We start from the raw sequence: 54,033 nt of genomic DNA on the forward strand, positions 1-54,033 counted from the left end.
CGCCGCCACGTCCCTGCCCGTCATGCTCGCCATCGCGACCTCCCTACGCCGTCGTGCCCCTCGCTGCGAGCGTACGCCGGCGACCGGACAGAAACTCAGGGGCTATGCTTCTCGTTAGGGGCCACATCTGCCATTTCAGCGCCCCGGAGCCCGGTTGTTACATGGTTTTGAATGTAATAAATAGTAAAAGTAAATCAGCTCTTGTCCACGGGGCACCCGCCAGGGCCAGCCGCGACGCACGCAAGAAGACCTATGATCGGCCGGCCTTGCCGGTTTCGTCCTCACCAGCCTCAAAAAGTAAGAAGGGGTCGCAGAACTTCCGCGACCCCTGGCAACGAAGCTAGTTTTATTAAATAATTTATTTCCACTCAGTAATCGAATCGTGCATTCCCATGGTCTCTCGTCTACATGGTGCAGCGTCACCCCACTCACCACCGAAATTATCGGGATATCGAGCACCCGGATAAACTCAATATTGAACTCAGCTATTCCATATTAGCGTCAGCTGTCAGACGCCCCAAAGCAACCTGAGCCATCACTTTCATCACATTTCGTGGTATCTGGCAAATTCTGCTTAGGGTATTGCAAACATAGCCAATCTATCACCCATGCTTTAAATCGAGAACGCTCAAGTTCGCACCTGATTTTCGTAGGGCTCATGCCAAGCAGCCGCCATAGTATGGCATAGCTAACCAATGCGATTCCCATTGTTAGCTGATATAAACGAGACGGGTCAACCGCAACAGCTGAAGACCCGTGCGAATATGTGTTACGAGCGTCCTGCTGTTCAGACACGAATTTATCTATATCAGGGACAAGCCACCCGACAGCATCTTTCTGCCTATCCATAAGTTCATTTATCAGACGCTTTGCGCCTTTTGAATTCTGTCCTATTCGAGACTGGATCCATGCCACAAATTCTTCTGGCATTCCTTCGATTCGCTTCAAGAGTTCTTTTCGATTTTGCTTCAACTCAGCTTTTGGCCAAGATTGTAGGTCAGCTCTGTATCTTGAAATTGCTTCTAAAGCCTGAGATGCGGATACGCACTGCAACTCAACTGGCATTTTCCAGTCATAGGTAAGTATTGAAATGATTAAGTCGCTGGCACGTTTGAGAAGCAGGTAGTCTTTCTTGCCTCTCTTTTCAATGCCATAATCGAACCAGTTGTAAAGATAGTTGCCGATTTCTCCTTCTAGTGCGCGATAAGGGAATGGCATCGCACGTATAGCATTTTTTGACGGAGCGGGAGAATCGATCAATGGTGCGTAGTATTGAATTGCGCTCCCTTCACCATCAAAATACAAAGCAAACCTTTGGATGGCTGCATGAAAGCCCATGCACAAGCTAAAGAACTTTGACAGTTTGACAGCGAAATCACGAGCCTCCTCGAGTGTCTTTCCGGCTGAGAAACATACTTTCAAACAGCACTGGTGACGAAAAGTCATCTCGTTTACATTCAGCCCGGGAATGATGTACTTGCCGAACAGCGTGATACTGCATTGCTCACTCTCTAGCAAGACCGTGGCCTCATCATCTTCTTTTTTATATTCGAGCGCTCTGAAGCGCACATTATCTTGATCATCAGACTCGAAAGTCATGCAATAAGCTGATTTTCCGTACCAGTCCGCCAGATTCCTTACCTCGATATCCACCCTTTTAATTACATTAGATGGGTCGAATTCACGGCATCCCTTTGCTGCCATAAGATAATCTGCACGGATGACCTGATGGACCATTCCCGGATAGTGCGTTTCACCGCTGCTGTACGCAGCGTTTCCAAGCACCAACGCATACCCGTCCTGAGAGAACCCATATAAGTGCTCCGCAGCAGAGGGCTCTTTTTCACCGTTAATGACGACGCCTGGGGAACCGAGCAGCTTTCCGCAGGGGATGTCGAGAACGACACCCTCGTCACCAAGGTTTGCCGTCCCTTGAACCGTGTTGTCCCCACGCGCTTCTTCCCAGCTCTTCCCCCATACTCCCTGGGTAAAACTTGAAGGAATCATAGTATGCCCCCATCAATTAACGTAGACTCTCGACCTATCCCCACAACCCCATGTTCGACATCGCGTACAGCGGGACGTTCCTCATCCAGTCCTGCTCGCGGTAGCCCGACAGGCTGAAACGAACGGACTTGATCTCCGGATGGGACTCCTTGAACGACCGTAGGCTCTTGGCGCGCAGGTTCTCCTCCGCCTTCACCTCGATGGCATAGACGCTGTTCGACCCCTGCGCCAGGAAGTCGATCTCACCCGAAGAATTCTCGGCCGACCAGTAGTACGGCGTGAGCCCGCAGTCGGAGACGAGCTGCTGACAGACATACTGTTCGGTGAGCGAGCCCTTGAACTCCTCGAAGATATCGCTGCCCCCGACGACCGTCTCCTTATCGAGCCCCACCATCGCACCCAGCAGGCCAACGTCCACCAGAAAGAGCTTGAACGCCGTGTCGTCGGCGTAGGGAGCCAGGGGGATGCCGGGCTTCGAGATCCTGCGGACAAGGGTCGTGATGCCGGCCTGCGTGAGCCACGTGATGCCCGCCTGGTAGTTCCGTGCCCGCGCACCCGAAGCAATGTGGCTGAACACGAACTTCTTGTTCTCCCTCCCAAGATGGGACGGGATCGACCGCCACGCGGCGAGCGCGTACTCGGTCTCGGTCCTGCTCAGGTGCTTCGAGATGTCGCGCTCGTAACCGCGCAGAATCTCAAGCTGCACCTCACGCGCATCCTCCAAGAGACCTCGCTCAAGAAAGACGCTCGCCGCCTCCGGCATCCCCCCGACGTAGTAGTACTGACGAAGGAGCGGAACGAACTTGCTTGAGAAGCCGTTGATGAGGCTCGTGCCTCCCGTGTCGATGAGGTCGCAGAGCGTCCGGTTCCCCGTTGCGACAAGAAACTCCCGAAAGCTCAAGGGATGGAGATCGAGCGTGTTCACCTTCCCAACGGGGTACCCGCTTCCCTCGTGCACGGTAATGCCCAGAAGTGAGCCGGCTGCAGCCACCGCGTACCCAGGCGCGTCCTCGCAGAAGTACTTGAGGGAGGTGAGCGCCTTCGGGCACGCCTGGATCTCGTCGAGGACGATGAGGGTGCCGCCCTCGGACACGACCTGACCCGTCTCGAACTGGATGGCCGAGACGATGCGCGGGATGTCGTAGCCCAGCTCGAATTGCTCGCGCATCCTGGGGTTGTCGTCGAGGTTCACGTACGCGACGTTCTCGAACTGCGTCCTTCCGAACTCCTTGAGCAGCCACGTCTTGCCCACCTGACGCGCGCCGTTGAGGACGAGCGGCTTGCGGCGGGGCCTGTCCTTCCAGGCAACAAGCTCATTCATGAGGAATCGTTCCATGCAAGCTCCCCCCTTAAGATAGCTACGGCCTTATTTTCGCACAGAATGGAGAAAATAAGGCCGTAATAAAGCTATTTTTGGAGAAAATCAGGCGGAATTTACTCACACTCAGTAATCGAATAATAGGCTCCTATGCACTTTCGTCTACGTGATGTACCGTTATCTCCTCATTAACCGAAATCAACTGCATTTCGCATCTACGAGTTGAACTCAAATTGAACTCAATCGATTTACTTGCCAGAGCAACTCAGTATAAAGTCGCATACAGTAGGTAGGCGCAGTCAGCACATTTTACTCCGCTCTACTCCTATCAAGCAACTCAACAATATAATCTTTCAATCCCGCTAATATCGCATCGCTTCTTATCACTTTTCCTAAATCGAGATATTCTTTTTCATTTCTGACAATCGTCTGAGATACAACCCCAACAAAGTACAAACGTGAGCCAATTACTATACCGTCACCCGTCGAGTAGCTTCCCTGGTTAAAAATAAATACGGGGCTTCCGCTTGACCCCGGAAAGACGGAAGCGTCAATCAAGAACGCCTGCTCCCCCTGATAGTCATTCCATATAGGCGTGGCCGTAATGCCCCTTCTAATCAGCGGTGTCTTATTCTTTTCGTCATATAGTCCACTGGGGTAGCCTATGAAAGTTATTTCCTCCAATGCTGCCAATTCGTTCATGTTCTTTTTTGAAGGGATAAGACCTTTGTCGACTGAGCGAAAGAACGCGGTCTTTCCGCTCTTTTCCATAAATGACAGCGCTGGAGCAATTGGCGCAACTGCAATGTCAAGCTTCTCCAAACCTTTCGAGGAGAAGAACCCAGCGTCAAAGTTCACTCTAAGGCTCTCGCTTTGAGGCATGCCGTCTTTCGCCAAATTTATTTTGAAATAACCTTTCTTTGCATTTTCAACAACATGCTTGCTCGTAATTAACAGGGGAACATTTGACCCGTCTTCTAAACCATATGAAAAGAAGAATGCCGTTCCCGTGGAAATTGATTCATCTTTCTCACAAATAATCGGAGTCGTCGAAAACAGCAGCTGAGTACTAATATCCTTAATGTTCATAATTACTCATCTCCATGGGATCCCGATCTTCTACAAGATGGTCCAAAACATAGTCAGCAAGATTCTTGCTATTGCGCGACTCACTCTTTTTTATTAGCAGACAGCCAAAGAACAACGCGACTGTCAAAGCCGGACAGATGCAATATGAAAAGATTCCTTGGCAAGAGCCGAGCTCAGTTCCAGTAAGCAAAGAGCTCACCAGATAGCCGAGGGGCATCGTGACAAATGCGAGCATGATGTCCGCCCAAGGGATTGTCTCACCTGCTTCCAGCTCTTTCCTAAGCCGAGAGCGCACTTTTCTCAACTCACTGCTTCGGATTGCGACGTATTTGTCTTCGGAGTACTCCTTGGGGATTCTGATTTCGGTGTTCTCTCTCGCATATATTGAACCGTTGTCCCCGACGGCGCTAATATCGCCAGCATTGATGAAATCGTTCATTGATTACCAGCCAAATCATTTCCAGGTTAATATCCCATCAATCAGCTAAATAGACTTAGAGTTCGTCCTATCAAACCCGCGCTTCCAGTCGAGGTACTCCTCCTCGGAGATCTCCCCGGAGTCCCGCCTCGCGCGCATCGCGGCCCACACCCTGACCGCCGCGTCGAGCTTCTGGGCGCCGGGCGCGGCGGGGTCCACGGCGACCCGAGCTCCGCCATCGTCGGCCTCGGGCCTCGCGCCGAATCCCTCCTCGAGCCGGAACAGGACCTCGATCGCGTCGCGCGCCGTCTCGACCCCGTAGTCGGCGAGCGCGGCGGGGGCGACCCCGAGCGCCCTCGCGAGGGCCTCCAGGTGCTGCGGCCGGGGCGTCCTGAGCCCGAGCTCGTAGTTGCGCACCGCGGACTCGGTCACGCCCGCCATCTCGGCGAGCTCGCGCTGCAGGAGGCCGCGCCTCGTCCTGAGCTCGCGTATCCTGCTGCCGTCCGCCATGTCTCCCCTGTCTCTCTTGTATATCTGGTGTACCTGCTTATCTCAGGATAACGCATCAGGATATGAAGGATTGTCATGTTGACCGTTCGATTTCGTGCTGCTAGTATCCGAACTGACAGCACGTTTTCGTGCTGTCGCGAGATTGGAGGGAGATGGAGAGCAGAACCATCGGCGCGGACGAGGTCGCCGCGGCCCTCGGCATGTCGCGCGCCTACGCCTACAAGCTCATCCGCCGGCTCAACGAGGAGATGGAGGAGCGGGGGTGCATCACCGTGCCCAGGCGGGTCAGCCGCGCGTACTTCGAGAAGCGCCTGTTCGGGGGCGAGGGGGATTCCGATGTCGGTGACAAGGGATAGGCGGAACGGCACCTGGTACGTCCAGGCCTGGTACAAGACCTACGACGGCAAGCGCGCCCACAAGGTGAAGCGGGGATTCAAGACCAAGCCCGAGGCGCTCGCGTGGGAGCGCGACTTCTACGCCGTGCAGGCGGGCGACGTGGACATGAAGTTCCTCGACTTCCTCGAGCTCTACAAGAAGGACATGGGGCCGCGCCTGCGCCTGAACACCTGGAAGACCAAGGAGTCCATCATCAGGAAGCGCATCCTCCCCTACCTGGGCGAGAAGCGCATGAACCAGATCGCCCCAGTCGACGTCGTGAGGTGGCAGAACGAGCTGATGGCCCTCGAGAAGCCGGGCGGGGGGGCGGGTTCTCCGCGACCTACCTCAAGACCGTCAACAACCAGCTCTGCGCGCTCTTCAACCACGCCGTGCGCTTCTACGGCCTCTCGTCGAACCCGTGCCGCAGGGCCGAGTCCATGGGCTCGAAGTCCGCAGGCGAGATGAGGTTCTGGACCAAGGACCAGTACCTCAGGTTCTCCGACGAGGTCATGGACAAGCCGCTCTCCTTCCACGCCTTCGAAACGCCCTACTGGTGCGGCGTGCGCGAGGGGGAGCTGCTCGCCCTGAAGCCGCGGAGGTTCGACTTCGAGCGGGGGACCCTCACCGTCGCGGAGTCCTACCAGCGCATCGACGGGCAGGACGTCCTCACCGACCCGAAGACCCCGAAGTCGAAGCGCGTCATCGCCATGCCGCGCTTCTACGCGGAGGAGATGGAAGCGTTGCTCTCCGGGCTCGGCCTGGACCCCGACGAGCGGATCTTCCCCGTGACCAAGTACTTCCTCAGCCACGAGATGGCGCGCGGGAGCAAGGCGGCCGGCCTCGAGCCCATCCGCATCCACGACCTCAGGCACAGCCACGTTTCGCTGCTCATCGACATGGGCTTCACCGCGCTCGCCATCGCGGACCGCATGGGCCACGAGGCCGCCGACATCACCTACCGCTACGCCCACCTGTTCCCCAGCGTCCAGGACGACATGGCCCGCGCCCTGGACGGGGCGAGAAGGGAGAACTGACATGCCCTGCCCCAACTCCGCCCGCGAGAGGAGCGTCACCATCGGGTTCCGCGTCACGCCCGAGCAGGCCAGGCGCATCGACCTCATGGCGCGCGCCTCGGGCATGACCAAGCAGGACTACCTCTACAAGCGGGCCCTCGAGGAGGAGGTCGTCGTCAGGCCCGACGTGCGCGTCTACAAGATGCTCCGGGACGAGATGGGGCGCGTGTACCGCGAGCTCAGGCGCATCCGTTCCGCCGGCGAGGTCGACGAGGGGCTCGCCTGGACGGTCGACTTCCTCGCGCGGGAGTTCTCCGCCATGCGCGGCGAGGAGGAGCCCTCGGACGTCGAGCGCGAGGACGCCCTCGTCTACGGCATGTCGCGGAGGTGAGGGGCGAACCTCATCGGTCAGCCTGCCGCAACCGTACGATAAAATATCGCCCAAGGACAGGAGGGCCCGATGCAGCACCCCATCGAACAAAACGATCCGAAACGGTTCTCCTCGGAAAAGGAGAACCAGTACTTCGACCGCAAGAGCGCCCGGAAGGACGCTAACGACATCTCCAGGCACATCAGCGCCTTTGCGAACGCATCCGGCGGCAAGCTCGTCATCGGCATCGAGGACGACGGCGAGATCACCGGCTTCAGGCGCAGGGGCGCCCACGACATCGAGGACTTCCTCCAGGCCCCCATCACGTGCTGCGACCCCGTCCCCGCCGTCAGAGCCGAGGAGGTCAACGTCACCAACTCGAGCGGGGAGAGCGATCGCATCCTCGTCCTCGACGTCCAGGCCTCAACAGATCGGGTCATCGCGAGAAAGCGCGACGGCGAGGTCTTCCTCAGGCAGAAGGACGAGAGCGTCCGGCTGGACCGCGAGCAGGTTCGCGCCCTCGAGTACGACAAGAACCAGAGGCGCTTCGAGGACGAGCTGGCAGACAGGTCCGGCATCGACGACATCGACCGCGAGGTGATGGACCGCTACCGGGAGGAGCTCGGGACCGACGCCCCCTACGAGCAGATACTCAGGAGCAGGGGGATGCTCGTCGACGGGCACCTCACCAACGCGGGGGTTCTCCTGTTCGCAAGGAACCCCACGCAGTTCATCCCGTGCGCCCGCGTGAGGGTCATGCGCTTCGACGGCAGCAGGATGGAGACCGGGCGGCGCCTGAACATCGTGAAGGACAGGACCTTCGACGGGCCCCTCCCCAAGGTGATCGAGGGTGCCAAGCAGATGATCTCCAGCCAGCTCCGGGAGTTCCAGTTCCTGGGGGACGACGGGAAGTTCAAGATCATCCCCGAGTACCCGGAGTTCGCGTGGTTCGAGGGCCTCGTCAACGCGGTCACGCACAGGAACTACGCCTACTCTGGCGACTACATCCGCGTCATGATGTACGACGACCGCCTCGAGATCCTCAGCCCCGGAAAGCTCCCCAACATCGTCACCCTCGAGAACATGCGCCACACCCGCTGGTCGCGCAACCCCATCATCGCCCGCACCCTCGTCGAGTTCGGCTGGGTGAGGGAGCTCAACGAGGGGGTGCAGAGAATCTACGACGAGATGGCCAGCTTCTTCCTCAACGACCCCGTCTTCTCGGAGCCGAACGACTCCTCGGTGCTGCTCACGCTCGAGAACAGCATAACGTCGCGCGTCCTCAGGCAGAGCGACACCGTCTCCGGCATCGTCGGCGAGGACGCGTACAGGGCCCTCACCGAGCCCGAGCTGTCAGCGGTCCAGATCGTGTATGCAAGGGGCAAGGTCACCGTCAAGCAGCTGTCCGAGCACCTCGGAAGGAGCGCCAAGTTCGCCAGGTCGACCCTGAGGGGCCTCGTCGGCAAAGGCATCCTCTCATGGCACGGCTCCGGCCCCAAGGACCCGTCCCAGCACTACTCCTTCCCCCGCTCCCGTTAAGACTGATAAGACGGTCCCGCAGGCCCGGCGAGATTCCCGTGCCTGCGGGACCGAGCGGGTAAGAGTAAGTCCGAGTAGTTCCGAGTAGGTAAGGGCGACGATTGGCCCATCTTGCGCCGCAATCTGATAAAAGCGCAGGTAAACACCTCGACAGTCATTTCGACAAGCCGTTTTACTGAGTTCGAGTAAGTCCGAGTAAGTCCGAGTAGTTCCGAGTAAGTCCGAGTAGCCCAGCAGCAACCCGGCTACCCGCTGCATGAAAACAGCAGCTCAGACGCATGACATGCCGCCACGTGAAGCGGCTAACTCGGGTAAGAGTAAGTCCGAGTGGTCAGAGCAGGGCCCGACTCCCCTTTCTCAGCCGAGTGCTGAGCCCATCGGACAAAACCAAGGCGACAACCCAATAGCGACGAGCCGAGGCCGGCGGATGCCGGCTATTCCTCGTACGCGCAGCCTGTCACGGGCCCCGCTTTCCCCGCAAGGGCCGCGATGCTTTCCCGGCTTCTTTCGGGCTCGACCGCCCCCGCTCAGAGCGGTGCCGGCAAGGCTCGCCCGAAACAACCGGTCGGCGGCGCCTCCCTGCCGGAAAACCAGCGGCTCCGCCTTCTCCCCCCCTTTGCGGCGTGCGGGATCCCGCGCGCCCTCCGCTCCCACTCCGGGCGGTCGGCAGCTAACGAGGCATAGCCGGTCACAGAAGGAGCGCAAGAACCCTCGTACGCTCTGTCTGTGTCAACGATAATTTGCCCTGATTCACAATCCGCTTGGGGCACCTTCACGGCGGGGAAATCCCCAGCTTCACGATTCCGCTACGACGACCGCATCAGCGCGTGTCGGAGCCTGTAGCTCTCGCCCTCGAAGACGACGAGCTGCCCGCGGTGCGCGACCCGGTCGATGGTCGCGGCCGCCATCTGGTCGTCGGTCAGCACCGCCCCCCACCTGGGGAAGTCCACGTTGGTCGTTATGGCCAGCGACCTCCTCTCGTAGCTCGCGTCGATCACCTGGAAGAGGAGGCGCGCGCCGTCCCGGTCGACCGGGACGTAGCCGAACTCGTCGAGCAGGATCAGGTCGGTCCTCTCCAGGGACCTCATGAGCCTCCTCGCCGTGCCGTCCCTCTTCGCCTCCGAGAGGAGCGTCACCAGCTCCGTCGTCGTGAAGTAGCGCACCCTCATCCCCATGGAGCACGCGACCGTCCCCATCGCGACGAGCATGTGCGTCTTCCCGGTCCCGACCGGGCCGAACAGGACGAGGTTCTGGGCCTTCCTCACGAACGCGCACGTCGTCACGTCCTCCCGGGACAGCCTGGGCGGCAGCCTCACCGCCGACCAGTCGTACCCCTCGAAGGTCTTCGGGACCGGGAAGTTCGCGCGCTCGGGCAGGCGCCTCCTCCTGTTCGAGTCGCGGAAGGCGAGCTCGGCCCCCGGCATCCCGGAGATCGCCCCCTTCTCGGCGTCCGAGTAGTCCCCCGCGACGTCGCCCATGGTGTGGTTGGAGAGCATCACGGCCCTCCCGCAGGCCCTGAGCCTGGCGTCCGATGCGGAGTCCGCCATGCCACGCCGCCCCCTTCCCGAGGAACGCGCGGTCGCACTCGGAGAGGTCCGGCCCCGGGTCGGGCCCGGAGACGCCGGAGAGCAGCCTCAGGGAGAGGACGCGGAGGTCGCTGCGGCCGAGGTCGCCGCCACGCCTCACGAGCCCGGGCATCGACTCGCCCGCGGCCTCGATCCCCTCCTCCCCGGCGACCTCCGAGGGCATCGTCGCGCTCCTCGACAGCGACGCCCTGTCGAGCCCGTCCAGGTACTCGACCACCCCGGCGGGCAGCGCCGCGCGCGCGGGACTCGCGCCAGGCCCCGGGCCGCCGGCCAAGGAGCCTGAGCTCCGCCACGGGGCCGGCGTCGACCGTGACGCCCCCGCCGAACCTCCTGCGGCACCTGGCGACGAGCTCGCCCGTCCCCTGGCCGGCGATCGTCACCTCGCGGGCGCCGAGACCGACCGCGACGTCGGCGCCCGCGAGCTCGGGCCCGGCGCCGTAGGAGTGGGTGCCCACGGCGGCCTCGCCCCGCTCGTCGCACGGCCTCACGAGCCAGGTCACGCAGGAGAACGGCCTGGAGGGCAGGGGGCGGAGGGCGGCGCGGTCCGACTCGAAGAGCTCGCCCCACGTGCCGCCCCTCCTCCAGTGCCCCCTCTCGCCGAAGCCGTCCGCCACCCCGAGGAGGGACTCGTCGTGCTCCCGCGGGTCGCCGACGCGGGGGACGGGGACGAATGCGTCGGGGCGCACGAAGGCGACCTTTCGCTCGACGTGACCCCTCTCGTGCCCCGCGTCGGGGTCGCGGAACCTCGCCTCGAAGCCGTAGCGGGGCCTGAGCCTGCGGAAGAGCTCGGCCTCCCTCACCTCGTCGAGGACCCGGCGCCCCGCCCCGGTCGCGTTGTCGAACACGACGACGGGAGGGACTCCCCCTATGTGGCGAAAGACGTCGGCGAGGCCCTGACACACGCACTCCGACGCGCGCCCTCGGAACACCTGGAACCACGACATGCCGGGGTGCGGGAGCGAGACCACGAGGAACGGCATCCGCTCCCTGCCGTCCGCGGTGTCGAAGTCGGCCTCGCCGAAGTCGGCCTGCGCGGTTCCGGGGGACCACTCGAGGTCGAGGAAGCCCTCGGGGGCTCGGCCCCTCATCTCGAGCTTCCTGTCGTGGACGTACTTCTGGACCAGGGTCTACCCGCCGTCGTAGCCGGCGCGGCGGAGCTCGGCGAGGATCTTCCTCGCGGTGTGGCGCTGCTTCCTCCAGACGTGCCTGTCGGCCTCCAGCATGGAGTCGGTCGTCGGCATGTACGGATCCAGCTTCGACGGCCCCGGGACGACGCCGGCGGGAGGCTCGGGCGAGAAGTCGACCTCGTCGAGGAACTTTCTGACCGTCTTCCTGTCGTGCCCCGTCCTACGGGCTATCTCGGATATGCAGTACCCCTCCGACCACAGCCTCCGCATGTCATCGATTTGCGGCATGCCCGGCATCCTCTCCACGACCCTTCTCCTCATCGCTGGCTTGGACCCCAACGACTCGAGGGTAGGTCGTCTCTAGGTTGTTCGGCATGCCGTCACTAACAAACTGGGGAATTCCCCGCCGTGATTCCGGGGCAGAGCCCCTGTGAATCCGGCCATTTATAGGCTATCTCAGACAGTACGCTCACTCCACCCATTGCCTGTCTAGATAAAACTGCGGCTCAAACCACCTGTCAAAGTGATACGACTCTCCCCTTTCAACCCACCGCCCATCATCTAAGAACATGCCGAAGTCGTCATCGTCGCAGAGGTCCTCCGGCCAGTCTTTCCAGCCCTCAGCCTCCTGCCATCGAGCATCGCTTGAAGCGCCGTCTTCCAGCTCGGGATTCCACCCCTCAACCTCATCGAATGAAAGGTCTCTGATAAGCCTCACGAGAAGCTCCTCGGCGGGGCTGTGCGCATGCATCTCCCGTCCACATCGCGCACGAGCGCGATACTGCAACAAAACCGATCTCAGTCGATAGGTAAACTCATAGGTATATCGCGGCAGAAACTGTTGCGGAAGATAATCTACCAACCAGCTGCAATTGAGTTCGCCGAGATGGGTTCCGACGGGTAGCCTTGCAAGCTCGCTCAAATCCTCATCTAAATAGTCGGACAGTATGTCGCTCCCCACGGCAAATGAGACGGCTGCCTTGCGTCCAAACGTCTCAACAAGCCGAGAAGACCAAGCCTGGTGCGATTCATCAATCGAATCGAGCCAGGCATATTCCTCGCCAACCCCCTTCGCCTCGTCATCTTGCGCGGGCAATGTCGGCCAGGAAAGCGCTTTGCAGACGCCCTTGATTTTGTCGCTACGAATTGAGCTTCCGGATTCATACCTAAACCACGTTTTTGCTCCCACTCCCGCACGCCGCGCAGCCTCTTCCGCACTCAGGCCGAGCTCACACCGCCTCCGCTTGATAGAATCCGCAAGCTGCGCGCTGCCCTCTTTTGTTCTTGGAGGCATGCCAATCTCCTTTCTATGTCAGTATCATGTACCTATCTGTCATTATAGGTAAGGAGCATTTCATTTCAAGAGCGTAAACCGCTGTGTGCAGAGGAGAAAACGCGGTTATCGGCAACGCCGACAACCCGTAATCGGGCCAAACAGAAACGGGACCGCGGCAACACCGCGGCCCCGTTCTCAGCCAAAAGCCAATTAATTCAATTTATTATTCCCACTCGATCGTGGCGGGCGGCTTGGGCGTGACGTCATACACCACACGGTTCACGCCCGGAACCTCCGCCACGATCCGCGAGGAGATGCGGCCCAGCACGTCATACGGCAGCTTCGCCCAGTCCGCGGTCATCGCGTCGGAGCTCTCAACCGCGCGCACGATCACCGGGCGCGCATACGTACGCTCGTCGCCCATCACGCCCACCGAGCGGATGTCGGGCAGCACGGCAAAGTACTGCCAGCACGAATGCTCGGAGTTGCGCTCGCCCGTCTCCTCGAAGAGGCGCTCGTTGTAGGCGTCCAGCTCCTCGCGCACGATGGCGTCGGCGTTCTTGAGAATCTCCAGCTTCTCGGGGGTCACCTCGCCGATGATGCGGATGGCCAGGCCCGGGCCCGGGAACGGCTGACGGTACACCATGCGGTCCGGCAGCCCCAGCGCCACGCCCAGCTCGCGCACCTCGTCCTTGAAGAAGTGGTCGAGCGGCTCGATGAGGTCAAAGTGCACGCCCTCGGGGAACGGGATCAGGTTGTGGTGGCTCTTGATCGTGGAGGCCTTGCCGCCGGTCTTTCGCGCGCCGGACTCGATGATGTCCGGGTAGATGGTGCCCTGCGCGAGCATCTCCACCCCGCCGATGCGCTGGGCCTCGTCGAAGAAGACCTTCCAGAACTCGGAGCCAATGCGGCGGCGCTTCTCCTCCGGCTCGGTCACGCCGGCAAGCAGCCGCTCGTAGCGACGCTCGGCGTGCACGTGCACGAGCGGCACCTGGAACTGGTCGCGGAAGACCTCCTCGACCATCTCCGGCTCGCCCTTGCGCAGCATCCCGTGGTTCACGAAGACGCAGGTCAGCTGGTCGCCAATCGCGCGGTGCACGAGCGCGGCCACCACGGAGGAGTCAACGCCGCCGGAAAGGCCCAGGATGACCTTGCGGTCGCCCACCTGCGCGCGGATCTCAGCGACCTTCTCGTCAATGATGTTGTCCATGGTCCACGTGGCCTCAAGCCCGCAGATGCCAAAGAGAAAGTTCTCCAGCAGCGCGCGGCCGTGCTCGGTGTGGCGCACCTCCGGGTGGAACTGCGTGGAGTAGAGCTTGCGAGAAGCGCACTCCATGGAGGCCACCGGGCACACGTCCGTGGACGACGTGACGACAAACCCCTCGGGCACGCGGCTCACGGCGTCGCGGTGGCTCATCCACACGGTCTGCTCGTCGGGCGTGCCGGCAAACAGCTCGGACTCGCCGCTGCGCGCGATCGTGGCCGGCCCGTACTCGCCCACCTCGGAGTGCGCGACCTCGCCGCCCAGCGTCACGGCCATGATCTGGTGACCGTAGCAAAATCCCAGCACGGGCAGGCCAAGCGAGAAGATCGCCGGGTCCACGCTCGGCGCGTCCTCGGCGTACACGCTCGCCGGGCCGCCCGAGAGGATGAGCGCGGAGGGCTTCATGGCCGCAAGCTCGTCTGCGGGGATGTCACAGGGCACGATCTCCGAGTACACGTGCAGGTCGCGCACGCGACGCGCAATCAGCTGCCCGTACTGGGCGCCAAAGTCCAGAACCGCCACAAACTGCTTGGGGGTAGCCTCGCTCATACATCCTCCGGTCTTCTCGCCACGCGCCTTCTCGGCGCGATGTGCACAAATCCTATCCATTATTGCATTTTCGTAAGAATCCGCACGTTTTTATGGGCCTTCATGCGCCTTACACTTGGCTCCCGTATCATCCTTAGATTGTATCTAAGCCGCTCGCGGGGCCGTGTGCCCCCAACGACAGAAGGGTCCCTCGTGCCCGACAGGAAAAAGCACAAGCGCATGACCCGCGCGGAGCAGGCGCGTCTCTCGGACAACCTCTACGGTGGCGCGTCGCAGTTCGAGCCCGTCGTGCAGACCCGCGGCACAAGCCGCCGCTCCACCCCCGCCGGCAGCGCGGCGAGAAGCGCGCCGTCGCGCGCCGACGGCGTCGACGCCTACAAGCGCCGCCAGCGCCGCAAGGGCCGCGGCAGGGTCCTCAAGGTCTTCCTCATCACCGTCCTCGTCCTTCTCGCCGGGGCGGGCACCGCGCTCGGGCTCTACCTCGCGGACATCAACAGCCGCTTCAACGAGGGGGTCTCCTCGGAGCTCCGCCAGCAGCTCGTGGCCGTGGAGCCCCAGGAGCCCTTCTACATGCTGCTCCTCGGCGTCGACAAGAGCGAGGGCCGCTCCGAGGAGTGGGGCGAGGACGCCTCCAACTTCCGCGCCGACACCATCATCCTCGCGCGCGTGGACCCGCCCGCGCAGAAGGTAACGCTCGTCTCCATCCCGCGCGACACGATGGTCGACATGGGCTCCAACGGCGAGCAGAAGATCAACGCCGCCTACTCCTTCGGCGGCGCCGCGTACATGGTCGACGTGGTGTCGGACTTCGCGGGCGTCGACATCTCCCACTACGCGGAGATTGACTTCGAGCAGCTCATCTCCATCGTCGACACCATCGGCGGCATCGAGGTCACGCTCCCCATCGCCATCCACGACGACTTCGCCGTCATCGACCTGCCCGCCGGCACACAGACCATCAACGGCGAGCAGGCGCTCGGCCTCTGCCGCGCCCGCCACGCGTACGACGACTATGGCGGCGGCGACTTCTACCGCGCCGCCAACCAGCGCATGGTCATCGGCGCCATCGTGAAGAAGGTCCTGCAGCTCGGCGACCTCACCACCATGGCGGCCACGGTCTCGGAGCTCGCCAACAGCGTGACCACCGACTTCAGCGTGACCGACATCGTGGGCCTCGTGGGCCAGTTCCGCAGCTTCGACACGGACAACAACATGTACTCCGGCCAGGTCCCCACCATCTCCGAGTACATCAACAACCTCTGGTACGAGATCGTGGACGAGGACGCCTGGGACGAGATGATGGAGCGCGTCAAGGCGGGCGAGTCGCCCTACTCCGACGCCAGCCAGGACTTCACCGCCGGCGTCGCGGGCTCCATCGGCAGCGGCACCAACATCTCGGACGGCGATGGCACGAGCCCGAGCTCCGATGCCGACGACGCCCCCTCCGTCGAGCCCACCTACTCCGGCGACGTCATCGTCCTCAACGGCACCGGCATCGCCGGGCTCGCGGGCAACGCCGCGACGGACCTCGCCGTGGCGGGCTTCGACGCAGTCTCCGGCAACGCCTCCGAGGGAGGCGTCACCACCACCGCGATCTACTACAACGGCAGCTCCGAGAGCGCCGCGGTAGGCGTGGCCGAGACGCTCGGGGTGAGCTCCTCGCAGGTCCACAAGAACGACGGGACCCACTCCACGGAGTATGACGTGGTCGTCATCCTGGGGTCCGACCTCGGGTAGCGCAGGCGAGAAGAACCTGCCGAGAAGAACGGCGACTCGCGCCCCGCACGCCAAACGACGTGCGGGGCGCCCTCGTTTTTCCCAGCCGGTAAGACCGCACCAACGACGAGGCCCCGAAGGCCCCCTCCCAAAGGTTCCTGAGCGCATAAGCGCGAAGCACCTTTGGGAGGGGGCCCTCGGGGCCTACCCTCGACGTTGCATGCGGCCGCTACACGTTGAAGCGGAAGTGCATCACGTCGCCGTCCTGGACGACGTAGTCCTTGCCCTCGATGCGGAGCTTGCCGGCGTTCTTGCAGCCGGCCTCACCTCCGAGCGCGACGTAGTCCTCGTAGCTGGCGACCTCGGCCTTGATGAAGCCGCGCTCGAAGTCCGAGTGGATGACGCCGGCGGCCTCGGGGGCCTTGGCGCCCACGCGCACGGTCCAGGCCTTGACCTCCATCTCGCCTGCGGTGAAGTAGCTCTGCAGGCCCAGCAGGCGGTACGCCGCCTGGGCGAGCGTCTCGAGGCCGCTCTTCTCCAGGCCCAGGTCCGCCAGATACTCCGCGGCCTCATCGGGCTCGAGCTCGGAGAGCTCGGCCTCGACCTTGGCGCAGATGGGGATCGGCGTCACGCCGTCGATGGGGGCGAGCTCCTCGCCGAACTGGTCCTCGTCCACGTTGGCCACGTAGAGGATTGGCTTCATCGTAAGAAGGAAGAGGCCCTTGGTCTCGGCGCGCTCCTCGTCGGTCATCTCCATCGTGGCGGCGCGGTTGCCCTCGTTCAGCCAGGCGAGCAGGCGGGCCGCGACGCTGGCCTTCAGCGCGAGCTCCTTGTCGCGCTTGGCCTCCTTCTCAAGGCGCGGGAGCTGCTTCTCCAGGCTCTGGATGTCCGCGAGGATGAGCTCGGTCATGATGGTGTCCGCGTCGCCCGCAGGGTCGACGAAGTCGCCCACGCGACCCACCTCGCGCATGACGTTGGGGTCGGAGAAGTAGCGCACGACCTCGCAGATGGCGTCGGTCTCGCGGATGTTGGCAAGGAACTGGTTGCCCAGGCCCTCGCCCTCGTTGGCGCCCTTCACGAGTCCGGCGATGTCGACGAACTCGACCGTGGCCGGCACGATGCGCCCGGGGTGCACGATGTCCGCCAGCTTGCCCAGGCGCTCGTCGGGCACGTCCACGATGCCCACGTTGGGGTCGATCGTGGCGAAGGGGTAGTTGGCCGCGAGGCCACCCTTCTTGGTGAGCGCGGTGAACAGCGTCGACTTGCCCACGTTGGGCAGGCCCACGATACCGATGGAAAGCGACACGTTCTTCTCCTTACTTCTTGCTCTTCTCGGCGGCGGGGCTGGAGGGGGCATCGGAGTCGTCGAGCTTCTCCAGCGCGTCCGCCACGCGGTTGAGCTGCTTCTTGCCCTCGTCCAGATACTTTGTCGCCTGCTCCTTGGCCTGGGCCTTCTTGCGCGCGACCTCCTCGGCCACCTTGTCCGGCACCACGAGCTCGTGCACGTCCATCGGCTCCATGGAGAGCGCGCCGTCCTCGCAGACGGTCACGCACGCCCCGCAGCTCACGCAGTAGGGGCTGCGCACCGTGATGTGGCCCTTCTTGTCGAGGTCGATCGCGCGGGCGGTGCATGCCTTGGCGCAGTCTCCGCACATGGTGCAGAGCGACGAGTCGCACACCGGGACCTCGAGCCTCACCAGGTCGGCGAGGCCCTCGTCATGCTGGAGCGCGCCCATCATGAGCTTGCGGCTCTGGGTGAGGACACGCTGGCGGTTGGTGGACGTCTTGGCGCCCACGGCGGCCTCGAGCTCGCGCTGCAGGCGGTCGAGCCGCTTGGTGTGGTCGGAGATCTTCTGGGCCACCGCCTTGGCGCCGGCAAGCGCCGGGTTCGTCCGCGTGACGAGGCGCTCGGCGGAGTGGATGGCCCCGCTCACGAACTGGCTCCGCTTGTAGGCGCGCGTGAGCTCGTGCGTGAGCGCCGCATCCTCGACCTCCAGGCCGAGCGCGGCGTCCGCCCACTCCTCGGCGGTGCCGATGGCGTCGGTGTAGACCTCCTCGCCCGTGGTGGTGCGGCACCGGTCGCAGATGCCCACCGGCAGGTAGACGTTGATGTTGTCGTAGTCGGCGAGCAGGGAGAACCACAGCTCGCGCGGGATGGAGCCCACGCACGCGAGCACGATCTCGTTCTCCTTGGGAACGCGCTTGAGCGCGCGCGTGCACGTGACGTAGCACTGCTCGTAGGCCGAGGCCGCGCGAGCGATCTTGTCGTAGATCTGGCGCGGGGCGTGGCGGCGCGTGGAGAACGTCTCCGTGGGGCACACCGCGGCGCACAGGCCGCACTTGCGGCAGTCGTCGCCGATGAGGACGGACTGGTTGTGAATCGTGATCGCGTGGACCGGGCACGCCTCCAGGCAGCGGGAGCACACGTCCTCGCGCCCCGACGCCACCCTGAGGCATCGGTTGGAGTTGGCGAAGGGCTTCTCCTTGTAGTCGGCAGGGTTGAAGACCTTGCGCTCGGTCTCGCCCGTGATCGAGCTCACCATCGAGCTGGGCAGGTCGGACAGGGCGCGCCAGTCGCTCTGCAGGTCAATGAGCTCGTCCAGGAAGTCGCGCTTCTCGGCCACGTGAGTCCTCTCCACTTGGGTCAGCCGCATAGGGGCAACACATGATTGTACGCCATGCCGACCCCGCGGCCGCCCACTCCCTACCGAAGCGGCGGCATCGGCTCCCAGGTGGGGTCGTGGAGGATCCGCCGCGCCTCGCGGTGGCCCGCGACGAGCCGGCTCATCCCCGAGACCAGGTGCGAGCGGTCGACGATCAGGATGCGACAGAGCTCCTTCGCGAAGGTGAGCAGCGTCCCCAGGGCAAAGCCGGGCGCGCTGTAGTCCCCGTGGAGCATGAAGTAGCGCGCCAGGTACCCGCGGTTGCGTGTGATGTAGTAGCGCGTCATGTCAGAGGTGGAGTTGAGCTGGCGCACGGACCCCACGGCCTGGTTGGCCACCTCGCGCCGACGCGAGAGCACGTAGTCCGGCACGTAGTAGACGGGCGTCACCTTGCTGGCCAGGTAGCCGTAGAGCGCGTCGTCGAGGTAGATGAAGAAGCGGGCATCGGGAAGGCCGATCTGGTCGACCACCCCGCGCGAGAAGAACCCGCCCTCGAAGCAGAGGGCGTTGCACAGCTTGTAGCGCTCCCCCGGGCGCCAGCCGTCGCGCGAGAGCGGGTTGTAGATCGCCAGCCGGGGCCAGAAGCGGTGCTGCCAGAAGAAGTGCCCGTCGTCGAAGTCCCGGCGCAGGCCCATGACGGCCTGGGCCTCCTCGCTCCAGCGAGCGAGCGTCTCAAGGCCGTCCGGCTCAACCGCGACGTCGTCGTCCATGACCCAGAACCACTCGGCGCCGAGCTCGTGGGCGCGGCGCACGCCCTCGGAGAAGCCGCCGGAGCCGCCGGTGTTCTCCTCCATGGGATCGTAGACCACGCGCCCCGCGCCGCCCTCGGCGTCGAGGTCGTCGGTCGTGTCGCCCCAGAGCGCGCGGGCGCGGCCGGAGAACTCGCCCACGATCCGGGCCGTCTCGGGGGAGTTCTCGTTGTCCACCACCACCACGCGCCACGGCGTCACGGTGAGCCCCAGGATGGACTCGAGGAGCCCCGCGAGGAGCCCCTGGCGCTTGAAGGTCACGATGACGATTGCGGGACGCCTCATCCCCCACCTCTCACTCCGTCGCGGGCGGTCGCCCGGCAGGCTTAGTCCGTATAGTATAGGGTACGTCTACTCGGCGGATGACAGGGAGGCACATGAGCGATTTCCAGACGCGCGGCGGGGGCAGCCTCGTCTCGGTGGTCATCCCCATCTACAACGTGGAGGGAACGCTCGACGAGTGCCTCTCGAGCGTCGAGGCGCAGACGCATCGCGAGCTTGAGATCATCTGCGTGAACGACGGCCCCACGGACAGCTCTGCGGCCATCGTGCACGAGCACGCCGCGCGCGACTCCCGCATCGTGGTCGTGGACAAGCGCAACGAGGGCTACGGCGCCTCCTGCAACCGCGGCATCGCCATCGCCCGCGGGACCTGGGTCGCCATCGTGGAGCCCGACGACGCCCTCGAGCCCACGTGGTTCTCGGACCTCCTCGCCTGCGCCGAGGCGTACGGCGGGGCCGGCGGCGTCGACGTGGTGAAGGCGCCGTACTGGCGGGAGCTCCCCGCGCGCGACGGCGGCGAGCCCACGCGCGTGACCTGCCCCTACGCGGGTCGGGTGCGGCCCAGGACGCAGCCCTTCCCCGTGGGGGACGGCATCGAGCTCCTGCTCCACCATCCCGCCATCTGGGCCGCCCTCTACCGGCGCGGTTATCTCGTCGAGCGGGGCATCCGCTTTCTCGAGGTCCCCGGCGCGGGCTGGGCGGACAATCCCTTCCTCGTTGAGACCCTCTGCCGCACGGACCGCCTCGTCTACACGGACCGTCCGGGCTATCGCTACCGGGAGCGCGACCTCAACGAGGCGGAGGCCTTCGCCGCGCGCTCCCCGCTCGTCCCGCTCACGCGCTGGAACGACATGATGGACGCGGCGGCGCTCGCCAACGTCAGCGACCCGCGCGTCCTCGACGCGCTCGCCGTCCGCGGCGTCAACTACGCGCTCATCACCGTCGGCGCGGTCGGCGAGGGGGACGAGGAAGTCAACGCCCTTCTCGCCAGCTCGATGGCGCGGCTCGACGACGGCCTGGTCTTTCGCAGCCCCCGCATCAGCCCCGCCGGCAAGCGCCTCTTCGCGCGCGTGCGCGGTCTTGAGGCACCCCGCGCCGCGAACGTCCCCTACTATGCCCACCTCGCCGGCGAGGCAGCCTACCGCCTGCGCGCAAACGGGCCCGCGTTCGTGCTCGAGACGCTGCGCCGGCGGCGCGAGGGCGGCCGCGTGTAGCCACGTCGGGCAGGCTGGCTCGGCCCCGGTCGCACAACCCGACAAATTGGGGCGATTTCGCGCGGAAATGTCGCCTTATGCGACCTCGCGCGCCCTACTCCCCGTGCACCACCGCCCTGAGGCCGGCCGCCTCGCAGCGATCGACCACGCCCGCGACGTCCCGCCCGGAAAGCTGCGGCACGTCGCGCAGGCCGTAGGCTCGCCCGAGGGAGTCGTATTTGCCCTGGCCCAGCTGGTGGAACGGCAGCACGTCCACGCGCGTGACGCCGAGCTCGCCGATGCGAGCCACGTTGGCGCCCACGCAGGCGGCGTCGTCAGTGAACCCGGGGATGATGGGCATCCGGGCGATCACGCGCCCGCCGGCGCTGAGGACGGAGCGCACGTTGGCGTCGCGCGCGTCGGGGTCGATGCCTGTCACCTCGAGGCTGCGCGCCCGGTCGGCGATCTTGAAGTCCACGAGAAAGGCGTCGCAGGCCGCCACGAGCCGCCTCACGTCGGCCAGCGGCAGGGCGAGCGTCGACTCGATGGCCGTCGATATGCCCGCCCCACGGCACGCCTCCAGAAAGGCGCAGAGGAAGTCCTGGCGGAGCAGGCACTCCCCGCCCGAGACCGTCACGCCGCCACCGCTCTCCTCGTAGAAGGAGCGGTCGCGCACGACCTCCGCGAGCAGGTCGCCCACATCGCGCATCCGGCCGAGAAGCTCCTTGGCCCCCGTGGGGCAGTCCTCGGGCCGCGTCTGGCAGGGGCCGCCGCCGGGGCGCGGAGAGCAGCGGATGCAGAGCCGCTCCTTGAACGAGACCTCCGGCTCGCTCGAGAGGTTCTCCGGGTTGCAGCACCACGGGCACCGGAAGGGGCATCCCTTGAGGAAGACCACCGTCCGGATGCCCCCGCCGTCATGGAGCGAGAAGCGCTGGACGTTGGTGATGGTGGCCGATTCCGTGCCAAATAAACCTGACGTCAGTGGCGCGGGCATGTCAGGAGAGCTCGTGCTCGGTGCGGTTGATGATGTCATCCTGGATCGCCTTGGCAAGCTCGACGAACATCGCGGAGTAGCCCGCGACGCGCACCACGAGGTCGCGGTGGTCCTCGGGGTGGGCCTGGGCGTCGAGGAGCGTCGCCCGGTCGACGACGTTGAACTGGATGTGCTGGATCTTGAGCCGGCAGAAGGCGCGCAGGTATGCCACGAGCCGAGCGAGGCCCGCCTCGCCCTCGAGCGTGGACGGCGAGAACTTGACGTTGAGGAGCGAGCCGTTGGTGTCGAGCACGTTCTCGAGCTTGGAGACGGACAGCAGGCTCGCCGTGGGGCCGCTCTTGTCGCGCCCCACCATGGGCGAGAGGCCGCCGTCGGCGAGCTGCTCGCCGGCACGGCGCCCGTCGGGAGTGGCCCCCACGGCCGCGCCGAGCGGTATGTGGGCGGAGACTGTGTAGCTGCCCGGCTGGAAGCGCCCGCCGCGCGCGTTCTCGTACCGGGCGACCTCCTCGCCATAGTGCGAGAGAACGCGTCGCCCGATCCGGTCGACCACGTCGACGTCGTTCCCGTACTTCTCGTATCGGTTGATGAAGCGCTGGCGCCACACCTCGTCGCCCGCGCCGCGCCAGTCGCGCTCGAGCATCCCGAGCAGCTGCGCCCAGGTGAGCGCGCCCTCCTCGAAGATGGCCCGCTTGACCACGTAGAGCGAGTCGGCCAGGTTTGCGGTGCCCACGCCCTGCACGCCCGAGGGGTTGTAGCGGGCGCCGCCGGACGTGATGTCGGCGCCGCACTCGAGCGAGTCGTGCACGAGCACGGAGAGCAGCGGCGTGGGCGAGGTCGCGCGGTGCGCCTCGTCGCAGACGTTGCAGCCGCGCACCATGAGGGACACGTAGTGGTCGATGGTGGCCTCGACCTCGCGCACGAGCGCCTCGAAGTCGTCGAAGCCCTCGGGATGGGAGCGCATGGCCAGCTCCATGCAGCGCACCATGTTGAACATGCAGATGTCGTGCAGGCCGTACATGCGCCCGGGGATGGAGAGCTCCACGCAGCCCACGACGGCGTAGTCGCGCGCGTCGACGAGCGTCACGCCGCGACGGGCGAAGGACTCGACGTTCACCTCGTCGTTGAAGCACTGCGGCAGGCCGTCACCCAGGCGGATGACCTCGGCCGCCTTGCGGAGCAGCGCGTCGGGCGCGCCCGCATGCAGGCGCACGCTCAGGTTGGGCTGCGGCAGGCGCGTGTCCCGCTGGAGGTCGAGCAGCAGGAGCGAGAGCTCGTTCGAGGCGTCGCGCCCCTCGGCGTCCACGCCGCCCACGACGAGGTTGTAGCCCGTGGGGAAGCCCGCGAAGAAGCGGGCGCTGTCCGTGGAGCGCACGAAGACGACCGTGTTGGTCTTGAGGTAGAAGCACTGCAGAAGCTCGCGGACCTGCGCCTCCGAGACGCCGGCCGCCACGCTCGCGCGGTAGTACGGCAGCAGGTACTGATCCATGCGCCCCAGGGAGATGGAGCTCGCGTTTGACTCGTGCTGCAGCGCCACGCAGAGAAGCCAGGTGAGCTGGAGCGCGTCATAGAGGTCTCGGCAGGGCTCCGTCGCCACGTGGGCGAGCACGTCCGCCATCCGGGAGAGCTCGCGGGCGCGCCCCGGCGTCGAGGCGGGCGCGACAAGGGCGTTCGGGTCCGCGACCGGGCGCCCCTCGGCCGCGTCGCGCACGATGCGCTCGTAGCGGCGGACGTAGTCGGTGACGGCGCGCACGCACAGGGCCCCCGCCCGGAGGAAGTCGTTATCGGGCGCGGCGTCGCGACGCTCCTCGACCTCGGCGAGAAGGGACCCGAGCCCACGGTCGAGCACCTCGCCGATGTCCGCGATGATGTGCCCCTGCCCCTTGTCCGTCTGCGCCACGGCGAAGACGCGGTCCTTCTCGGCGGCCGCCACCTCGCCCGGCCGATGGGCCACGTACCAGTCGTTGAGCGAGCGGCCCGCCCAGAAGGGGTAGAGCACCTCCCGGTAGGTCCGCTTGTCCTCCTCGGACACGTCGAAGGTGTCCTGGGGGCGCACGGGAAACTCGTCGAGCTCGTCAAGGATCCAGTACGGGGACATCTCGGGCGAGACCACGCCGGCGCGCGGCTCCTCCGTGCGGTTGCCCACGAGCAGGTCGTCCCCGTCGACGACGATCCGGTGACGCTCGAGCACGCGCCTGAACGCCATCGCCCGGCGCATGACCACCGGCTCGCCCTCGGTCTCGAGGTAGCTCTCCCGATAGAGGAGCGCCCGCTCGAGCGAGATCCGGCGCGGGCGGGCGAAGAGGGCATCCTTTATGCGCTGCGTGCGAGGCGTGAGCATGATTCCTCCGGGTTTCGTACGTAATCTGGAATCATTCTATACAAAGAGATCAGGGGTGACGTCCGCAATTCCGGGGCGAATGAGGGAAATCAGGCGCGTCTGCGCACACACGAGGGGGATGTTCCGCGCCCGTATGGGGGCGAGCATGGCCCGAGCCGCGCTGCCCCGCGGGCGGGCAACGCTCGCCGCCACCTGGGCGCGGTCGGTGTCAATCATCTGCGCCACCAGGCGGCGCTGGTCGGCGGAGCCCATGCGGCTCCCCCTCCCGCAGATGCGCTCGACGCAGTCCATGAGCTGCTCGATATAGCGGTCCTGAATCGCCTCGACGCTCGCGGCGTCCCCGTCGAGCCCCCAGCTCTCGTAGAGGGCGAGAAGGGCGGCGTGCTCCTCCTCGAGCCGCCGATAGCCGTCCGCCACGTCGCGAGGCCCGCGCGGGATGCCCCGGGAGACGTGGTAGCGGGCGCCCGCGACCACGGCAACCCGCTCGACCTCGGCGAGGCAGCGCGTCACGAAGGAGTGGTCTGACCCGCTCCCCTGCGAGAAGCGCGCGCCGCTTCGCTCGACGAGCGCGCGCGAGAAGAGCTTGCCGCTTGCGGGGAGGAGCTGCCCCTCCGCGAGGAGCTTCCAGGCGTAGGAGCGAAAGTCATGCTGCGTGGGAAAGGTGCGCGCCTCCGAGGAGACCTCGGCGCGCGCCGAGCGACCTCCGCCGATGGAGAGCGAGAGCGAGAACCCGCCGATGACAAGCTCAAGCGAGCCCGACTCCGCCCGGTCCGCGAGCTCCTCGAGCATCGTCGGGTCAGCCCAGCCGTCAGCGTCAAAGACGAGCAGGTAGTCGCCGCGGGCGCGATCGAGCGCGAGGTTGAGGGCGTCCTGGCGCCCGCACTCCCCCGCCTGCGCCACCGAGACGCGCATGTCCCGGTCCGCAAGCGCCGAGAGCAGGCGCGCCGTCTCATCGGTCGACCCGGCATCCACAACGATGAGCTCGAAGTTCCCAAAGGTCTGGTTCTGGAGGCTCTCCACGGCACGTCGCACGGTCTTCTCGGCGTCATGGGACACCATGAGCACCGAGACCTTCGGCGATGTCGGCGTGTAATGCGTCATGCCCGCGTCCTTCTGCCCCGCCACGGGGCAACGTGCCAGACCACAAAACCTAGGGTATCAGGCACAGACGCGCAGCTGAACGCACGCGGAACGCCTTGGCAAAATGAGCACAGTGATGGACGTCACGTGTACGTCGGACGCCCCGCGCAGACGGCCCGGCCCTATGCCGCCGGGACGATGAGCCCGAGCGTGGCGCAGAGCTGCACGCGGTCGACGAGCTGCAGCCCCGTCTCGACGACGTTGCCCGCCTCGTCCGTGACGGTCTCCGGGGCGACCGGCGCCTCCGCCACGGCGATGTTGGCCGTCCCAACGGAGGAGAGCGACTCGGCGAGGGCGAGAAGATCCGCCGCGTCCATGTCCGTCCTCATCTTGGCGAGCAGGCCCGAGGCCGAGCGCACGAGCTCGGAAGCGCCCGTCCCCGCAAGCGAGGCCGCCTCTTCCACGACGTCCCCCGTCGCCACGACCACGTGGTCGAAGGAGGCGCCCGTCGCCTGGGACAGCGGCGCCACGCACGCGGAGCCCCCGGACGCCGCAAAGAGGTCCGCCACGGAGGAGGCCGTCTCGCCCGAGGTCACCCGCGCCGTCACCGGCACGTTGGCGAGCACGGCCGTGCCCTGGGTGCGGTTGACGTCGAGGATCCTGACGGCCGAGAGCGCGCCGGACTCGAGGTCGTCCGTCGTGAGGAGAAGGACGGTCTCGTGGTCGTCCGTCGAGGCGACGTAGGAGGTCCCCTCGGTGACGGTCGAGGCGGGCTGGGCGGAGAGGGAGTCCGAGAGCCCGACGTCGCCAAGACGGCTCTCGAGGCTCACGCGCTCCCAGACGAAGTGGACTATCAGGGCGGCGGCGGCGAGCACGACCACGCACACGACGGCGCCGATCACGTTCCGGTACGGGCTCTCCTCCGGGACGTCGGTCCTCTCGAAGCGCTCCCTCTTTCGCAGCGGCATGGCCCTCGCCTCCCCTTCTCGCGCGGCCCCAATCTATAACAGGATACCCGAGGCGCCCGCCACAAGGCCAATCGCCACGGCGACCGCGTACACGAAGGCCGTGATCGCCGCGTTCTGGCGCACGTCGGCGTTGGTGCGCCAGAGCACGAGCAGGCCGACGCCGCCCGATGCGAGAAGTCCCGCGAGCATGGGCCCCGAGCTGAGAACGCCGTCGAGATACAGCTCGGTGATCGCCACGCTCGCCCCGCAGTTGGGGATGAGCCCCACGAGCGCCGCGAGGAAGGTCGCCCGCACGGGATGGTTGGCAAGAAGCGCGCCGAGGGCATCCTGCCCCACCAGCTCGATCAGCAGGCCAAAGACGAAGGTCACCACGAATATGAAGAAGGTGACCTGGACCGTGTGGACGAGCGCGGAGCGCAGGATGGCCCACCTGCCATGGCCGTGCCCATGGCCGTGATCGTGGTCGCCGTCGTCGCAGTGGCAGTGCTCGCGCTCGCAGAGCTCGTGGATGTGCAGGCGCCCGTCCCCCCCACGGTGCCTGAGGCGCAGCGCCACGTCCACGAGCAGCCCCACCACGATGCCCGCGGCCACCTTGGCCCCCACAATCGAGAGCATGCGCGTCAGGGGCTCCTGGTGCGCCAGGAACACGGGCACCATCTCGTCCGAGGTCGAAAGGATCACCGCGACGAGCGTTCCCGCCGTGACCACGCGCCCCGCGTAGAGCGTCGCCGCCATCGCGGAGAACCCGCACTGCGGGAGCGCCCCCAAGACCGCCCCCACGACGGGGCCCGCCTTGCCGGACCGCTCGACGGCGGCCTGCACGCGCGCCCCCGCCGAGTGCTCTATCGCCTCCATCGCGAGGTAGGTGACGAGCAGGAAGGGAACCAGCTCGAGCGTGTCCCAGAGGCTGTGCTCGAGCACGTGAATGATGAGCTCCACGGCATCCTCCAAACAGGCATGCGCCCGAAGGAGGCTACTCCCAGGGCGCCAGAGTTAGCTCGGGGTATTCTACCCCGACGAAGGTCAGTCCTTTCGCGGGCGCGCAGGGGCCGGCCGCCGTGCGCTCGCGCGCCGCGAGCACCCCCTCGACCCAGGACGGGTCGCGGTGTCCTCGCCCCACCTCCACGAGCGTCCCGGCGATGGTGCGCACCATGTTGTGCAGGAACGCGTTGCCGGTCACGTCGATCGCGACGAGCTCCTCGCCCGCCTCCTCGACCCGCGACACGTCGAGCGCGGACACGTAGCGGCAGGTCGGCTTGTCCACGGCCGAGGAGGCCTTGCAGAAGCTCCTGAAGTCATGCTCGCCGAGCAGGGGCCTCGCCGCGAGCGCCATGGCCTCGACGTCGAGCCGCCCCCGGTACCACCATGCGTGATCCCACGCGAGCACGGGGCGCGCCTCCGTCGTGGCGATTCGATACCGATAGCTGCGGCTCACGGCGTCAAAGCGGGCCGAGAAGCCCGCGGGGGCCCGGTAGATGCCCCGGATGGAGATGTCATCCGGGGTGAGCGCCACCAGCGAGCGGACGAGCCTTGCGCCCGGGAGCGCGAGCTCCTCGCCCGAGACGGGCACGCTCACGTACTGCGAGAGCGCGTGGACGCCCGCGTCGGTCCTGCCGGCGCAGACGAGCTCGCAGGGGCGCCGGAGCGCGGTCTCGAGCGCGCGCCGCAGCTCCCCCGCGACGGTGCGCACGCCGCCGGGCTGCTCCGCGAAGCCGGCAAACCCCGCGCCGCGGTAGCCGAGCCGTATGACGAGGGTCCCGCCGTCTGACATGGGTCTCCTTCCTTCCCTCATGCAAGGGTAGCACGGCCGCCGCGAGGCGGCGCCGCGGCCGGAGGCGCCGCCTCGCCCTAGGCGAGCAGCGCGCACGCCGCCCACGCCGCCACGCCGAGAAGGACCGCGACGTCGCCGCGGGAGAGGCGGCCCCGCATCGAGGTCTGCTCGCCCGTGAAGCAGCGGTCCTCCATCGCGGCGGCCAGCTCGTCGGCGCGGCGGAAGAGGCTCACGACGAGCGGCACGAGCACCTGCCCCCAGCCCGCGAGGCGCCCGATGACGCCCCCCTCGTCAAGCCTCGCGCCACGCGCCCGCTGCGCGCACCTGATGCGCTCGACCTCCTCGGAGGCGAGCGGGATGAAGCGCAGGGCAACCGACACGGCCGTCGACAGCCCGCCCACGGGCACGCCCAGGCGGGCGAGGGGCGCCATGAGCGCGGCGATGCCGTCGGCAATGGCGGGCGGCATCGTGGTGGACGAGAACACGAGCGCAAGGCCCACCACGATCACGATTCTCGCAATGGCCGTGGCCGAGCGCGCGAGGCCCTCTACCGAGACCCCCGGCTGCCCCACGAGCACGATGCCGTTCGCCAGAAGGGAAATGCCCAGGATGACGAGCGCCGGTCGAAGCGCCATGAGCACGCGGCGCGGCGAGGTCCCGCTCGCGGCGAGCGCCACGAGAAGCCCCGCCGCCACGACGACGACCCCCCGCGGCGCGGGGGCGGCAAAGGCCGTCGCCGACGCCACGAGCAGCGCAACGATCTTCACGCGCGCGTCAATCCCGTGCACGAGCGTCTCACCTGGTCTATATGCCCCCGGGGCGAGCATCCTACGCATGGGAACCCCCCTGCGCCATCGCCCGCGCGCGGACCAGAAGCGGCGGCTCCATGCCCGCCGCGCGGAAGAGCTCGGGCGAGCGCGCGGCCTCCTTCGCCCCGACCCGCGCAACGACGCGCCCTCTGGCGAGAAGGACCACGTCATCTGCGACGTCGAGCCACTCGGCGGCATCGTGGGTCACCACGAGCGCCGCCACCCCCTCTCGCGCGAGCGACGAGACGAGCTCGCGCAGCGCCCTGCGCGCCGGGGCGTCCAGGCCGGCGGAGGGCTCGTCGAAGACGCAGGCGCGCGGGTGCGCCGCCAGGACGCCGGCAAGCGCCACGCGGCGCATCTGGCCGCCCGAGAGCTCGAAGGGAGAGCGATCGAGCAGGTCGCCGGTCACCCCCAGGCGCTCCGCCGCCTCGCGGGCGCGCGCATCCGCCTCATCGGGGCCCAGGCCGAGCATGCGCGGGGCGAAGGAGAGGTCCTCGAGGACCGTGTCAGCAAAGAGCTGGTCCTCGGGGCGCTGGAAGGAGAGGCCGACCTCCCCCGCGCTCACGGGCGCGCCATCGAGCAGCGCGCTTCCGGCGTCAGGGACGAGCACCCCGGCGAGCGTGCGTGCCGCCGTGGTCTTGCCCGACCCCGAGGCGCCGAGCAGGAGCGTGACGCCAGAGCAGGCGAGCGTGGCGTCGTCCAGCGCGACAAGCCCGTCATAGCTGACGCTCGCGTTCCGGAGCTCGAGCCTGTGCCGTCCCGAGCGTCCGACCTCCCCTCCCGGGACGTCCGACCCCGCGAGCACGGTGGCAAGGTCGGCATGATCGGGCCGCTCCCCCAGCATGCCGCCGCCCCTCACGAGCTCGGTCAGAGGGGCCGCGAGCGGGTCATCGGCAAGGCCGCTCGCCTTGAGGGCGCCCTCGGAGCGCAGGAAGTCGTCGGGGCGCCCCTCCCAGGCGATGCGGCCCCCCTCCAGCACGACGACGCGCGAGGCGCCGAAGAGCGCCTCGGGACCGTGCGCCACCTCGAGAACGCCCGTCCCCCCACGCACGAGACGGCGCACAAGGTCGGCGATGACGGCGCGCGAGGCCTCGTCCAGATGGGACCCAACCTCATCCAGAACGAGGTAGCGCGGCTCCATCGCAAGGACGCCCGCGAGGGAGAGGAGCTGCTGCTGACCCCCCGAGAGCTCGTCGGTCATGCGGGTGCGCAGCCGGTCGATCCCGCACGCCTCCAGGGCTCTCTCAGCGCGCTTCCGAACCTCCTCCCGGGGCAGGCCGAGGTTGCGAGGGCCAAACTCGACCTCATCGAGCACGAGCGGGCTCACGATCTGGTTCCTGGGGTCCTGGCGCACGTAGCCGACCGCGGAGGCGATGGCCCTTCTCGTCTCTGGGGTCGATGCGATGCCATCCACGGCCACCTCGCCGGAGCAGGCGGCCAGCGAGCCGTTCACGAGCCGGGAGAGGGTCGACTTGCCCGACCCGTTCCTACCGAGCAGCACGACGCGCTCGCCGGGGCGCACGACGAGCGAGACGCCGCGCAGAACATCGGCGGTACCGTAGGAGAACCCCACGTCACTTAGCTCGATCACGCGCTCACCTCCCGCTCGTACTTCTCGTCAGCCCCATCATGCCCCGGCACGCAAAGAGCCCCGGCAGGGCCGGGGCTCGAAGTTACCGTCTTTGCCAGGAACGCTACTCGGCGTCCTTCTCCTCGGCGGGAGCGGCCTCCTCGGCCTTGGGCTCCTCGACCGGGGCGGCCTCGACCTTGGTGACCTTGGCCTTGGGGGCGGCCTTGGGCGTGACGGGCTCGGTCACGAGCTCGAGAATCACGACCTCGGCGGCGTCGCCCTTGCGGGGGCCGAGCTTCATGATGCGGGTGTAGCCGCCGTTGCGGTCGGCCCACATGCCCTGCGCGGCCTTCTCGAAGACCTCGCGGACGAGCTCCTTGTCGCCCACCTTGGCGATGGCGAGGCGACGGCTCGCGATGTCGCCCTTCTTGGCCCAGGTGATGACCTTGTCAACGTCGCCGCGGACGGCCTTGGCGCGCTGGTCGAGGGTCTTGATGCGGTCGTTCTCAAACAGGGCACGGATGAGGCTCTTCTTCATGGCCTTGGTGTGGCTGGCGTCGGTGCCGAGCTTCATGCCCCTCTTCTTGTTGTGTCGCATTTCTTGCTTCTCCTAAATCCGGCGCGCCTAGGCCTTGAGGGACAGGCCCATGGTCTCGAGCTTGTCCTTGACTTCCTCGATGGACTTGACGCCAAAGTTTCTGATGTTGAGAAGGTCGTTCTCGGAGAACTCCACGAGCTGGCGCACGGAGTGGATGCCGGCGCGCTTGAGGCAGTTGTAGGAGCGGACGGAGAGGTCCAGGTCCTCGATCTGCTTGTCGAGCTCGACGTTGTCCTCTACGGTGCCCGTGGCGAAGATGGAGGCATCCTCGACCGGCTCGTCCTCATCGGTCAGGCTCATGAACGCGGTCATGTGCTGGTTGATGATGTTGGCGGCCTCGACGACGGCGTCACGCGGGGAGATGGAGCCGTTGGTCTCCACCTCGAGCACGAGGCGGTCGTAGTCGGTGTGACGGCCGACGCGGCAGGCCTCGACGGCCTTGGCGCAGCGCTTGACGGGCGAGTAGAGCGAGTCGACGTGAATGATGCCGATCGGGTCGCTCTCGCGCTCGTTGTCCTCGCCGGACACGTAGCCGCGGCCGACGCCGACGCGCATCTTCATGGTGAGGTGGGCGCCCGCGCCGAGCGTGCAGATGACGTGATCCGGGTTGACGAGCTCGAACTCGGCCGGGATGTCAAAGTCGCCGCCCGTGACGGTCATCGGGCCGTCGACGGACAGGGACGCCTCGGCCTCGTCGCCGGTTCCCATGGAGCGGAAGACCAGCCCCTTGACGTTGAGCACGATGTCGGTGACGTCCTCGTAGACGCCCTCGACGGTCGTGAACTCATGCTGCACGCCGTCGATCTGGATGGCCTCGACGGCCGCGCCAGACAGCGACGAGAGCAGGACGCGACGGAGGGAGTTGCCAAGCGTGTCGCCATAGCCACGCTCGAGCGGCTCGGCGCTCACGCGGGCGAGGTTCTCGCTGATCTCCTCTACCGACACCTGCGGTCGGATGAATTCGGACATTGCTACCTCCAAATCTGGTCGGGCTTACTTGGAGTAGAGCTCGACGATCAGCTGCGCGTCGATGTCAAGGTCGATCTGATCGCGCGTGGGGAGCTGGAGGACGGTGCCCTTGAGCTTCTCGATGTCAACCTCGAGCCAGGCGGGAACGGCCATGTGCTCGGAGGAGATGAGGGCCTCCTTGATGGGGAGCAGGTCCTTGGCCTTGTCGGCCACGGCGACGACGTCGCCGGCCTTCACCTGGAAGGAGGGGATGTCGACGCGACGGCCGTTCACGGTGATGTGGCCGTGGCGGACGGTCTGACGGGCCTCCTTGCGGGTGCGGGCAAAGCCGAGGCGGAAGACGACGTTGTCAAGACGGCGCTCGAGAAGGGCCATCAGGTTGTCGCCGGTGATGCCCTCGAGCTTGAGGGCCTTCTCGTAGTAGCCGTGGAACTGCTTCTCGAGAACGCCGTAGATGAACTTGGCCTTCTGCTTCTCGCGGAGCTGGATGCCGTACTCGCTCTCCTGGCGGCGACGACGCTTGGGCTCGCGGTTGGAGGTCTTGTTGATACCCATCACAACGGGGTCGATGCCGAGCTGGCGGCACCTCTTGAGGACCGGGGTCCTATCGATAGCCATTGATACTCCTCCTAGCTACACGCGACGACGCTTGCTCAGACGGCAGCCGTTGTGCGCGATGGGGGTCTTGTCCTGGATGCCCGAAACCTCGAGGCCGGCGGCCTGGAGGGAACGGATGGCGGTCTCGCGGCCGGAGCCGGGACCCTTCACGAAGACGGCGACCTTGTGCAGGCCGTGCTCCATGGCCGCCTTGGCAGCGGCCTCGGCGGCGAGCTGCGCGGCGAACGGCGTGGACTTACGGGAGCCCTTGAAGCCGACGGTGCCGCCGGACTGCCAGGAGATCACGTTGCCCTGGGGATCGGTGATCGAGACGATCGTGTTGTTGAACGTGCTCTTGATGTGGGCCTGGCCCACGGCGATGTTCTTGCGCTCGGAGCGGCGCACGCGCGTGGTGCGCTGGTTCTTCTTCTGCGGCATTGTCTACTCCCTAGCCCCTCTTCTTGGCACCGATCTGACGCTTCTTGCCCTTGCGGGTGCGAGCGTTGGTGTGGGTGCGCTGACCGTGGACAGGGAGGCCCTTGCGGTGACGGAGGCCGCGGTAGCAGCCGATCTCCATCAGGCGGGCGGTGTTCTGACGCACCTCGCGGCGAAGGTCGCCCTCGGTGGTGTAGTTCGCGTCGATGAAGTCACGAATCTTCGTGACCTCGTCCTCGGTGAGGTCCTTGACGCGGGTGTCGGGGTTCACACCGGTCTCCGCGCAGATCTTGGTGGCGCGGGTCTGGCCGATGCCGTAGACGTAGGTGAGTCCGACCTCGACGCGCTTGTCGCGCGGCAGGTCGACGCCGTTAATACGGGCCAACTTGGAGCTCCTTCCTTAGCCCTGACGCTGCTTGTGGCGCGGGTTCTCGCAGATGACGTAGACCTTGCCGTGGCGACGAATGATCTTGCACTTGTCGCACATCTTCTTGACCGAAGGACGTACCTTCATGAGACTTTCCTTCCGGTTAGTGCTGATACGAACCTATCTCCTCGCCCAGCCGCTGGCGTGAATATCCCAGGCTGTGTGTGGGGACCCTACTTGTAGCGGTAGGTGATGCGTCCCCTCGTGAGGTCGTAGGGAGAAATCTCCACGACGACCCGGTCGCCGGGGAGGATGCGGATGTAGTTCATCCTGATCTTCCCCGAGATGGTGCAGAGAATGGTCTTGCCGTTCTCAAGCTCAACGTTGAACATCGCGTTGGGCAGTGGCTCGACGACCTTGCCCTCGAGCTCGATAGCGTCCTGCTTGCTCAAAATCACACCCTTCCCCGCTCTTACAGCGACCAACAATCATACCTAAAATTCACATGCTCGTCCACGCTGCACCAGACGCACATAACAGCGTCAATGCAGCGTGGACGATGAGGTGCCTACTCCTCGGCGCCGCCCTCCATCGGACACCACGGGCCCTTCTCGTCCTGCGTGAGGATGACGGGCCCGTCCTCGGTAACGGCGACGGTGTTCTCGTAGTGCGCGGCAGGCTTGCCGTCGCGGGTGACGACGGTCCAGCCGTTGGCGAGCGTCTCGCACTGATAGGTGCCGAGCGTGATCATGGGCTCGATTGCGACGACCATGCCGGCCTGCAGGCGCACGCCACGCCCGCGCCTGCCGTAGTTCCTGACCTCGGGGTCCTCGTGCATGACGCGCCCGACGCCATGGCCCACGTAGTCGCGGACCACGCCGTAGCCGTTCGACTCGGCGAGCTCCTGGACCGCGGCGCCGATGTCGCCGAGGTGGTTGCCGGGGACCGCCTGCTCGATCGCGGCCTTGAGGCAGTCGCGCGTGCACTCGCAGAGGGCGCGCCACTCCTCGGAGGGCTCGCCCACGTAGAAGGTCCACGCGTTGTCTCCGACCCAGCCCTGGTAGGTGGCGCCGGTGTCGATGGAGATGATGTCGCCCTCCTGGAGCACGACGGCGGGCGACGGGATGCCGTGGACGATCTGCTCGTTCACGGACGAGCAGATGCTGCCCGGAAATCCGCCATATCCCTTGAAGGTGGGGACGGCGCCGTGAAGGCGGATGAAGCCCTCTACGACCTGATCGAGCTCCTTGGTGGTGACGCCGGGTCGCACACATGCCCCGGCACGACGAAGGGCCGCCTTGGACAGAGCCCCGGCGGCCTTCATCTGCTCGATCTCAACAGGTGACTTTATGTTGATCATAGAGCGAGGAGCGTCTTGACGTCGGCATACACCTCGTCGACGGGACGGTCTCCGTCAACCTCCTTGAGGATCGCGTGTCCCTTGTAGTACTCAATCAGCGGGGACGTCTGGGACTCGTAGACGTCCAGGCGATGCTGAATCGTCTCCGGCTTGTCATCGTCACGCTGGTACATCTCGCCGCCGCAGCGCGGGCAGGTGTCAACGCCGGCGGGGGCGGTGTAGCCGCAGGAGCGGCAGGTGCGACGCGAGCTCAGGCGCTCCACGATGACGTCGGGCTCAACCGAGATGAGCAGCGCGGCGTCGAGCGTGCGACCCATCGCGGCGAGCTCGGAGTCGAGCGTCACGGCCTGCGCGGTGTTGCGCGGGAAGCCGTCGAGGATGAAGCCCTTCTGCGCGTCATCGGCCTCGAGGCGCTCCTTGACGAGGTCGACGACCAGGGCGTCGGGAACGAGCTGGCCGGCATCCATGTAGCCCTTCGCCTTCTTGCCAAGCTTGGAGCCCTCCTTGATGGCGGCCCTGAGGAGGTCGCCGGTGGAGATGTGGGCAAAGCCGTACTCCGCCACGAGCTTCTGCGCCTGGGTGCCCTTGCCGGAGCCGGGAGCGCCGAGAAGAACGATGTTCATGATGCCGACCGCCTTTCTGATTGCCTTGCTCTACCCTTTCACGACCGCTACTTGAAGAAGCCGTCGTAATTGTGCATCTTGAGCTGGCTCTCGATGGAGGAGAGCGTGTCCATGGCAACGCTGACCATAATCAGGACCGAGGTCCCGCCGAAGGCCTGGATGAGCGAGTTGCCGGTGAACGAGAAGATGATCGTGGGCACCACGGCCAGGACCGCCATGAAGAGGGCGCCAGGCAGCGTGATGTGGTCGATCGTGCTCTTGATGTAGGCAGCCGTCGCGGCGCCGGGACGCACACCCGGGATGAACCCGCCCTGCTTGCGCAGCTGGTCAGCCGTCTCCGTGGGGTTGAACACCATGGAGGAGTAGAAGTAGGCGAAGGCCACGATCAGGACGACGGAAAGCACCCAGTTGATCCAGCCGGCAGAGAGCGCGTTCGCGAAGGCCTGCACCCAGTCGACGTTGGGGAAGAAGACCGCAAGCTGCGCCGGGAGATACAGGATCGCCGAGGCGAAGATGATCGGCACGACGCCGGCGGTGTTCACCTTGATCGGAAGGTAGGTGGACTGCCCGCCCATCATCCTGCGCCCGACGACGCGCTTCGCATACTGGATGGGAATGCGGCGCTGGCCGCGCTCCACGTACACGATGAGCGGGATGACAGCGATGATCACCACGAGGGTGACGATGGTGAGGACGATGTTGCCCACGCCGGTCACGGAGGTGATGAGGGCGGTCGGGATGCCGGACATGATGTTCGCGAAGATGATGAGCGACATGCCGTTGCCCACGCCGCGCTGGGTGATGATCTCGCCGAGCCACATGATGATCATCGCGCCGACCACCATGGTGAAGACGACGATGACGTCAAGGAGAAGCTCGGGGACCCCGATGTTGGAGAAGCTCACGCCGTAGCTCCTGAAGAGGAACAGGTAGCCGATGGCGTTGAGCAGGGCGAGGCCGATCGTGAGATAGCGCGTGTACTGCGTGATCTTACGCTGGCCGGCCTCGCCCTCCTTTGCGAGCTCGCCGAGGGACGGAATCACGGCCTGCAGCAGCTGCAGAATAATCTGCGCGGTGATGTAGGGCATGATGCCGAGGCTGAACACGGACATGCGGGAAAGCGCGCCACCTGAGAAGAGGTTGAGCACGGCCATGGCACCGCTCGAGGAGAGCCCGGCCTGATAGGCGCCGAGCATCTCCTGGAACGGCGCGCCCGGAACGGGCAGATAGGCGCCGAAGCGATACAGCAGCAGGATGCCTGCCGTCAGCAGGAGCTTCTGCCTCAGTTCCGGAATGCGAAACGCATTGGCGATTCCCTTTAGCACGCCTGCTCGACCTTTCCTCCGGCCGCCTCGATCTTAGCCTGGGCAGAGGCGGAGACCTTGTCCACCTTGACGGTGAGCTTCTTGGTCAGCTCGCCGTCGCCGAGGACCTTCACGGGAATATAGTTGTGCTTGATGACGCCCTTGGCAACCAGGGAATCGGCGTCGACGGTCTCACCGTCGGCGAACAGCGCCTCGAGGCGGGCGACGTTCACCGGCGCGTACTCGACGCGGTTGTGGTTGGTGAAGCCGGGGAGCTTGGGGAGACGCATCGCGAGCGGCTGCTGGCCGCCCTCGAAGCCCTTGCCCTTGCCGCCGCCGGAACGGGAGAGCTGACCCTTGGTGCCGCGACCGGCCGTGGTGCCGTGACCGGACGAGTTGCCGCGGCCGATGCGCTTGCGGTTCTTGCGCGAGCCCTCCGCGGGACGCAGATCGTTGAGCTGCATGAGTGACTCCTAGTTCTCTTCCACGGTGACAAGGTGCTTGACCTTGAAGATCATTCCACGAATGCTCGGGTTGTCCGGCTGCTCGACGACGTCGCCGATCTTGCGGAGGCCGAGGGCGCGGCAGGTGGCCGTCTGGTCCTTCTTGACGGAGGCAACGGCGCTGCGCACGAGCTTGATCTTGAGGGACTGAGCCATCGCTAGTTCTCCTTCCCGACAAACATCTCGCCCACGGTCATGCCGCGGCGCTCGGCGGCCTGCTCGGGGCTGGAGAGCTCCTTGAGGCCCTCGGCGGCGGCCTTGATGATGTTCATCGCGTTGCTGGTGCCAAGGGACTTGGAGAGCACGTTGGTGATGCCAGCGAGCTCGAAGAGCGGGCGGACGGGGCCGCCGGCGATGACGCCGGTACCCTCGATGGCCGGCTTGATGAGAACGCGGCCGGCGCCGTAGTGGCCCTCGACGGTGTGCGGGATGGTGCCGTGCTCGGTCACGGGCACGTGGAACATGTTCTTCTTGGCGTCCTCGATGCCCTTCTGGATGGCCAGGGGCACCTCGGCGGACTTGCCCATGCCGAGGCCGACGTTGCCCTTGCCGTCACCGACGGCCACGAGGGCGACGAGGGACATGCGACGGCCGCCCTTGACGGTCTTGGAGACGCGGTGGATGTAGACGACGCGCTCCTGAAGATCCGTGTCCTGCTGGCGCTTACGATCTCGTGCCATTGAATCCTCCTAGAACTTCAGGCCCGCGTTGCGGGCACCGTCTGCCAGAGCCTTGACACGGCCGTGATAGATGCGACCACCGCGGTCGAAGGTGACCGTGGTGACGCCCTTCTCGACGGCACGCTTGCCCACGAGCTCACCAACGAACTCAGCGGCCTCCTTGTTGGAGCCGATCTTGCCCGTGGCGCGGAACTCGGGGTCGAGGGTCGAGGCAGAGCAGATGGTCTTGCCGTCGGCGTCGTCGATGACCTGAGCGTAGATGTTTGCGTTGGTGCGGTGCACGCTGAGGCGCGGACGCTCAGCGGTGCCGAAGATCTTGGCGCGGACGCGGCGCTCGCGGCGCTTGAGACCGGCCTTCTTCGCCTGCTGCTTGTTCATTCCTTCTCCTTAGACGTGCCATCACCTGACGGGGTGATGGTCTTTCGCTGCCTGGCCGAAGACTACTTGGCGGCCTTGCCGAGCTTCCTGCGGATGTGCTCGCCCACGTAGTGGATGCCCTTGCCCTTGTACGGCTCGGGCGGGCGCTTCATGCGGATCTCGGCGGCCACCTGGCCGACCTGCTCCTTGGAGATGCCCTTCACGTTGATGTGGGTGTTGTCGGGCACCTCGAAGGTGATGTTCTCGGGGGCCGGGTAGACCACCGGGTGGGAGTAGCCGAGCGAGAGGTCAAGATCCTTGCCCTTGAGCGCGGCACGGTAGCCGACGCCGGTGAGCTCGAGCTTCTTCTCGAAGCCCTCGGAGACGCCGATCACCATGTTGTGGAGAAGGGTGCGGGTGAGGCCCTGCTGGGCGTTGGAGGCGGTGGACTCGTCCACGCGGACGACGAGAAGCTCCTCGCCCTCCTCCTTGATCTCGACGAGATCGGAGAAGGTACGGGTGAGCTCGCCCTTGCCGCCCTTGACGGTGACGGTGCTGCCGTTGACTGTCACAGTGACTCCGGCGGGAACCTGGACAGGCTGCTTACCAATACGAGACACGGTTGTCTCCTTTCATTCCTGCCGTGAGTTACCAGATGTAGGCGATGACCTCGCCGCCGATGCCCTGCTTGCGGGCGTCGCGGTCGCACATCATGCCCTTGGAGGTGGAGATGACGGCGGTGCCGAGGCCGCCGAGCACGCGCGGGAGCTTCTCCGCGGTGGAGTAGATGCGCAGGCCGGGCTTGGAGATGCGGCGGATGCCACGGATGACCTTCGCGTGACGGGCGCCGTACTTGAGCGTGATGTGGAGGGTCTTCTGCGGGGTCGTGTCCTCGACCTCGTACCCGGCGATGTATCCCTCCTCGCAGATGACGCGGGCAATCTCGACGAGCACCTTGGTCGAGGGCATGGAGACCTCGGCCTTGTTGGCGGCGTTCGCGTTGCGGATGCGCGTCAGCATGTCAGAAATGGGATCAGTGATCTTCATGGATCATTCTCCTTCGGTAATGATGAACCTGCGTGTCCGGTTCGCTCGCACCCGTGGCGCAAGCGCCTGGACGCCAGAGCCCCGGGGTCCCTACCAGCTCGCCTTGCGGACGCCGGGAAGCTCGCCCTTGCTCGCAAGCTCGCGGAAGCAGACGCGGCAGAGGCCGAACTTGCGATAGACGGAGTGGGGACGCCCACAACGCTGGCAGCGGTTCTGCTTGCGCGTCGAGAACTTCGGCTCGCGCTGAGCCTTGACGATCATCGATGTCTTAGCCACAAATCCTCCTTCATTGCAATCCGGGCGTCCCGGCCGCGCCGGGACGCCTTTGTCGGTATTTGACCTACTCAGCCTTGAACGGGAAGTGGAAGGCCTTGAGCAGCGCCTTGCCCTCCTCGTCGGTCTGGGCGGTGGTCACGATGGTGATGTCCATGCCGCGGGTGTGGTCGATCTTGTCGAAGTCGATCTCCGGGAAGATGAGCTGCTCGGTGACGCCCATGGAGAAGTTGCCACGGCCGTCGAAGCTCTTCGGGGAGATGCCGCGGAAGTCGCGGATGCGCGGGATGGCGATGGAGATGAGACGATCGAAGAACTCCCACATGCGGTCGCCACGCAGGGTGACCTTGGCGCCGATCGGCATGCCGGCGCGCAGGTGGAAGGTCGCGATGGACTTGCGGGCGTGGGTCACGAGGGGCTGCTGGCCCGTGATGGCGCGCAGGTCAGCGACGGCACCGTCGATGGCCTTGGCGTCCGTGGCGGCCTCGCCGACGCCCATGTTCACGACGATCTTCTCGATCTTCGGAATCTGGTGAACGTTCTTGTAGCCGAACTGCTTCTGGAGCTCGTCACGCACGGTGGCGAAGTACTGCTCCTTGAGACGCGGTACGTACTTGTCTGCCATGTCCACTCCTTCAACTCTTGGGGTTCTCAGCACGGGGTTTCCAACCTCGCACCTCCCTGCCTTGGCGGGGCCGGGAGCCTTGTCATGCGCACTGGACAGAATCCTCCCTACCCAGAGACGCAAGGAAACATAATACGCCCTTTCTCCACAAAAGGAAAACCGAGAAGAACGACGCACCGTTTATGCACATTCACTCTCAGCCAACCCGCTCGGCGCCACGTCCTTCACGCCCGTTCTTCTCGCACGTCCTTCTCGCCACTCAGATGCGCTTCCGAGCATCGGCCTCGCTCAGTTCCGCATCTGAGTACCACCCCCTGTTCAAATCCGGATTTGAGCATCAGCGGCTGCGGCCCGCCGCGCGTGACGACACGTTTCCGCAGGTCCGATCCGCCGAGCAGTCGCTCAGTTCCGAATCTGAGTATCTGCCAGTACTCAAATCCGCATCTGAGCACGGGCTGGCACGCAAATCCGGATTTGAGTGCGCGGGCGGGGGCTTGAGGGTCCGCGTGCCGGCGCCACGGGCGCGAGGGCTGCGCAGACCCGCAGGTCGTCGTTGCGCGCCAGGCTATATGGCTCCTCCACCAGGCGCTCAGATCCGGATTTGAGCATGGGGCGTTGCTCATTTCCGGAACTGAGCACGCCGCTGCACTCAAATCCGGATTTGAGTATCAGCAGCCGCGGCCCGCCGTGCGCGATAGCACGTTTCCGCAGGACCGTTCCGTCGGGCGGTCGCTCAGTTCCCGATCTGAGTATCAGCCAGTACTCAAATCCGCATCTGAGTACACGTCTCCAGACGGAGCACAGACCAGGGCGACACCAAGTTCTAAGGGCCTGGGCTAGAAACTGCATGCGAGGAGCCCCCGGATTTCCAAAGAGAGGTTTCGCGAGACGCGTCTCTCGTAGGAAATCCGGGGGCTCCCCGGAATGATATGCGGCTCAGTCCCTTAGAACTTGGCGCCGCACTTCTTGCACACGCGGACCTTCTTGCCCTCGTCGTTCACGTCGTGACCGACGCGCGTGGGCTTGCCGCAGCTCGGGCAGATGAGCATGACGTTGGAGGCGTCGATCGCGGCCTCCTGCTCGATGATGCCGCCCTGCTGGTTCTGGGCGTTGGGGCGCACGGCCTTCTTGACCATGGCGACGCCCTCAACGATGACCTTGCCCTCGGCGGGCTTGGCGCGGAGGATCTCGCCCTCCTTGCCCTTGTCCTTACCGGAGAGGACGACGACCTTGTCGCCCTTCTTCACATGCATCTTAGCCATTCGTCCTCACTCCCTAGAGCGTCTCAGGCGCGAGCGAGACGATCTTCATGTACTTGTGGTCGCGCAGCTCGCGGGCGACGGGCCCGAAGATACGGGTGCCCTTGGGCTCGCCATCCTTGTTGACCAGGACGCAGGCGTTCTGGTCGAAGCGGATGTAGCTGCCGTCCTTGCGACGGGTCTCCTTGACCGTGCGCACGATGACGCAGCGGACGATGTCGCCCTTCTTCACGGAACCGCCCGGGGTAGCCTCCTGCACGGCGCCGATGATGACGTCGGCCAGGCCGGCGTAGCGACGCTTGGAGCCACCGAGGACCTTGACGCACTTCACGCGTCGAGCGCCGCTGTTGTCAGCGACGTTGAGCATGGTCTCCATCTGAATCATTGGTGTTCCTCCGAACGTGTGCCCGCCCAGAGGTGCGTCCTTACGTGCGACGCACGTGGGCAGGGCTCGTCACTGATACTTACTTGGCGCGCTCGACGATCTCCACGAGACGCCAACGCTTGGTCTTGGAAAGCGGACGAGTCTCCATGACGGTGACGGTGTCGCCGACGCCGCACTCGTTCTTCTCGTCGTGAGCGTGGAGCTTCTTGGAGATGGTCATCATCTTGCCGTACTTGGGGTGACGCTTGCGGTAGTCGATCTTCACCGTGATGGACTTGTCGCCAGAGATGGAGACGACCGTCCCGGTGACGACCTTGCGCGCGTTCCTCTTCTCGGTCTCAGCCATAGTCATTCTCCTGCGATCTAGTTCTGCGCGGCGGACTTCTCAGCCGCGATCTGGCGGGCGCGCTGCTCGGTGAGGACGCGCGCGATGTCCTTCTTCACGGTCTTGACGCGGGCCGTGTTGTCAAGCTGGCTCGTGGCCATCTGGAAGCGGAGGTTGAACAGCTCGGCGCGGCCCTCCTCCAGCTTCTTGGCGAGCTCGTCGTCGCTCATGGCCTTGATGTCGGTGTACTTCATTGCCTATTCCTCCCCGTCCTGGTCGGTGCGGGCGACGATCTTGGTCTTGATCGGCAGCTTGTGCTGGGCCAGACGGAGAGCCTCGCGAGCCACCTCGTCGGACACGCCATCAATCTCGAACATGATGCGGCCCGGCTTGACGACGGCCACCCACTCCTCGGGGTTGCCCTTGCCCGAGCCCATGCGGGTCTCGGCGGGCTTCTTGGTGATGGGCTTGTCCGGGAAGATCGTGATCCAGACCTTGCCGCCACGCTTCATGTAGCGGGTCATGGCGACACGGCAGGCCTCGATCTGACGGTTGGTGATCCAGTGGGCCTCGAGGGCCTGGATGCCATAGGAGCCAAAGTGCAGCTGGGTGTTGCCCTTGGCGTGACCCTTCATGGAGCCACGCTGGACCTTGCGGTGAAGAACGCGCTTAGGTGCGAGCATTAACGGCCCCTCCTCTCATTGCGACCGCGGCGAGGACGGCTGGAGCCCTCGAGCGCCGGGCGAGGCGTGGCCTGGCCGGGGAGCTTCTCGCCGAAGTAGATCCAAACCTTGATTCCGCAGGCGCCCATGGTGGTGCGAGCGGTGGACTGGCCGTAGTCGATCACGGCACGCAGGGTGTGCAGGGGCACGCGACCCTCGCGGTACCACTCGCGACGGCCCATCTCGGCGCCGTTGAGGCGGCCGGAGCACTGGATACGAATGCCCTTGGCGCCGGCCTTGCGGGCGGACTGGACGGCCTTGCGCATGGCGCGACGGAAGGCGACGCGGCCCTCGAGCTGCTCGGCGATGGACTGGGCGACGAGGTTGGCGTCGAGCTCGGGGCGCTTGACCTCGATGACGTCAACGGCGACCATGCCCTTGCCGACGCCCGCGACCTTCTCGAGGTCGGAGCGCAGGACGTCGATGTCGGCGCCCTTCTTGCCGATCACGATGCCGGGACGGCCGGTGTAGATCGTGACCTTGACCTTGTCGCCGGCGCGCTCGATGTCGACGCGGGAGAGGGCGGCCTTGGCGAGGCGCTTCTCGAGGTAGGAGCGGATGGCGAGATCGTTGCCGAGGTTCTCGGCATAGTTCTTATCGGCGTACCAGCGGGAACGCCACTCCTCGGTGATGCCGAGACGGAAGCCAGTCGGCTGAACCTTGTGACCCATGCTTTCCCTACGCCTCCTTTCGAGGAGCGACGACGACGGTGATGTGGCTCATGCGCTTGTTGATGCGAGAGGCAGAGCCCTTGGCGCGCGGACGGATGCGCTTGAGGGTGGGGCCCTCGTCAACGTAGGCGAGCTTCACGTAGAGGTTGTCGCCGCGCAGGCCGTTGTTGTTCTCGGCGTTGGCGATCGCGGAGCGCAGGACCTTGGCCACGTCCACGGAGGCGGCGCGGGTCGAGAACTGCAGGACCTCGAGGGCCTTCTCGACGGGGAGGTCGCGAATCAGCGAGACGACGGCGCGAGCCTTGCGAGGGGCGACGCGGACGTACTTGGCCGTCGCGCGGACCTCGTTGGTGTTGGTGTTCTGAGGCATGTTGTTTCCCTACCCCCTACTTTTCCTTGTGGCCACGGAACGTGCGGGTGGGGGCGAACTCGCCCAGCTTGTGCCCGACCATGGACTCGGTGACGTACACGGGCACGTGCTTGCGGCCGTCGTGAACGGCGATCGTGTGACCGACCATCTCGGGGAAGATGGTCGAGGAGCGCGACCAGGTCTTGATGACCTCCTTGGTGCCGGCCTCGTTCTGAGCGGCGACACGCGCGAGGAGGCGAGTCTCCACGAACGGGCCCTTCTTGAGACTTCTGCTCATGCTTTCTATCTCCTACTACTCGTGTTGCGACTACTTGGACTTGCGGCGACGGATGATCAGGCGGTTGGAGGCCTTCTTCGGGTCGCGCGTCTTGTAACCCTTCGTCGGCTTGCCCCAGGGCGTCACGGACGGACGGCCGGAGGTGTGGTTCTTGCCCTCGCCGCCGCCGTGCGGGTGGTCGACCGGGTTCATGACGGTACCACGGACGGTCGGGCGGACGCCGGCCCAGCGGCTGCGGCCGGCCTTGCCGACGACGATGTTGGAGTGCTCGGCGTTGCCGACCTCACCGATCGTGGCGCGGCAGGTGAGCAGGACGCGGCGAAGCTCGGAGGAGGGCATGCGCAGGACGGCATAGCCGTTGTCCTTGCCCATGAGCTGGACGGAAGTGCCGGCGGCGCGGGCCATAGCGGCGCCCTTGCCAGGCTGGAACTCCACGGCGTGCACGAGGGTGCCGACGGGGATCTCGGAGAGCGGCATGCAGTTGCCGGGCTTGATGTCCACGTCCTTGGTGCCGGACAGGACGGTGTCGCCCACGTGCAGGCCCTCGGGGCACAGGATGTAGGCCTTGGCGCCGTCAGCGTAGTGGAGCAGCGCGATGCGGGCGGAGCGGTTGGGGTCGTACTCGATCGTGGCGACCTTGGCCGGCACGTCGTCCTTGACGCGCTTGAAGTCGATCTTGCGGTACTGACGCTTGTGGCCGCCGCCCTGGTGACGGGTGGTGATGCGACCGTTGTTGTTGCGGCCCGCCTTCTTGGGCAGGGGCTCGAGAAGCGACTTCTCGGGCGTGCTGCGGGTGATCTCGGCGAAGTCCGAGACCGTCTGGAAGCGACGGCCCGCGCTCGTGGGCTTGAGGTGCTTGACTGCCATTGACTCTTTCCCTTCTTCTTCCGTTGGCCGACCGCTCAGGGATTGGCGGCCGACACCGGATTACCACGGTTCCGCGCGTATCCATCGCGCGGGGCACAAAAGCCCGGCCCCCTTGGGGGCTCGGGCGGGGTGCTGACCTACTCGGCGGCCTGCTGGCTGCCGAAGATCTCGATCGTCTCGCCGGCGGCGAGGGTCACGACGGCCTTCTTCCAGGAGCGCGTGGTGCCGGGGGTCTGATAGCGGACGCGCTTCTTCTTGCCGGAGACGTTCATGGTGTTGACCTTCACCACGTGGACGCCGAAGAGCTTCTCGATGGCGGCGGCAATCTCCTCCTTGGGAGCGGCCTTGGCCACCTCGAAGGTGTACTTGCCCTGCTCCATGAGGTCAAAGGAACGCTCGGAGACGATCGGGCGGATGATCACGTCGTAGGCGGAGTTCATTATGCGAGCACCTCCTCGAACTGCTTCGCGATGTCGGCGGTCATGACGAGGGCGCCGTTGTCGATGAGGTTGCGGGTCGTGGCCTCGGACATGCCGATGACGTTGACCTGCTGGAGGTTGCGGAACGAGAGGTAGGTGTTGACGTCATCGTCGGAGACGACGACGGTCACGCGCTTGCCCTCGATGCCGAGGCTGGCGAGAAGGGCCTTGGCCTGCTTCGTGGACGGCTTCTCGAAGGAGAGGGCGTCGACGAGGACGAGCTCGCTGTCGGCGACCTTACCGGAGAGCACGGAGCGCATGGCGAGCTTGACCATCTTGCTGTTGATGCGCTTGTTGTGGGTGCGCGGGGTGGGGCCGAAGACGACGCCGCCGCCGGTCCACTGCGCGGCGCGCGTGGAGCCCTGGCGGGCACGGCCGGTGCCCTTCTGGCGGTAGGGCTTGGCGCCGCCGCCGGAGACCTCGTGACGGTTCTTCACGGAGTGGGTGCCCTGGCGGGCGCAGCTGTCCTGGCACACCACGACCTGGTGGATGACGGGGATGTTCGGCTCGATGCCGAAGACGCCGTCGGCGAGCTCGGCCTCAGCGACCTGGGCCCCCTCGGCGTTCTTGATTGCGTACTTGGACATTCTGTCCTCCTTGTTAGCCTAAGAGATTTCCTGGCACTTAGGCCATGCGGACCTGGACGAGAGCGTTCTTGCCGCCGGGGACAGCGCCCTTGACGAGCATGAGGTTCTGCTCGGCGTCAACGCGGACGAGCTTGAGGTTCTTGACCGTCACGCGCTCGTCGCCCATGTGGCCGTACATGTGCAGGCCCTTGCGGACGCGCGCGGGGTAGGCGCACTGGCCGATGGAGCCCGGGCGGCGCTGGTTGCGGGAGCCGTGGGTCATGGGGCCGCGCGAGAAGTTCCAGCGCTTGATGGTGCCCTGGAAGCCCTTGCCCTTGGAGGTGCCGATGACGTCGACGGCCTTGACCTCGGCGAAGTCAGCGACGGTGACGACGTCGCCGGTCTTGTGCTCCTCGCCGTTCTCGACGCGGACCTCGCGCAGGTAGCGCATCGGCTCGACGCCGGCGGCCTTGAAGTGGCCGGCCATGGGCTTGTTGACGTGCTTGGCGGAGATGTCTCCGAAGCCGATCTGGACGGCGTCGTAGCCGTCGGTCGCCTTCGTCTTGACCTGCGAGACAGTGCAGGGGCCAGCCTGGATGACGGTGACGGGCACGACGTTGTCGTTCTCGTCCCAGATCTGCGTCATCCCAAGCTTGCGGCCAAGGATCGTGCTGACCATGCTCTTTCCTAACCTTCGGTGGTCATGGGACCTGTGGGGCACCCTTTGCCCCTCCCCAGCGGACCACGTCCTGTATCTGCCGCACCCCGGTTCGAGGCACACCTCTCCCCATTAGCGCAGCCTGTCTAGTCTACACGGGCATACACGAATTCACAATGTCTCCGCAAAAGTTTTGTGGGCTCTGAGCTGGGGCTTGAGTTCCCGCGCTGCCGGGCGTATCCACCCGTGAACGGCGTGCGGCCGTGCAAAGGGGACCGTGCAAAGGGGACAGGCACTTTCGCACGGTGAACCCGTGCGAAAGTGCCTGTCCCCTTTGCACGCCTTGCACGGCCGCGCGCCTCGTATGGCTAGAGGGACTGATTCACGATGCGATCGCAGAAGAACTGCCCGGAAGGGCGGTCGAACTCGTAGACGAGCACGCAGCAGTTCCCGAGCGCCACGTCCTGGGGACAGCGAGCAAGGTGTTCCCACGCCTTCTTAAACTGGAGCGTCGCCGAGCCGTGGCAGACCGCGAGCGCCGTCTCGACGCCCGGGGCGCTCACGACCTCGGTCATCGCCGCAACGATGCGACGGCGCAGCGCGACGCTCCCCTCCCCGCCGAAGGGCACGAGCGCCTCGCCGGGATCCCACAGCTCCGCGGGCACGTCGGAGGCGGGGCCGCCCTCGAAGGGGCCGTAGCTCCGCTCCATCAGGGCGTCCAGGGGCTCGACGGGAGGAAGGTCCTTCTCGCCTCGCGCCATGAGCTCCTCGCGGACCACCTCGAGCGTGGACACGGCACGCCCGAGCGGCGACGTGCACATGCGGTCGAAGCGCACCCCCTGACCCGCGATCCAGCGAGCCGCCGCATGCGCCTGCTCGACGCCGAGCGGCGTGAGCGGGGAGTCGCAGTGCCCCTGGACCCGATGCTGCAGGTTGTATTCGGTCTGGCCGTGCCGGAGGATGTAGAGCGTCGGCATCCTGCCCCCTTTCGCCGGGCATATGATACCCCGCAAAGCGACGTGCACGTTCTTTTTCGCATGACGATTCGATTGTCGGTGATTTCTGCGGGGCCCGTTTGGCACACATGATAAAGGCGGTGCTTTTACCTGCGCTTTTCCGGTCAGCATACCTGAGCTACAGAAGGGTCACGTCAAAAATCACCGACAATCGTCGCCTGGGGCTCGGGGCGCGTCGTGCCCCGTCAATCACCGCTCGAGCGCCGCCGTTATCCCGGCGAGGAGCTCGTCATAGGTCTCATATGCGGGGAGGTCGGGATTGGCCTCCTGGATGGCGGGGGTGCTGCGGAAGAGGAAGCCCGCCTTGCTCGCACGAATCATGGCGAGGTCGTTGAAGGAGTCGCCCGCGGCAATGGTCTCGTATCCGCAGGACTGAAGCGCACGGACGGTCGTGAGCTTGGAGTTCTCGCAACGCATGCGGTGACGGAGGATCTCTCCCTCCGGGGAGACCACGAGCGAGTTGCAGAGCAGCGTGGGCCAGCCGAGCTTGGCCATGAGCGGCTTGGCAAACTCCTCGAACGTGTCGGAGAGAATCACGACCTGCGTACGCTCGCGCAGGGCGTCGAGAAACTCACGCGCCCCGGGCAGGGGGTCGATGCGCGAGATGACGTCCTGGATCTGCGGCAGCCCCAGCCCGTGCTCGTGCAGCGTCTTGATGCGGAAGGCCATGAGCCTGTCGTAGTCGGGCTCATCGCGCGTGGTGCGTCGCAGCTCGGGGATGCCCGACTCCTCCGCAAACGCGATCCAGATCTCAGGTACGAGCACGCCCTCAAGGTCAAGGCAAACGATGTTCATGGCGAGTCCCCTCTCAGAGCAACCGTCCTTCTCGCCATAGTAGCTTCCCCACATTACAGGTTGGCAACAGCATGGGACTACGCTACCGCCGGCTCAGTATGTCCGTAACGCAGGGCGCCCCGGTCTTCCGAAGAGAAGTTCCTCGAAGAGCACTTCTCGTAGGAAGACCGGGGGCGCCCCCGACGTGCGTTACCGCTTAGAGCTTAATCTCGATGTCGACGCCGGCCGGGAGGTCGAGACGCATGAGCGAGTCAACCGTGGACGGCGAGGGGTCGAGGATGTCGATGAGGCGCTTGTGGGTGCGCATCTCGAACTGCTCGCGGGAGTCCTTGTCCTTGTGCGGCGAGCGGATGACCGTGTAGAGGTTGCGCTCGGTGGGCAGGGGGATGGGGCCGGACACGCGGGCACCGGTCTTCTGGGCGGTGTCGACGATGAGCTTCGCGGACTGATCAACGACCTCGTGGTCGTAGCCCTTGAGGCGAATCCTGATCTTCTGGCTTGACACTGTGGTACCTCCAATGAGCTAGGGCTCGGTGGTCGTTAACTAGGAAGCGTTGCCGCCGTTCTTGGCGACGATCTCGTCACGGACGGCCTTCGGCACGGGCTCGTACGAGTCGAACTGCATGGTGTAGCTCGCGCGACCCTGCGTCTGGGAGCGAAGGTCCGTGGCGTAGCCGAACATCTCGCCCAGGGGCACCTTGGCGCGGATGACCTTGGTGTCGCGACGATCCTCCATGCCCTCGATCTTGCCGCGGCGGGAGGAGAGGTTGCCCATGACGTCGCCCATGTACTGCTCGGGCGTCTCGACCTCGACCTGCTCGACGGGCTCGAGAAGGACGGGGTTGGACTTCTTCAGGGCCTCCTTGATGGCCATGGAGCCGGCGATCTTGAAGGCCGCCTCGGAGGAGTCGACCTCGTGGTAGGAGCCGTCGACGAGCTTGACCTTGATGTCGACGACCGGGTAGCCGGCGATGACGCCGCTCTCGAGCGCCTCCTGGATGCCCTTGTCGACGGAGGGGATGTACTCCTTCGGGATGACGCCACCGACGATGGCGTTCTCGAACTCGTAGCCCTTGCCCGGCTCGTTGGGCTCCATGTCGATGACGGCGTGGCCGTACTGGCCGCGACCGCCGGACTGGCGGACGAACTTGCCCTCGACGTGCGTGACGGCCTTGCCGGCGGTCTCGCGGTAGGCGACCTGCGGCTTGCCGACGTTGCAGTCGACCTTGAACTCACGGCGCAGGCGGTCGACGATGATCTCCAGGTGCAGCTCGCCCATGCCGGAGATGATGGTCTGGCCGGTCTCGTGGTCGGTGTGGACCTGGAAGGTCGGGTCCTCCTCGGCGAGCTTGGCCAGGCCAACGGACATCTTGTCCTGCTCGGCCTTGGTCTTGGGCTCCACGGCAACGGAGATGACCGGCGTCGCGAACTCGATGGACTCGAGGATGACGGGGTGCTTCTCGTCGCAGAGGGTCTCACCGGTGGTGGTGTTCTTGAGGCCGACGCAGGCGACGATGTCGCCGGCGGAGCACTCGTCACGGTCGACGCGCTCGTTGGCGTTCATCTCGAGGATGCGGCCGAGGCGCTCGCGGTTGTCCTTGACCGAGTTGTAGACGTAAGAGCCCGCCTCCGCCTGACCAGAGTACACGCGGATGTAGGTGAGCTTGCCGACGTACGGGTCGGTCATGATCTTGAAGGCGAGGGCCGCGAAGGGCTCCTTCGGGTCGGCGTGACGGACCTCGGGCTCGCCCTTGAGGTTGGTGCCGTCGATCTCGGCGACGTCAAGCGGGCTCGGGAGGTAGTCCACGACGGCGTCGAGGAGCTCCTGGATGCCCTTGTTCTTGTAGGCGGAGCCCACGAAGACGAGGTTGAGCTCGCCGGCGATGACGCCCTTGCGGAGAGCCGCCTTGAGGTCGTCGACGGGGATCTCCTGCTCCTCGAGCACGGCCTCCATGATCTCGTCGGAGAAGTTGGAGGCGGCGTCGAGCAGCTCCTCGCGCTTCTCCTGCGCGAGGTCCATGAACTCGTCGGGGATGGCGTCCATGGGCTCGGGGTAGATCATGCCCTTGGCGTCCTCCTTGAAGTCCCACGCGGTCATGGTGACCAGGTCGACGAGACCCCAGAAGTTGTTCTCGGCACCCATCGGGATCTGGGCCGCCACGGCGTTGGCGTGCAGGCGGTCCTTCATGGTGTCGATGGCGTGGAAGAAGTCGGCGCCGATGCGGTCATACTTGTTGATGAACGCGATGCGGGGGACGCCGTACGTGGTGGCCTGACGCCAGACGGTCTCGGACTGCGGCTGGACGCCGGCGACGGCGTCGAAGACTGCAACGGCACCGTCGAGGACGCGCAGGCAGCGCTCGACCTCGGACGTGAAGTCAACGTGGCCCGGGGTGTCGATGATCTGGATGACGTGGTCCTTCCAGAAGCACGTGGTGGCCGCGGAGGTGATGGTCACGCCGCGCTCCTGCTCCTGGACCATCCAGTCCATGGTGGCGGCGCCGTCGTGAACCTCGCCGATCTTGTGGGTCTTGCCCGTGTAGTAGAGGATGCGCTCCGTCGTGGTGGTCTTGCCGGCATCGATGTGGGCCATGATGCCGATGTTGCGGAGGTCCTCGAGCTTGTACTTAACCTTTGCCATAAGTAGCTCCCTCGGATCGGCTTAGAAGCGGTAGTGAGAGAACGCGCGGTTGGCCTCGGCCATCTTGAAGAGGTCCTCGCGCTTCTTGACAGAGGCGCCGACGCCGTTGGAGGCGTCGAGGATCTCGTTGGCGAGACGCTCGGCCATGGTCTTCTCCTTGCGGGCGCGGGAGAAGTTGACCATCCAGCGGATGGCGAGGGTGGTGGCGCGGCGGGAGTTGACCTCCATGGGCACCTGGTAGGTGGCGCCGCCGACGCGCTTGGGCTTGACCTCGAGGGTCGGGCGGATGTTGTCCATGGCCTTCTTGAAGACGGAGAGGGCGTCCTCGCCGGACTTCTCGGCGACGATGTCAAAGGCACCGTAGACGATGCGCTCGGCGGTGGCCTTCTTGCCGTCGAGAAGGACCTTGTTGATGAGCTGGGTCACGAGACGGTTGTTGTACACGGCGTCCGGCTGGACCTCGCGACGGTGGTTCTTGGATGCACGACGCGGCATGTTATATCTCCTCGGTTCTGATGACGATTGTGCGGCTGTTCACTACTTCGGGCGCTTGGTGCCGTAGCGGGAGCGCGCCTTCTGGCGGTTCTGCACGGCGGCGCAGTCGTAGGCGCCACGGATGATCTTGTAGCGGACACCGGGGAGGTCACGCACACGGCCGCCGCGGATGAGGACGATCGAGTGCTCCTGGAGGTTGTGGCCCTCGCCGGGGATGTAGGCGGTGACCTCGATGCCGTTCACGAGGCGCACACGGGCGACCTTACGAAGGGCGGAGTTCGGCTTCTTGGGGGTGGTGGTGAAGACGCGGGTGCAGACGCCACGCTTCTGGGGGTTGTGCTGCAGGGCGGCGTTCTTGGACTTGGCCTTGACGCTCATGCGGCCCTTGCGGACCAGCTGGTTGATAGTAGGCAAAGCTCTCTCCTTCTATACTATCGACGTGCCGTTTTTCTCGTATTCAAGGGCCGAGCAGCACCTCTGCCCCGGATTGACGCGACGATGAACATTACGCGCATGACCAGCTGTTGTCAAAACGCCACGGTCCCGGGCGTATCCATTCTTCACCGTACGTTCACGCGCAGGCGAGAAGAACGGCAGGGGCCGGCACGCGCCGAGGGGCGGGGCGGATGCCACCGCACTCGATGCGCGCACTCACGAGTGCGGGCCTCCGCCGCACTCGATGCCCGCACTCAACGACAAATGCCGAGAAGAACCACGCACTCGATGGTCCTTCTCGGCACTTTTGCCTGCACTTGATGCCCGCACTCATGAGTGCGGGCGCGCCCTCCGCGCTGAGAAGCGCGCCCGCCGGCCCTGAGGACGCCTACGCCCAGGAGAGCCCCACGGCGCCGACGCCGAGATGCTTGGCGAGCACCGGGCCGCCGTCCTTCACGCGCACGTGCGCCTCGGGGAAGCGGGAGCGCGCGGCGAGAAACACCTCGCGCGCCTCGACGCCACGCGGCCCGAAGTGCGACACCACGAGCTCACGGCTTCCCTCTGGCACGCGGCGCACCATCGCGGCCGCCATGCCGCGCGCGCCGCGCCCGTCGCCGTACTTCTCGATTCCGCCCTCCTGGAGGGCCATGACGGGATAGCGGTTGAGCTTGGTGGCCACGGCGCGGCGGATGGCGCCGAGCCTGCCGCTTCTGAAGAGCGCCCCCATGTCGGGCACGCTGAAGACGATGCGGGTGCCGCGCCGGGCCTCGGCAAGGCCGGCCACGACCTCGGCAAGCGAGCTGCCGGCGGCCGCGAGCGCGTGCGCGCGGCGGACGAGGAACTCGAGCGCGCCCGCGGTGTTCCAGGAGTCGAGGACGGCCACGCGCTCGCCGCTCGGGTCGACCGCGGCGGCGGCCTCCTCGGCGCTGCGGAACGTGCCGGAAAGGCGGGACGAGATGGTGACGCAGAGGACGTCGTCGCCCGCGGCGAGGCGCTCGCGGAAGACGCGCTCGAAGGCAGACGGGTGGACGGCCTCGGTCTCGACGCGGGAGCCGGCCGAGATGAGCGAGCCGTAGTCGCCGTTCTCCCCGACGGGCGCCTCCGAGTAGCGGACGCCGTCGACCGAGTAGGTCATGGGGAGCACGATGACGCCCAGCTCATCGGCCTCAACACGCGTCAGGCCGCAGGTGGAGTCGGTTACGAGCGCGAGCATATCCTATCCCCTCCCATCGCGCGGAACTTGTCGTAGCGAAGGCCCACGAGCTGGTCGGCGTCGAGCTGGCCCAGCTCGTCAAGGGCAAGCTCCACCTCGCGCACGAGGTCGTGGGCGATCTCGGTGTGCGTGAGCCCGATGTCGTTGACCACGCCGTCCACGAGGCCGAGCTCGGTGAGGTCCTCGGCGGTGATGTGCAGCGCCGCGGCGGCATCGTCGGCGCGCTTCGGGTCCTTCCAGAGAATCGAGGCGCAGCCCTCGGGGCTCACGACCGAGTACGCGGCGCTCCTCAGCATGAGCACGCGATCGGCGACGGCGAGCGCGAGCGCCCCACCCGATCCTCCCTCGCCCACCACGACGCTCACCACGGGCGTGCGAAGGCCGCTCATGGCAACGAGGTTGGTGGCGATGGCCTCGCCCTGGCCGCGCTCCTCGGCGCCGATGCCGCAGTAGGCCCCGGAGGTGTCGACGAGGCAGACCACGGGCCGGCCGAACTTCTCTGCCTGGCGCATGAGGCGCAGCGCCTTGCGGTAGCCCTCGGGGT

66 protein-coding genes (1 of these 66 only partly in view) are annotated in these 54,033 nt (G+C 65.5%); 7 read left to right on the forward strand and 59 right to left on the reverse strand.

The annotated features are described in order from the left end of the window. Positions 1-501: 501 nt before the first annotated feature. From ACULPM_RS03990 to ACULPM_RS04010, 5 genes are all read right to left on the reverse strand, one after another. Complete coding sequence (locus ACULPM_RS03990; protein ID WP_445331153.1) at positions 502-2,007, reverse strand: ApeA N-terminal domain 1-containing protein; 1,506 nt, start codon at positions 2,005-2,007, stop codon at positions 502-504. A gap of 34 nt (positions 2,008-2,041) precedes the next feature. Next, a complete protein-coding gene (locus tag ACULPM_RS03995; protein WP_445331154.1) occupies positions 2,042-3,343 on the reverse strand; it encodes an ATP-binding protein in 1,302 nt (433 codons plus the stop codon). Between the two features lie 291 nt (positions 3,344-3,634). Then, positions 3,635-4,414, reverse strand: a complete 780-nt coding sequence (locus tag ACULPM_RS04000; RefSeq protein WP_445331155.1) for a trypsin-like peptidase domain-containing protein — start codon at positions 4,412-4,414, stop codon at positions 3,635-3,637. Then, positions 4,404-4,853: a hypothetical protein gene (locus ACULPM_RS04005; RefSeq protein WP_445331156.1), complete on the reverse strand. Its 450-nt coding sequence runs from the start codon at positions 4,851-4,853 to the stop codon at positions 4,404-4,406. Before ACULPM_RS04005 ends, ACULPM_RS04000 begins: the two co-directional genes overlap by 11 nt. 45 nt (positions 4,854-4,898) lie before the next feature. Continuing rightward, a complete protein-coding gene (locus ACULPM_RS04010) occupies positions 4,899-5,342 on the reverse strand; it encodes a helix-turn-helix domain-containing protein (protein ID WP_445331157.1) in 444 nt (147 codons plus the stop codon). Positions 5,343-5,494: 152 nt separating this feature from the next. On the opposite strand from ACULPM_RS04010, the gene ACULPM_RS04015 reads away from it, so the two are divergent. The 5 genes from ACULPM_RS04015 to ACULPM_RS04035 all read left to right on the forward strand — a co-directional run bounded on the left by ACULPM_RS04015 (position 5,495) and on the right by ACULPM_RS04035 (position 8,642). After that, positions 5,495-5,698: a hypothetical protein gene (locus ACULPM_RS04015; RefSeq protein WP_445331158.1), complete on the forward strand. Its 204-nt coding sequence runs from the start codon at positions 5,495-5,497 to the stop codon at positions 5,696-5,698. Next, on the forward strand, positions 5,679-6,185 hold the full coding sequence (locus ACULPM_RS04020; RefSeq protein WP_445331159.1) for an Arm DNA-binding domain-containing protein: 507 nt from the start codon (positions 5,679-5,681) through the stop codon (positions 6,183-6,185). Before ACULPM_RS04015 ends, ACULPM_RS04020 begins: the two co-directional genes overlap by 20 nt. After that, complete coding sequence (locus ACULPM_RS04025; protein ID WP_445331160.1) at positions 6,158-6,754, forward strand: site-specific integrase; 597 nt, start codon at positions 6,158-6,160, stop codon at positions 6,752-6,754. Before ACULPM_RS04020 ends, ACULPM_RS04025 begins: the two co-directional genes overlap by 28 nt. 1 nt (position 6,755) lies before the next feature. Continuing rightward, entirely contained in the window at positions 6,756-7,124 is a 369-nt protein-coding gene (locus ACULPM_RS04030) for a plasmid mobilization protein (RefSeq protein ID WP_445331161.1), read from the forward strand. Between the two features lie 69 nt (positions 7,125-7,193). Beyond that, on the forward strand, positions 7,194-8,642 hold the full coding sequence (locus ACULPM_RS04035) for an ATP-binding protein (RefSeq protein ID WP_445331162.1): 1,449 nt from the start codon (positions 7,194-7,196) through the stop codon (positions 8,640-8,642). 806 nt (positions 8,643-9,448) lie between these two features. Here ACULPM_RS04035 and istB read toward each other — a convergent pair. From istB to guaA, 5 genes are all read right to left on the reverse strand, one after another. Beyond that, positions 9,449-10,189 carry an IS21-like element helper ATPase IstB gene (istB, locus tag ACULPM_RS04040; protein WP_445331163.1) on the reverse strand — a complete coding sequence of 247 codons (741 nt, stop codon included), beginning with the start codon at positions 10,187-10,189 and terminating at the stop codon, positions 9,449-9,451. Next, a complete protein-coding gene (locus ACULPM_RS04045; RefSeq protein ID WP_445331164.1) occupies positions 10,138-11,316 on the reverse strand; it encodes a hypothetical protein in 1,179 nt (392 codons plus the stop codon). The genes istB and ACULPM_RS04045 overlap by 52 nt, the downstream gene beginning before the upstream one ends. Before the next feature lie 39 nt (positions 11,317-11,355). Further along, positions 11,356-11,643 carry a hypothetical protein gene (locus ACULPM_RS04050; RefSeq protein ID WP_445331165.1) on the reverse strand — a complete coding sequence of 96 codons (288 nt, stop codon included), beginning with the start codon at positions 11,641-11,643 and terminating at the stop codon, positions 11,356-11,358. Positions 11,644-11,824: 181 nt separating this feature from the next. Then, positions 11,825-12,649 carry a helix-turn-helix domain-containing protein gene (locus ACULPM_RS04055; protein WP_445331166.1) on the reverse strand — a complete coding sequence of 275 codons (825 nt, stop codon included), beginning with the start codon at positions 12,647-12,649 and terminating at the stop codon, positions 11,825-11,827. A 205-nt stretch (positions 12,650-12,854) separates the two neighbouring features. Beyond that, positions 12,855-14,444: a glutamine-hydrolyzing GMP synthase gene (gene guaA / locus ACULPM_RS04060; RefSeq protein ID WP_445331167.1), complete on the reverse strand. Its 1,590-nt coding sequence runs from the start codon at positions 14,442-14,444 to the stop codon at positions 12,855-12,857. Between the two features lie 192 nt (positions 14,445-14,636). Between guaA and ACULPM_RS04065 the strand changes: the two genes are divergently transcribed. Further along, entirely contained in the window at positions 14,637-16,181 is a 1,545-nt protein-coding gene (locus ACULPM_RS04065; protein WP_445331168.1) for an LCP family protein, read from the forward strand. A gap of 208 nt (positions 16,182-16,389) precedes the next feature. Here the strand turns inward: ACULPM_RS04065 and ychF are convergent, their stop codons facing one another. From ychF to ACULPM_RS04080, 3 genes are all read right to left on the reverse strand, one after another. Further along, positions 16,390-17,466 carry a redox-regulated ATPase YchF gene (gene ychF / locus ACULPM_RS04070; RefSeq protein WP_445331169.1) on the reverse strand — a complete coding sequence of 359 codons (1,077 nt, stop codon included), beginning with the start codon at positions 17,464-17,466 and terminating at the stop codon, positions 16,390-16,392. Between the two features lie 10 nt (positions 17,467-17,476). Next, positions 17,477-18,784 carry a 4Fe-4S dicluster domain-containing protein gene (locus ACULPM_RS04075; protein WP_445331170.1) on the reverse strand — a complete coding sequence of 436 codons (1,308 nt, stop codon included), beginning with the start codon at positions 18,782-18,784 and terminating at the stop codon, positions 17,477-17,479. Positions 18,785-18,864: 80 nt separating this feature from the next. Further along, the gene (locus ACULPM_RS04080) at positions 18,865-19,857 is read right to left on the reverse strand and encodes a glycosyltransferase (RefSeq protein WP_445331171.1); all 993 of its coding nucleotides are present in this window, start codon (positions 19,855-19,857) and stop codon (positions 18,865-18,867) included. A 92-nt stretch (positions 19,858-19,949) separates the two neighbouring features. Between ACULPM_RS04080 and ACULPM_RS04085 the strand changes: the two genes are divergently transcribed. Then, positions 19,950-21,068 (forward strand): glycosyltransferase family 2 protein, encoded by a 1,119-nt coding sequence (locus tag ACULPM_RS04085; protein WP_445331172.1) that lies wholly within the window; start codon positions 19,950-19,952, stop codon positions 21,066-21,068. A 94-nt stretch (positions 21,069-21,162) separates the two neighbouring features. Here ACULPM_RS04085 and ACULPM_RS04090 read toward each other — a convergent pair whose 3' ends face one another. The 46 genes from ACULPM_RS04090 to accD all read right to left on the reverse strand — a co-directional run. Continuing rightward, positions 21,163-22,080 (reverse strand): radical SAM protein, encoded by a 918-nt coding sequence (locus tag ACULPM_RS04090; RefSeq protein ID WP_445331173.1) that lies wholly within the window; start codon positions 22,078-22,080, stop codon positions 21,163-21,165. Next, the gene (locus tag ACULPM_RS04095) at positions 22,043-24,379 is read right to left on the reverse strand and encodes a formate C-acetyltransferase/glycerol dehydratase family glycyl radical enzyme (protein ID WP_445331174.1); all 2,337 of its coding nucleotides are present in this window, start codon (positions 24,377-24,379) and stop codon (positions 22,043-22,045) included. Before ACULPM_RS04095 ends, ACULPM_RS04090 begins: the two co-directional genes overlap by 38 nt. 36 nt (positions 24,380-24,415) lie before the next feature. After that, entirely contained in the window at positions 24,416-25,480 is a 1,065-nt protein-coding gene (locus ACULPM_RS04100) for a glycosyltransferase family 2 protein (RefSeq protein WP_445331175.1), read from the reverse strand. Positions 25,481-25,641: 161 nt separating this feature from the next. Beyond that, a complete protein-coding gene (locus ACULPM_RS04105; protein ID WP_445331176.1) occupies positions 25,642-26,427 on the reverse strand; it encodes a hypothetical protein in 786 nt (261 codons plus the stop codon). Positions 26,428-26,460: 33 nt separating this feature from the next. Next, positions 26,461-27,366, reverse strand: a complete 906-nt coding sequence (locus tag ACULPM_RS04110; protein ID WP_445331177.1) for a putative manganese transporter — start codon at positions 27,364-27,366, stop codon at positions 26,461-26,463. 34 nt (positions 27,367-27,400) lie between these two features. Continuing rightward, complete coding sequence (gene truA / locus ACULPM_RS04115; protein WP_445331178.1) at positions 27,401-28,198, reverse strand: tRNA pseudouridine(38-40) synthase TruA; 798 nt, start codon at positions 28,196-28,198, stop codon at positions 27,401-27,403. A gap of 77 nt (positions 28,199-28,275) precedes the next feature. Beyond that, positions 28,276-29,034: an energy-coupling factor transporter transmembrane component T family protein gene (locus ACULPM_RS04120; RefSeq protein WP_445331179.1), complete on the reverse strand. Its 759-nt coding sequence runs from the start codon at positions 29,032-29,034 to the stop codon at positions 28,276-28,278. Then, complete coding sequence (locus ACULPM_RS04125) at positions 29,027-30,598, reverse strand: ABC transporter ATP-binding protein (protein ID WP_445331180.1); 1,572 nt, start codon at positions 30,596-30,598, stop codon at positions 29,027-29,029. The genes ACULPM_RS04120 and ACULPM_RS04125 overlap by 8 nt, the downstream gene beginning before the upstream one ends. A gap of 103 nt (positions 30,599-30,701) precedes the next feature. After that, complete coding sequence (gene rplQ / locus ACULPM_RS04130) at positions 30,702-31,175, reverse strand: 50S ribosomal protein L17 (protein WP_075279277.1); 474 nt, start codon at positions 31,173-31,175, stop codon at positions 30,702-30,704. A gap of 27 nt (positions 31,176-31,202) precedes the next feature. Beyond that, positions 31,203-32,144 carry a DNA-directed RNA polymerase subunit alpha gene (locus ACULPM_RS04135; protein WP_167929807.1) on the reverse strand — a complete coding sequence of 314 codons (942 nt, stop codon included), beginning with the start codon at positions 32,142-32,144 and terminating at the stop codon, positions 31,203-31,205. A gap of 24 nt (positions 32,145-32,168) precedes the next feature. Further along, on the reverse strand, positions 32,169-32,762 hold the full coding sequence (gene rpsD / locus ACULPM_RS04140) for a 30S ribosomal protein S4 (RefSeq protein ID WP_167929806.1): 594 nt from the start codon (positions 32,760-32,762) through the stop codon (positions 32,169-32,171). A 15-nt stretch (positions 32,763-32,777) separates the two neighbouring features. Continuing rightward, positions 32,778-33,179: a 30S ribosomal protein S11 gene (rpsK, locus tag ACULPM_RS04145; RefSeq protein ID WP_075279274.1), complete on the reverse strand. Its 402-nt coding sequence runs from the start codon at positions 33,177-33,179 to the stop codon at positions 32,778-32,780. 10 nt (positions 33,180-33,189) lie between these two features. Then, positions 33,190-33,561 carry a 30S ribosomal protein S13 gene (gene rpsM, locus ACULPM_RS04150; protein ID WP_075279273.1) on the reverse strand — a complete coding sequence of 124 codons (372 nt, stop codon included), beginning with the start codon at positions 33,559-33,561 and terminating at the stop codon, positions 33,190-33,192. Positions 33,562-33,576: 15 nt separating this feature from the next. Beyond that, a complete protein-coding gene (gene rpmJ, locus ACULPM_RS04155; RefSeq protein ID WP_013252436.1) occupies positions 33,577-33,690 on the reverse strand; it encodes a 50S ribosomal protein L36 in 114 nt (37 codons plus the stop codon). Positions 33,691-33,776: 86 nt separating this feature from the next. After that, positions 33,777-33,995: a translation initiation factor IF-1 gene (gene infA, locus ACULPM_RS04160; RefSeq protein ID WP_072374229.1), complete on the reverse strand. Its 219-nt coding sequence runs from the start codon at positions 33,993-33,995 to the stop codon at positions 33,777-33,779. A 116-nt stretch (positions 33,996-34,111) separates the two neighbouring features. Beyond that, a complete protein-coding gene (gene map / locus ACULPM_RS04165) occupies positions 34,112-34,903 on the reverse strand; it encodes a type I methionyl aminopeptidase (RefSeq protein WP_445331181.1) in 792 nt (263 codons plus the stop codon). Continuing rightward, the gene (locus ACULPM_RS04170; RefSeq protein WP_417802794.1) at positions 34,900-35,526 is read right to left on the reverse strand and encodes an adenylate kinase; all 627 of its coding nucleotides are present in this window, start codon (positions 35,524-35,526) and stop codon (positions 34,900-34,902) included. Before ACULPM_RS04170 ends, map begins: the two co-directional genes overlap by 4 nt. Before the next feature lie 47 nt (positions 35,527-35,573). Further along, entirely contained in the window at positions 35,574-36,851 is a 1,278-nt protein-coding gene (secY, locus tag ACULPM_RS04175; RefSeq protein WP_167929803.1) for a preprotein translocase subunit SecY, read from the reverse strand. Next, positions 36,845-37,294 carry a 50S ribosomal protein L15 gene (gene rplO, locus ACULPM_RS04180; RefSeq protein ID WP_075279270.1) on the reverse strand — a complete coding sequence of 150 codons (450 nt, stop codon included), beginning with the start codon at positions 37,292-37,294 and terminating at the stop codon, positions 36,845-36,847. Before rplO ends, secY begins: the two co-directional genes overlap by 7 nt. Before the next feature lie 9 nt (positions 37,295-37,303). Next, positions 37,304-37,489, reverse strand: a complete 186-nt coding sequence (gene rpmD / locus ACULPM_RS04185) for a 50S ribosomal protein L30 (protein ID WP_075279269.1) — start codon at positions 37,487-37,489, stop codon at positions 37,304-37,306. A gap of 2 nt (positions 37,490-37,491) precedes the next feature. After that, complete coding sequence (rpsE, locus tag ACULPM_RS04190) at positions 37,492-38,013, reverse strand: 30S ribosomal protein S5 (RefSeq protein ID WP_075279268.1); 522 nt, start codon at positions 38,011-38,013, stop codon at positions 37,492-37,494. A 9-nt stretch (positions 38,014-38,022) separates the two neighbouring features. Continuing rightward, positions 38,023-38,391, reverse strand: a complete 369-nt coding sequence (gene rplR / locus ACULPM_RS04195; protein WP_075279267.1) for a 50S ribosomal protein L18 — start codon at positions 38,389-38,391, stop codon at positions 38,023-38,025. A gap of 62 nt (positions 38,392-38,453) precedes the next feature. Further along, the gene (rplF, locus tag ACULPM_RS04200) at positions 38,454-38,990 is read right to left on the reverse strand and encodes a 50S ribosomal protein L6 (protein WP_167929802.1); all 537 of its coding nucleotides are present in this window, start codon (positions 38,988-38,990) and stop codon (positions 38,454-38,456) included. Between the two features lie 28 nt (positions 38,991-39,018). Then, positions 39,019-39,417: a 30S ribosomal protein S8 gene (gene rpsH / locus ACULPM_RS04205; RefSeq protein WP_075279265.1), complete on the reverse strand. Its 399-nt coding sequence runs from the start codon at positions 39,415-39,417 to the stop codon at positions 39,019-39,021. A gap of 90 nt (positions 39,418-39,507) precedes the next feature. Continuing rightward, on the reverse strand, positions 39,508-39,693 hold the full coding sequence (locus tag ACULPM_RS04210; RefSeq protein WP_075279264.1) for a type Z 30S ribosomal protein S14: 186 nt from the start codon (positions 39,691-39,693) through the stop codon (positions 39,508-39,510). Positions 39,694-39,757: 64 nt separating this feature from the next. Further along, positions 39,758-40,315, reverse strand: coding sequence for a 50S ribosomal protein L5 (rplE, locus tag ACULPM_RS04215; protein WP_075279263.1), 558 nt, complete (start codon positions 40,313-40,315; stop codon positions 39,758-39,760). A 944-nt stretch (positions 40,316-41,259) separates the two neighbouring features. Continuing rightward, entirely contained in the window at positions 41,260-41,577 is a 318-nt protein-coding gene (gene rplX / locus ACULPM_RS04220) for a 50S ribosomal protein L24 (protein WP_286163253.1), read from the reverse strand. Between the two features lie 13 nt (positions 41,578-41,590). Beyond that, entirely contained in the window at positions 41,591-41,959 is a 369-nt protein-coding gene (rplN, locus tag ACULPM_RS04225; protein ID WP_075279261.1) for a 50S ribosomal protein L14, read from the reverse strand. 79 nt (positions 41,960-42,038) lie between these two features. Then, positions 42,039-42,305, reverse strand: coding sequence for a 30S ribosomal protein S17 (gene rpsQ / locus ACULPM_RS04230; RefSeq protein WP_075279260.1), 267 nt, complete (start codon positions 42,303-42,305; stop codon positions 42,039-42,041). Positions 42,306-42,322: 17 nt separating this feature from the next. Further along, positions 42,323-42,538, reverse strand: a complete 216-nt coding sequence (rpmC, locus tag ACULPM_RS04235) for a 50S ribosomal protein L29 (RefSeq protein ID WP_075279259.1) — start codon at positions 42,536-42,538, stop codon at positions 42,323-42,325. Between the two features lie 3 nt (positions 42,539-42,541). Beyond that, positions 42,542-42,967, reverse strand: a complete 426-nt coding sequence (rplP, locus tag ACULPM_RS04240) for a 50S ribosomal protein L16 (RefSeq protein WP_075279258.1) — start codon at positions 42,965-42,967, stop codon at positions 42,542-42,544. Continuing rightward, entirely contained in the window at positions 42,967-43,677 is a 711-nt protein-coding gene (rpsC, locus tag ACULPM_RS04245) for a 30S ribosomal protein S3 (RefSeq protein ID WP_075279257.1), read from the reverse strand. Before rpsC ends, rplP begins: the two co-directional genes overlap by 1 nt. A gap of 7 nt (positions 43,678-43,684) precedes the next feature. Beyond that, positions 43,685-44,047, reverse strand: a complete 363-nt coding sequence (rplV, locus tag ACULPM_RS04250) for a 50S ribosomal protein L22 (RefSeq protein ID WP_167929800.1) — start codon at positions 44,045-44,047, stop codon at positions 43,685-43,687. 16 nt (positions 44,048-44,063) lie between these two features. Then, on the reverse strand, positions 44,064-44,324 hold the full coding sequence (rpsS, locus tag ACULPM_RS04255; RefSeq protein ID WP_072374173.1) for a 30S ribosomal protein S19: 261 nt from the start codon (positions 44,322-44,324) through the stop codon (positions 44,064-44,066). Between the two features lie 30 nt (positions 44,325-44,354). Continuing rightward, a complete protein-coding gene (gene rplB, locus ACULPM_RS04260) occupies positions 44,355-45,191 on the reverse strand; it encodes a 50S ribosomal protein L2 (RefSeq protein WP_167929799.1) in 837 nt (278 codons plus the stop codon). Between the two features lie 137 nt (positions 45,192-45,328). Beyond that, entirely contained in the window at positions 45,329-45,631 is a 303-nt protein-coding gene (gene rplW, locus ACULPM_RS04265; protein ID WP_075279254.1) for a 50S ribosomal protein L23, read from the reverse strand. Further along, complete coding sequence (gene rplD / locus ACULPM_RS04270; protein ID WP_167929797.1) at positions 45,631-46,257, reverse strand: 50S ribosomal protein L4; 627 nt, start codon at positions 46,255-46,257, stop codon at positions 45,631-45,633. Before rplD ends, rplW begins: the two co-directional genes overlap by 1 nt. A 37-nt stretch (positions 46,258-46,294) precedes the next feature. Then, the gene (rplC, locus tag ACULPM_RS04275) at positions 46,295-46,915 is read right to left on the reverse strand and encodes a 50S ribosomal protein L3 (protein ID WP_167929796.1); all 621 of its coding nucleotides are present in this window, start codon (positions 46,913-46,915) and stop codon (positions 46,295-46,297) included. A 347-nt stretch (positions 46,916-47,262) separates the two neighbouring features. Then, entirely contained in the window at positions 47,263-47,871 is a 609-nt protein-coding gene (locus ACULPM_RS04280) for a histidine phosphatase family protein (RefSeq protein ID WP_445331182.1), read from the reverse strand. 228 nt (positions 47,872-48,099) lie between these two features. Further along, positions 48,100-48,705 (reverse strand): bifunctional phosphoserine phosphatase/homoserine phosphotransferase ThrH, encoded by a 606-nt coding sequence (gene thrH / locus ACULPM_RS04285; protein ID WP_445331183.1) that lies wholly within the window; start codon positions 48,703-48,705, stop codon positions 48,100-48,102. Between the two features lie 196 nt (positions 48,706-48,901). Next, positions 48,902-49,210: a 30S ribosomal protein S10 gene (gene rpsJ, locus ACULPM_RS04290; RefSeq protein ID WP_072374151.1), complete on the reverse strand. Its 309-nt coding sequence runs from the start codon at positions 49,208-49,210 to the stop codon at positions 48,902-48,904. A 39-nt stretch (positions 49,211-49,249) separates the two neighbouring features. Further along, entirely contained in the window at positions 49,250-51,346 is a 2,097-nt protein-coding gene (gene fusA, locus ACULPM_RS04295) for an elongation factor G (protein WP_075279249.1), read from the reverse strand. Between the two features lie 21 nt (positions 51,347-51,367). Then, positions 51,368-51,841, reverse strand: coding sequence for a 30S ribosomal protein S7 (gene rpsG / locus ACULPM_RS04300; RefSeq protein ID WP_075279248.1), 474 nt, complete (start codon positions 51,839-51,841; stop codon positions 51,368-51,370). Positions 51,842-51,883: 42 nt separating this feature from the next. Next, on the reverse strand, positions 51,884-52,255 hold the full coding sequence (gene rpsL, locus ACULPM_RS04305) for a 30S ribosomal protein S12 (protein WP_075279247.1): 372 nt from the start codon (positions 52,253-52,255) through the stop codon (positions 51,884-51,886). A gap of 409 nt (positions 52,256-52,664) precedes the next feature. Further along, positions 52,665-53,489 (reverse strand): DegV family protein, encoded by an 825-nt coding sequence (locus ACULPM_RS04310; protein ID WP_167929793.1) that lies wholly within the window; start codon positions 53,487-53,489, stop codon positions 52,665-52,667. Continuing rightward, positions 53,474-54,033 carry the 3' portion of an acetyl-CoA carboxylase, carboxyltransferase subunit beta gene (gene accD, locus ACULPM_RS04315; RefSeq protein WP_167929792.1) on the reverse strand. The gene runs 1,165 nt beyond the window's last position, so only the last 560 of its 1,725 coding nucleotides appear in the window; the start codon falls outside the window, past its right edge; it ends in the stop codon at positions 53,474-53,476. The genes ACULPM_RS04310 and accD overlap by 16 nt, the downstream gene beginning before the upstream one ends.

The sequence above is a fragment of the Thermophilibacter sp. ZX-H3 genome, from assembly GCF_052599055.1.

Coding starts and splice junctions, on each gene's coding strand:
- ACULPM_RS03990 (WP_445331153.1), bottom strand. CDS start 2,007: ATGATTCCTTCAAGTTTTACCCAGGGAGTATGGGGGAAGAGCTGGGAA.
- ACULPM_RS03995 (WP_445331154.1), bottom strand. CDS start 3,343: ATGGAACGATTCCTCATGAATGAGCTTGTTGCCTGGAAGGACAGGCCC.
- ACULPM_RS04000 (WP_445331155.1), bottom strand. CDS start 4,414: ATGAACATTAAGGATATTAGTACTCAGCTGCTGTTTTCGACGACTCCG.
- ACULPM_RS04005 (WP_445331156.1), bottom strand. CDS start 4,853: ATGAACGATTTCATCAATGCTGGCGATATTAGCGCCGTCGGGGACAAC.
- ACULPM_RS04010 (WP_445331157.1), bottom strand. CDS start 5,342: ATGGCGGACGGCAGCAGGATACGCGAGCTCAGGACGAGGCGCGGCCTC.
- ACULPM_RS04015 (WP_445331158.1), top strand. CDS start 5,495: ATGGAGAGCAGAACCATCGGCGCGGACGAGGTCGCCGCGGCCCTCGGC.
- ACULPM_RS04020 (WP_445331159.1), top strand. CDS start 5,679: ATGTCGGTGACAAGGGATAGGCGGAACGGCACCTGGTACGTCCAGGCC.
- ACULPM_RS04025 (WP_445331160.1), top strand. CDS start 6,158: ATGGGCTCGAAGTCCGCAGGCGAGATGAGGTTCTGGACCAAGGACCAG.
- ACULPM_RS04030 (WP_445331161.1), top strand. CDS start 6,756: ATGCCCTGCCCCAACTCCGCCCGCGAGAGGAGCGTCACCATCGGGTTC.
- ACULPM_RS04035 (WP_445331162.1), top strand. CDS start 7,194: ATGCAGCACCCCATCGAACAAAACGATCCGAAACGGTTCTCCTCGGAA.
- istB (WP_445331163.1), bottom strand. CDS start 10,189: ATGGCGGACTCCGCATCGGACGCCAGGCTCAGGGCCTGCGGGAGGGCC.
- ACULPM_RS04045 (WP_445331164.1), bottom strand. CDS start 11,316: ATGAGGGGCCGAGCCCCCGAGGGCTTCCTCGACCTCGAGTGGTCCCCC.
- ACULPM_RS04050 (WP_445331165.1), bottom strand. CDS start 11,643: ATGCCGCAAATCGATGACATGCGGAGGCTGTGGTCGGAGGGGTACTGC.
- ACULPM_RS04055 (WP_445331166.1), bottom strand. CDS start 12,649: ATGCCTCCAAGAACAAAAGAGGGCAGCGCGCAGCTTGCGGATTCTATC.
- guaA (WP_445331167.1), bottom strand. CDS start 14,444: ATGAGCGAGGCTACCCCCAAGCAGTTTGTGGCGGTTCTGGACTTTGGC.
- ACULPM_RS04080 (WP_445331171.1), bottom strand. CDS start 19,857: ATGAGGCGTCCCGCAATCGTCATCGTGACCTTCAAGCGCCAGGGGCTC.
- ACULPM_RS04085 (WP_445331172.1), top strand. CDS start 19,950: ATGAGCGATTTCCAGACGCGCGGCGGGGGCAGCCTCGTCTCGGTGGTC.
- ACULPM_RS04090 (WP_445331173.1), bottom strand. CDS start 22,080: ATGACATCATCAACCGCACCGAGCACGAGCTCTCCTGACATGCCCGCG.
- ACULPM_RS04095 (WP_445331174.1), bottom strand. CDS start 24,379: ATGCTCACGCCTCGCACGCAGCGCATAAAGGATGCCCTCTTCGCCCGC.
- ACULPM_RS04100 (WP_445331175.1), bottom strand. CDS start 25,480: ATGACGCATTACACGCCGACATCGCCGAAGGTCTCGGTGCTCATGGTG.
- ACULPM_RS04105 (WP_445331176.1), bottom strand. CDS start 26,427: ATGCCGCTGCGAAAGAGGGAGCGCTTCGAGAGGACCGACGTCCCGGAG.
- truA (WP_445331178.1), bottom strand. CDS start 28,198: ATGTCAGACGGCGGGACCCTCGTCATACGGCTCGGCTACCGCGGCGCG.
- ACULPM_RS04120 (WP_445331179.1), bottom strand. CDS start 29,034: ATGCGTAGGATGCTCGCCCCGGGGGCATATAGACCAGGTGAGACGCTC.
- rplQ (WP_075279277.1), bottom strand. CDS start 31,175: ATGCGACACAACAAGAAGAGGGGCATGAAGCTCGGCACCGACGCCAGC.
- ACULPM_RS04135 (WP_167929807.1), bottom strand. CDS start 32,144: ATGTCCGAATTCATCCGACCGCAGGTGTCGGTAGAGGAGATCAGCGAG.
- rpsD (WP_167929806.1), bottom strand. CDS start 32,762: ATGGCTATCGATAGGACCCCGGTCCTCAAGAGGTGCCGCCAGCTCGGC.
- rpsK (WP_075279274.1), bottom strand. CDS start 33,179: ATGCCGCAGAAGAAGAACCAGCGCACCACGCGCGTGCGCCGCTCCGAG.
- rpmJ (WP_013252436.1), bottom strand. CDS start 33,690: ATGAAGGTACGTCCTTCGGTCAAGAAGATGTGCGACAAGTGCAAGATC.
- map (WP_445331181.1), bottom strand. CDS start 34,903: ATGATCAACATAAAGTCACCTGTTGAGATCGAGCAGATGAAGGCCGCC.
- ACULPM_RS04170 (WP_417802794.1), bottom strand. CDS start 35,526: ATGAACATCGTTCTTCTCGGCGCTCCCGGCTCCGGCAAGGGCACCCAG.
- rplO (WP_075279270.1), bottom strand. CDS start 37,294: ATGCAGCTCAACGATCTGCGTCCCGCGGAGGGCTCGCGCAAGAACCGC.
- rpmD (WP_075279269.1), bottom strand. CDS start 37,489: ATGGCTCAGTCCCTCAAGATCAAGCTCGTGCGCAGCGCCGTTGCCTCC.
- rpsE (WP_075279268.1), bottom strand. CDS start 38,013: ATGGCACGAGATCGTAAGCGCCAGCAGGACACGGATCTTCAGGAGCGC.
- rplR (WP_075279267.1), bottom strand. CDS start 38,391: ATGAACAAGCAGCAGGCGAAGAAGGCCGGTCTCAAGCGCCGCGAGCGC.
- rpsH (WP_075279265.1), bottom strand. CDS start 39,417: ATGAAGATCACTGATCCCATTTCTGACATGCTGACGCGCATCCGCAAC.
- rplE (WP_075279263.1), bottom strand. CDS start 40,315: ATGGCAGACAAGTACGTACCGCGTCTCAAGGAGCAGTACTTCGCCACC.
- rplX (WP_286163253.1), bottom strand. CDS start 41,577: ATGGCTAAGATGCATGTGAAGAAGGGCGACAAGGTCGTCGTCCTCTCC.
- rplN (WP_075279261.1), bottom strand. CDS start 41,959: ATGATTCAGATGGAGACCATGCTCAACGTCGCTGACAACAGCGGCGCT.
- rpsQ (WP_075279260.1), bottom strand. CDS start 42,305: ATGGCTGAGACCGAGAAGAGGAACGCGCGCAAGGTCGTCACCGGGACG.
- rpmC (WP_075279259.1), bottom strand. CDS start 42,538: ATGAAGTACACCGACATCAAGGCCATGAGCGACGACGAGCTCGCCAAG.
- rplP (WP_075279258.1), bottom strand. CDS start 42,967: ATGCTCGCACCTAAGCGCGTTCTTCACCGCAAGGTCCAGCGTGGCTCC.
- rpsC (WP_075279257.1), bottom strand. CDS start 43,677: ATGGGTCACAAGGTTCAGCCGACTGGCTTCCGTCTCGGCATCACCGAG.
- rplV (WP_167929800.1), bottom strand. CDS start 44,047: ATGCCTCAGAACACCAACACCAACGAGGTCCGCGCGACGGCCAAGTAC.
- rpsS (WP_072374173.1), bottom strand. CDS start 44,324: ATGAGCAGAAGTCTCAAGAAGGGCCCGTTCGTGGAGACTCGCCTCCTC.
- rplB (WP_167929799.1), bottom strand. CDS start 45,191: ATGGCAGTCAAGCACCTCAAGCCCACGAGCGCGGGCCGTCGCTTCCAG.
- rplW (WP_075279254.1), bottom strand. CDS start 45,631: ATGAACTCCGCCTACGACGTGATCATCCGCCCGATCGTCTCCGAGCGT.
- rplD (WP_167929797.1), bottom strand. CDS start 46,257: ATGTCCAAGTACGCAATCAAGAACGCCGAGGGGGCCCAGGTCGCTGAG.
- rplC (WP_167929796.1), bottom strand. CDS start 46,915: ATGGTCAGCACGATCCTTGGCCGCAAGCTTGGGATGACGCAGATCTGG.
- ACULPM_RS04280 (WP_445331182.1), bottom strand. CDS start 47,871: ATGCCGACGCTCTACATCCTCCGGCACGGCCAGACCGAATACAACCTG.
- thrH (WP_445331183.1), bottom strand. CDS start 48,705: ATGAACATCGTTTGCCTTGACCTTGAGGGCGTGCTCGTACCTGAGATC.
- fusA (WP_075279249.1), bottom strand. CDS start 51,346: ATGGCAAAGGTTAAGTACAAGCTCGAGGACCTCCGCAACATCGGCATC.
- rpsG (WP_075279248.1), bottom strand. CDS start 51,841: ATGCCGCGTCGTGCATCCAAGAACCACCGTCGCGAGGTCCAGCCGGAC.
- ACULPM_RS04310 (WP_167929793.1), bottom strand. CDS start 53,489: ATGCTCGCGCTCGTAACCGACTCCACCTGCGGCCTGACGCGTGTTGAG.